Source organism: Streptomyces sp. NPDC002935 (assembly GCF_040611295.1).
GTDB lineage: Bacteria > Actinomycetota > Actinomycetes > Streptomycetales > Streptomycetaceae > Streptomyces.
Genome location: NZ_JBEXNW010000041.1, coordinates 1 through 56,417 on the forward strand (window position 1 = coordinate 1; position 56,417 = coordinate 56,417).

The following is a 56,417-nucleotide window of genomic DNA, read 5'->3' on the forward strand; positions in this document are numbered from 1 at the left end:
GGGGGGCCGCGGGGCCCCGGCCCGCGGGCCCCCGCGCGGGGGCCGCCCCGGCCCCCCCCGCCCCGTTGGTCCGCCCCCGTGCGGCAGGCGGGCCCCGGAAGCCGGACGCGGACATCGGAGGGGAACGCGGGCGCCGGAGTCGTACGAGCGGGCCCGCTCCCCCGGGATCAGCAGCCGCAGTCCTCCGCGTCCACGGGCGCCGTCAGCGCGTCCGGGGTGCGGCGCTCCCGTCCCTCCCAGGTCTCGAACTCGAAACCCTCGCGCGCCCAGTACTCGAAGCCGCCGAGCATCTCCTTGACCTGGAAGCCGAGTTGGGCGAGTGCGAGGGCCGCTCGGGTCGCGCCGTTGCAGCCGGGGCCCCAGCAATAGGTCACGACCGGCACCGACTTGTCCAGGAGCTGTTCCGCCTGCTCGGGGATGAGTGCGGTGGGCAGGTGGACGGCGCCGGGGACGTGTCCCTGGTCCCACGACTCGGTGGAGCGGGAGTCGAGGACGACGAACCCGGGGTCGCCGTCGGCGGCGAGGGCCCCGGCCACGTCGGACACGTCCGCGTGGAACGCGAGGCTCGCGCCGAAGTAGGCGGCGGCCGCGGCCGGGGAGGCCGGCGCCACCCGCAGAACGGGGTTCGCCGCCGTCACGGAATCGGTCACCGTGTCCGCCCCGGCGGTGGTCGACACGGGACCGGTCAGGGTGCCGGTCGTCATGTCGTCAGCAGTCGCAGTCATGGTCTGGCCTTTCTGCCGAGCCCCGCCGAACCGGTGCCGCCCTTGCCACCGCGGTGCTTTCTCCGCACCGATCTCGCGGGACTTCCTGCCCAGAAATCTATGTCCGTCGATCCGCTTCCTGAAGTACCGATCCACGGCATCACTCTTGATCGGCCGGGGATTCACCTGGTATCCATCACGGATGACCACGTATTCCCCGGACGCCACCGACTGGCGCATCCTCGATGTCCTCCAGCGCGAGGGCCGGTCCAGCTTCGCCGAGCTGGCCCGGGCCGTCTCCATGTCCGCGAGCGCGGTCACCGAGCGGGTGCGCCGCCTGGAGGAGGCTGGTGTCATACAGGGGTACGCGGCCGTCGTCGACCCCGAGAGCCTGGGTCTGCCGATCCTGGCGTTCGTACGGCTGAGGTATCCGAACGGCAACTACAAGCCGTTCCACGACCTGGTCGAGGTGACGCCCGAGATCCTGGAGGCGCACCACGTCACGGGCGACGACTGTTTCGTCATCAAGGTCGCGGCACGCTCGATGAGCCATCTGGAGACGGTGTCGGGCAAGATCGGCACGCTGGGCTCGGTGACGACGAGTGTCGTCTACTCGTCACCGCTGCCGCGCCGTCCTCTGGGTCACTGAGGCGGCTCACCGAGACGGCCCGTTCCCATTCGGACCGCGGCGCCCAGGCACCCGGGCTCACTCCTGCGCACCCCGCTGCCGTACGACCGATCCGGTCCTCCCCTTCACGACCTCCAGCTGGGCGTGGATGCGGCGTCGCAGGTCGGCGACATGGCTGACGATGCCGACGCTGCGGTCGCGTTCCCGCAGCGAGTCGAGGACGTCGAGCACCTCGTCGAGGGTCTGGTCGTCGAGGCTGCCGAAGCCCTCGTCGATGAAGAGCGTGTCGAGCCGCACCCCGCCGGCCTCGTCGGTGACCACGTCCGCGAGACCGAGGGCCAGGGCGAGGGAGGCGAAGAAGGTCTCGCCCCCGGAGAGCGTCGCCGTGTCGCGCTCCCGTCCGGTCCAGGCGTCCACGACGTGCAGTCCGAGCCCGCTGCGGCCGCGGCCCGCGCGGTCGGCGGAGTGCACCAGGGTGTAGCGCCCTGAGGACATCCGCTGGAGACGGACGGTCGCGGCGGCGGCGACCTGCTCCAGACGGGCGGCGAGGACGTACGACTCCAGGCGCATCCTGCGTTCGTTGTCCGCCGACGTGCCGGCCGCGAGACCGGCCAGCCGGGCCACGCGGTCGTACTCCTCGCGCAGCGGGGCGAGCCGGTGGACTCCTGCGGTCGCCCGGTGGGAGAGGGCGTCCAGCTCCGCGCAGCGCCGGGCCGCCGCGTCCTGCGCCGAGGCGGCGCCCCGCAGCCGCCGGGCGGCGGACTCGGCCGTCTGCTCGGCGGCCCACAGGTCGGCGGGCGGGCGTCGCGCCGCGTCCGTGGTGTCGGCCTCGGCGAGTACGGCGCGAACCGCGGACTCCTCCAGCTGCCAGGCGTCGAGCTTGCGTTGGAGCTCCCGGTGGGCCACGTCGTCGAGCAGCGCGGCGGCCGCGGCCCGCGGAGTCTCGAACCCGGCACGAAAGGCCGCGTCGGCGAGACGCGCGTCGGCTTCCTTGAGGCGCTGCGCGGTGTCCTCGGCCACACGGACGCGATCCGCGGCCTCGGTGAGCAGCGCGGCCCTCCGCTCCAGCTGCGCGGCCCGCTCGGAAACGCTCCCGGCGGCGCCCCGCGCCTGTTCCAACTCGCCTTCCAGTGACACCTTTTCGCGGTCGAGGGCATCCCGGAGCGAGGCCCGTGACGCGACCCGGCGGGCGGCCTCCTGCTGGGCGGTCAGCCGCCGCTCGTGTTCCCGCTCGGCCCGCTCGCGTGCCTCGCGTGCGGCGTGCAGTCCGGAGGCCAGTGTGCGGGCCTCGGCGTGCAGCCGCTCCAACTCCTCGGCTTGTTCGGCGAGTTGAGAGGTCGGCGTGTCATGTGCCTCGGCGGTCGCGGCGGCCAGCGCCTCGCGTACGAGGCCGAGCCGTCCTTCGGCCTCGGTGCGCTGCTCGTCCGCGCGCCGGTAGGCGGCGAGGGCCCGCTCCTCCGTCTCGCGGTCGACGTGACCGGCGATCTTCCGGGCGGGCGCGGGGTGTTCGGTGGCGCCGCACACGGCGCAGGACTCGCCGTCCACCAGCCCGGCGGCGAGTTCGGCGGCGATGCCCTGGAGGCGCTGTTCCTTCAGTTCGAGCCAGTGGGCGTGCGCCGCCGTCGCGTGCTCACGCGCGGCGAGGCTGCGGGCATGGGCGTCTTCGGTGTCCTGGGCCAACTCGTCGCGCAGGCGGGCCGCGCCGAGCCTTTTGAGCGCCGGTTCGCGCTGGACGGCGAGCTGCTCGGCGCGGGCCGCGGCCTCCTGGGCGGACTCGATCCGCGCTTCGACGCCCGCGCGGGTGTCCTCCCAGCCGGCCAGCCAGCTCTCGGCGTCCTGGAGGACGTCCTCGTCGGCGCGCTCCTGGCGGTCCAGGGAGGCGCGCTCCGTGCCGAGTTCGGCGAGGCGCCGCTCGGCGCGGCGTGCCGACTCCAGGCCGCCCAGTTCCTCGGCGGCCTTGCGCGCGGCGGCCGCGAGACCGGGCGCTCCGGCATCGGCGAACGTCTCCGGCAGGGCGGCACGCGCGCGTGTCTCCTCGCCGGCCGCGCGCCGGTGCTCCGCCTCGGTGGAATCGCGCAGGTCGAGTGCGGGGGCCACCGCCTCGGCCTTGCGCGCTCGCTCCATCCGCGTCTGAGCGTCCCGGTGGCCGTCGGCGCGCTCCTCCAGTCGCGCGGCCCGCTCCCGCGCCTCGGTGAACCGGCGTTGCAGCCGGTCCACTTCGCGGACGTCGTCGAGCACGCGGTCGGCCGCGGCCTGCGCCGATTCGGCGGCACCGCGCGCGCAGCGGGCGATGGTCAGCCCTTCGCGCGCGGTGCTGCGCGCCACCGCGGCCCAGGAGAGCACGGACTCGGCGAGGCCCGGATCGCCGGGCCCGAGGTCGGGCAGCGGCACCTCGACGGTGTGCCCGGCCTCCTGGTGCATGCGGTGGGCGTCGGCCAGCAACGCGGCGTCACCGGCGCGCACTTCGGCCTCGGTGGTGCGCCGCCGCTCGGCGAGGCGCTTTTCGACCTCGGCGAAGCGGTGGGTGTCGAAGAGCCGGCCGAGCAGCTTGCCGCGGGCCTCGGCGTCGGCCCGCAGGAAGCGCGCGAAGTCGCCCTGGGGCAGCAGCACGACCTGGCAGAACTGCTCGCGGCTCATGCCGAGCAGCTGGGTGATCTCCTCGCCGATCTCCTGGTGGGAGCGGCTGAGGTCCTTCCAGGCGCCGGCGGCGGGGTCGTACGCGCGCAGCCAGCTCTGTGCCTTCTCGGTGGTGGTGCCCGTGCCGCGCTTCTTGGGGCGCTCCCAGGGCGGCTGCCGGGTGACCTCCAACCGGCGTCCGGCGACGGTGAGTTCGAGGCGGATCTCGGTGCGGGTGGAGGGTGCCGCGTGGTCGCTGCGCAGGCCGAGGCCCTGCGCGCTCTGCCGGGCACCGGGAACCGCGCCGTACAGCGCGTAGCAGACGGCGTCGAGGACCGATGTCTTGCCCGCGCCCGTGGGTCCGTGCAGCAGGAAGAGCCCGGCGCCGGACAACTCGTCGAAGTCGACCTGCTGGGCACCGCCGAAGGGGCCGAAGGCGGTGATGTCCAGGCGGTGCAGCCTCATCGGTTCCCCTCGATCTCCGGGCGGGCGGCGTCCTGCGTGTGCGGCGGAGGCGGTGTCACCGGGCGACCTCCCGTACGGTCTCGTCGGCGCGGACGGCGTCGAACGCGTCCCGGAGCACGGCCTGTTCGTGGACGTCGGGGCCCGCGCCGCGCACGTGGGCCACGAAGTCCTCGGCGATCTCCTGTTCACTGCGGCCGGCCAGCCGGCGGGCGTACGAGACCTCCGGGGCCTGCGGCGAGCGCTCGGGGTCGAAGACGAGGCTGAGCGTGTGCGGGAAACGCTCGGCCAGCCGTGCCATGGGGTCGGCCGGCCGCACCGGGTCGGTGAGGGTCGCTTCGACCCAGGCGCCCGCGTGCCGCCCCAGCTCCGGGTCGGCGAGCAGGTCCTCCAGATGTCCGCGGACACGGGCGAGCGGGCGGGGCACGGGGCAGTCGATCCGCTCCGCGGCCAGGGAGCCGTCGGGGCCGAGGTCCACGAGCCACATGCTCTTGCGGTGGCCGGCCTCCGAGAAGGAGTACGGCAGCGGGGAGCCCGAGTAGCGCACGCGCTCGCCGATGACCTGGCTGCCGTGCAGGTGGCCGAGGGCGGTGTAGTCGACACCGTCGAAGACTCCGGCCGGCACCGAGGCGACGCCGCCGACGGTGATGTCCCGCTCGCTCTCGCTCACCTCGCCGCCGGTGACGAAGGCGTGGGCGAGGACGACGGAGCGGGTGCCGGGAGCGCGGGCGGCGAGGTCGGCGCGGACCCGGTCCATGGCGGCGGCCAGCACCGCTTCGTGGCCCGCCTTCTCCACCCCGAACTGATCCTTCACCAGGGCGGGTTCGAGATAGGGCAGGCCGTAGAAGGCGACGTCGCCGTGGGCGTCGGCCAGCATCACGGGCGTGCCGCACGCGGCGGGGTCGGTCCGCAGATGGATGCCCGCGCGCCCGATCAGTCCGGCGCCGACGCCGAGCCTGCGGGCCGAGTCGTGGTTCCCGGAGATCATCACGGTGGGCACGCCGAGATCGGCGAGGCGGTGCAGGGCGTCGTCGAAGAGCTGGACGGCGGCCAGCGGCGGGACGGCCCGGTCGTACACGTCTCCCGAGACGACCACGGCGTCCACCTCGCGCTCACGCGCGGTCGTGACGAGATGGCCGATGAAGTCGGACTGGGCGCCGAGCATGTTCACCCGGTGGAACGCCCGGCCGAGATGCCAGTCGGAAGTGTGCAGGAGCCTCATGATCCCCGAAGGGTAACGGCCGGGTCTGACATCACGGGCGGTTACTCCCGTATCGGCCCGTGATGACCAGCGCGGAAGTCGACCGATTCATCGCCATTCGCCCGGATCGTCACGCGTCTCCGTAGGCTTCTCCGCCCAGCTCGAACCCGGCCGTTCCCGCCGTCGCGTCGGCCAACCACGCCCGGAAGGCGTCCACATCGGCGTCCGGCAGCCCGATCTCGATGGTGACCGCCTCGCCGTAACGCACATCACGTACCTCGCGCCCGGTGGACCACAGGTCGTTCTGCACCTTTCCGGCCCGCTGGTGGTCGACGGTCACCGTGGCCAGCCGGAAGCGGCGGCGGGTGATCGTGCCCAGCGCGTCCAGCGCCTCGCCCACCGAGCCGCCGTACGCCCTGATCAGACCGCCGGCACCCAGCTTGACCCCGCCGTAGTAGCGGGTGACGACGGCGACGACGTACCGCATGTCGCGGCGCAGCAGCATCTGGAGCATGGGGACGCCCGCGGTGCCGCCCGGTTCACCGTCGTCGCCGGCCTTCTGCACTGCGGCGTCGGCGCCGATGACGTAGGCGAAGCAGTTGTGTGTGGCGTCCGCGTGTTCCTTGCGGACGGCGGCGATGAAGTCCTGGGCCTCCCGCTCGGTGGCGGCCGGGCCGAGGGCGCACAGGAACCGGGAGCGGTTGACCTCGGTCTCGTGCACGCCCGCTCGGGCCACTGTGCGGTACTCGTCCTGCATCACGCCAGCGTATGCGCTGCACGCGCGCGTGCACGACGGCGGGCCTCGCGCACGGGCCGCCGCGCGCGGCGCGGGTCAGGCGCGCCCGACGCTCGGCCGGCGGCCGGGCGTCACCGCGCTCGCCGCCCTTCCGCTGTCTCCACGCGCGACGCGGCCCGGCTTCCCGGACCCGGCACTCGGCCCGCGCGGCTTCGGGAACCGGCGTGGCGTGCGCCGCGTCCGTCCCGGACCGCGGGCGCCGGACCCACGTCGGCCGAGATTCACTCCTTCTTGCCCCTCGGCACGACGACGTCCGTCAACAGCGCTTCGCCGGAACCGAGTTCGTGCCAGGCGCTGCCGTGCCAGACGAGGACCGCGACGGCCGAGGTCGGGAACTTCGTCCGGACCTGGTCCAGTGTGTCGTCGAGGCCGTCGACGGCCAGTTCCAGGACCAGCTCCTCAAGCCCGGGATTGTGCCCGACCAGCAGCAAGGTCCTTACGTGTTCCGGGACTTCGCGCACGGCTTCCAGCAACTCCGGTACGTCCGCCGCGTACAGCCTCTCGTCGAGCCGCACGGGCGGCGGAGTGCCCCACTGTTCGGCCGCCAGCTCCCAGGTCTGGCGGGCGCGTACGGCGGTCGAGCACAGCACGAGGTCGGGAAGCAGGTCGGCTCCCGCCATGGCGCGTCCGGCGGCGGGGGCGTCGCGACGGCCGCGCGTCGCGAGCGGCCGCTCGTGGTCGGGCACTCCGCCGGGCCAGGCGGACTTGGCGTGCCGCAGCACGACCAGTCTTCGCCTCGGGCCCGCCGCGGCGCGCGCGGTCACAGCGACGCCCCGATCTCGCGGGTGAGTTCGAGGCCGAGCAGCCGGTCGGCGTAGGCGTACGTCTCGAAGCGGGCACCCTCCGCGACATCCGACGTCTCGACCCACCGGAGCACCTCCAGCACGGCGGGGATGTCGAGGTCGTCCTCCCAGGCGCCGCGCAGCCGTGCCCGTACGTCGTCGGGGACCGGCTTGGACGGCCGCGTGGCCCATCCGGCGACGGCGGCGCGCCAGCGCTTGAGGGTGCCCTCGGCCTCCGCCAGGTCGGCCGCGTCGAGCCGCAGGGGCTGGTCCCTGCGGCGCGCGAGCAGGGCCAGACGCAGCACGGTGGGATCCGCGGGAGCGGGAGCGGAACCGCCCCTGGTGTCGACGGGCGCGACCTCGACACGCACTCCGGCCGTCTCGGCGCCCCCCGGCGTGACGACGTCGATGGCCTGCGTCGCCGCCGGTCCCGGCCCGGCGTCACGGTGGTCCTCGAACGGCCGGATTCCGAGCTGCGCGGCGCTCGCCCGGAGCCCCGCCGCGCCCGAGAGGCCGACCGGGTCCCCTCCGTCCGATGGACTCGATGGGTTCAATGGGTTCGATGGATCCGAGGAGTCCACCTGGTCCGCGGGGTCCGCCGGGTCCGGCGCCGAGGTCAGGGTCGCCCACACGGGGCTGCCGCCGATCTCCAGGGCCCGTACCAGGACGTCGGCGACCAGGAGCACCCGCAGCCCCGTGGTGTCGAACCCGGGCACGTGCGCGTGGACACGAATCAGGCCGCGGCGGGCGAGGGCTGCGTCGATGGGTTCGCCCGTACGGGCGTCGAGGATCCGGAGCACGAGGTGAGCCTAGGCGGGTGCACGCGCGGGTGTGGGGAGGTGGGGGCCGTTCCGGACATGCGCCCGCGCTTCAGCGGGCCCTGAGGGCCGCGCGCCCGGCAGCCGTCCGCCCGGCAGCGCGCACCGGGGTCCACCGGCTTCCACAAGCCATCACGCGGCGTTCACGACGGCGCCACGCGATGGGCCCCCGAGGCCTGAATGAGTGGTTCCGATCAGTGAGTCACTCGGAGGCACCGGAGGGCTGCCCCATGGCCGGGACCGAACCCACGTCCGCGATCGACCGCCGTCGTCTTCTGTTCGCCTCGGGCGCCGCCCTGGCGGCGGGCCTCGCGGGCACGGCGGGGGCACTGCTGCCCAGCCGGCGGCACGAGCCGTCCGCTCACCAGCCGTCCGCGCGGCGACCGGCCCGGGCGGCCCGCCCGGCGGCGGCGTACACCGCGGCCACCACGCTGGAGACGACCGCCCGTCTCGGCGGCCCCGCCCGCCCCGGCAGCTACCGGCGGCTTGTCTCCGGCCCCGGCTGGCCGCTCGTCGTACGCGAGGAACTGGCCGCCGCCCGCTCCGGGCGCGAGGACCGGCGTACCCCGCTCGCCTGCTTCGTCCAGTTCACCGATCTGCACCTCGCCGACGTGCAGAATCCGCTGCGCACCGAGTTCCTTCGGGCGCGGTCGGCGACCGCGTGGCGGGCCCAGGAGGCCCTGACGGTGGCGGGCGCGGTGGCGCTCGTGGAGCAGGTGAACGCCCTCCGCGAGGGTCCGCACACCGGGCTGCCGCCCGCGTTCGTGATGACGACGGGCGACAACCTCGACAACAACGCGGCGATCGAGCTGGAGTGGTTCCTCACGTTGATGAGCGGCGGCCGGATCACGCCCAGCACCGGTGACCCGACGGCGTACGAGGGCGTCCAGAACTCCAGTCTCCCCCTCTTCTGGCACCCGGACGACGCGACCGTACGCGACCTGGACAAGCGGCGCGGCCTGCCGTCGATCCCCGGCTTCCTCGCCGCCGCAACCAGGCCGGTGACCAGCCCGGGGCTGCGGATCCCCTGGTACTCCACGGCCGGCAACCACGACGCCCTGCCCGGCGGCTGTCTCTCCCCCGCGCTCGGCGACATCGCCGTCGGCTCCCGCAAGCTCCTCTCGGTGCCGGACGCGGACGCGGCCGCCTACGCGAACGCGCTGCGGACCGGCGACGATCCCAAGAGCGACGTCCTCACGGCCATCCTGCGCCGGCACACGGCAGAAACCCGGCACGTGACCCCCGACGAGCGCCGACGGCTGTGCACCCCGCGCGACTACCTGGCCGCCCATCTCGACCCCGCGCACACGGGTGCGGGCCCGGTCGGACACGGCTACACGCCCGACCACCTGGACGGCGACCGCTTGTACTACTCCTTCCGGATCGCCGAGAACGTCGTCGGCGTCAGCATCGACACGACGTACCGCAGCGGCCACTACGAGGGCTCACTCGGCACCGAACAGCTCCGCTGGCTGGAACGGACGCTGGCGGCGCACAGTTCGCGGTCCTACGACGCGGACGGCCGCCCGGTCCACCGTCCCGGCGCCGACGACGCCCACGTCCTGGTCTTCAGCCACCACCACAGCCCGAGCATGACCCGCCGCCCCGACGCCGCGCGCACCGACGAGCCGCGTCACGACGGAGCCGAGGTCATCGCCCTGCTCTCCCGCTTCCCGAACGTGGTGGCCTGGATCAACGGCCACAGTCACGTCAACCGCGTGACCCCGCACGCGCACCCGACGCCCGAGCGCTCCTTCTGGGAGGTCAACACGGCCTCCCACGTGGACTATCCGCATCACGCCCGCCTGCTCGAACTCGCCGACAACGGCGACGGGACGGTGTCGCTGTTCACCACTCTCATCGAGTCCGCCGCGCCGCACCGCACCTCCGCCGACTTCTCCGACCTGTCGGCGACCGGCCTCGCCTCCCTCTACCGGGAGCTGGCCTACAACGCGCCCGGGCTGGCCGAGGGCATGCGGACCGGCGTCCAGGAGGGATGGGCGGGCGGCCCGGGCGACCGCAACGCCGAACTGCTGGGAATCACCGCGTGACGCGCGCTGTTCTCCCCGCTGAGCAGCCATGGCAGTGACGACAGGGAGGCCGACCGTGTACGGCGACCAGGCAACGATCCGCAAGATCCTCACCGAGCTCGGCGACACCTGGGCGATCGTCGGACTCTCGTCGAACGAGCGCCGAGCGGCCCACGGCGTCGCCGACGTCCTCCAGCGCTACGGCAAGCGGATCGTGCCCGTACACCCGAAGGCCGAGACCGTACACGGGGAGAAGGGGTACGCCTCCCTCGCCGACATCCCCTTCGACGTCGATGTCGTCGACGTCTTCGTCAACAGCGACCTCGCCGGGCAGGTCGCCGACGAGGCCGTCACCATCGGCGCCAAGGCCGTCTGGTTCCAGCTCGACGTCATCGACGAGGCCGCGTACGAGCGGGCGGGGGCCGCCGGGCTCGACGTGGTCATGGACCGCTGCCCGGCCATCGAGATCCCGCGGCTCGGCTGAACCCGCAGGGCACCGCAGCGCGGCGCACCGCGGCGCACCGCGGCCGGGTGCCTACGCCCCCGGCCGCGCGTACCGCAGCCGACGGGCCGCGCGTATCGCCTGTCGCCGTCGCGCGGCCGCGCCCCGTCGGCAAATCTTGTTGACGCGGCACGGCCCGCACCGGTTTCCTGCTCCGGTGCCCCTCCTTCGCATCGAGCAGCCGGACGACGAAGCCCGTCTCACGGACTGGCAGCACGTCCACAATGTGATCGTCCCGCCCGCCGCCATGTCGCTCGACGACGTGCGCGAGCGCGTCCTGCGCAACCGCCTGGAGGTCGCGTACCTCGGCGACGTCCTGGTGGGCTGCACGACCGTGCGGCCGCCCACCGACGACAGCGCGACGGCGACCGTGATCGCGCGCGTGCTCGCCGAGCACCGCGGGCGAGGCTTCGGCGAGCAGCTGTACGCGCGCGGTCTGGCACAGGCGCGCGAACTGGGGGCCGAGGTGATCGAGACGGTCGTCCTCACGGCCAACGAGGCCGGGCTGCGCTTCGCCCTGCGCCACGGGTTCGTGGAGATCGAGCGCTATGTCCTGCCGGGCGAGACGGCCGAATACATCGACCTGCGCCTGGCCTGAGCCGTCGGTGCCCAGGTGATCGGCCAGGGCCGTCGATGCCGCCGGCCGTCCGGGACCATCGGCCCCCGGCCGTCCTGAACCATCAACTTCTCGGCCGCCCCCGACGACTGGCTCCTCCGGCCGTCCCTCGGCCGTCGGCCAGGGCGAGGAACCGCGCGACGGTCTCGCTGAAGCCCAGCGGGTCGTCGAGCCACGGGAAGTGGCCGGCGCCCGGCAGGACGGCCAGTTCGGCCCGGGGGAAGAGGCCCGCGACGGTGGCGGCGACACGCGGCAGCGGGCCGCTGTCCAGCGCGCCCGCGACGATCAGCACGCGCGCGTCCAGCGCGGCCACAGCCGCGCGGGCCTCGTCCGGCCGGAAGGCTCCGGGGGCCGCGTAGCGTTCGGCGGCCTCCTCGTTGGTCTGCTCGACCTCGGTCGCGGCATGCGCCCGCGCGGCCGCGTCCCACCGGCCGTAGAAGAACGGGGTGGCCGCGTCCCAGTCGGCATCGGTCGCGGTACCGGCCCAGATGCGCCCGTACGGTTCGCGCGCGCTCGCGAACCACGGCTCCGCCTCGCGCCGCGCCGCGGCCTCCGCGCGGTGCTCCGCGGTGAAGTCGACGCCGAGGGCCCGCGCCCGTCCGGTGACCAGGGTGAGGGAGCGGACGCGCTCCGGGTGACGGACCGCGTAGAGGAGCGCGAGGTCGCCGCCCGCCGAGTGGGCGAGCAGATCCACCCGGTCGAGTCCGAGGTGCGCGCGGAACGCCTCGACGTCCTGGACCTGCCGGTCGCAGCGGTACGTCGCCGGGTCGGCCGGGAGTCCGGAGTCGCCGGTGCCCCGCAGATCGAGCACGCACAGCCGGCGGTGTCGCCTCAGTCCGCCGAGGTCGCCGAGGTAGGCGGAGGCGCGCATCGGTCCGCCGGGCAGGCAGAGCAGCGGTTCCCCCTCGCCCCTTGTGTGATGGGCGAGTCGGGTTCCGTCGGGAGCGGCGAAGATCGGCACGTTCGCCATCGTCATCCGCACGGCCCCGCGAGGGCAAGCGGTTTGACGGACCACCAGGTTTCCGGGTCCGGCCGGCGGAACGTCGCCCGATACGCCCGTAAACACGCGTTCAGCTCGACTCGGCATGTGCGGGCTTTGCCTCTGGTTCTCCGCGTGGACGCCTCCGATTGCTTCCATCGGGGGATGGACCTCATCGCGTTCCTCGTAGCGGTCGTCACGGGCTGCGCGGGCGTGGTGGCGTACGGCGTTCATCTGATCGCGCCGCAGTTGCGCCGACACGGCGGAAGGAAGCCGATCGGCGGACAATCGGAACACGGGAAGAGGAGGGCCGGATGACGGAACTGCTGGCAGGCATGCGGGTCGACTACACCGACCACGACGATCCCGTACTGATCCGGCCGGACGGCAGCCCGGTGGACACCTGGCGGGAGAACTACCCGTACGAGCAGCGCATGGAGCGCAAGGAGTACGAATGGCACAAGCGGCTCCAGCAGATCGAGCTGCTGAAGCTGCAGAGCTGGATCAAGGAGACCGGCCGACGGCTCGTCGTCGTCTTCGAGGGGCGCGACGCGGCCGGCAAGGGCGGCACGATCAAGCGCTTCACCGAGCATCTGAACCCGCGCGGCGCCCGCGTGGTCGCGCTGGTGAAGCCGACCGAGCGGGAGCGCGGGCAGTGGTACTTCCAGCGGTACGTGGAGCATCTGCCGACCGCGGGCGAGATCGTGATGTTCGACCGGTCCTGGTACAACCGGGCGGGTGTGGAGCGCGTGATGGGCTTCTGCACCGACGACGAGTACCGGCGCTTCATGCGGCAGGCGCCCGCCTTCGAGCGGATGCTCGTCGACGACGGTGTGGACCTGATCAAGTTCTGGTTCTCGGTCTCCCAGAGTGAGCAGCGCACCCGCTTCACTATCCGTCAGGTCGACCCGGTACGGCAGTGGAAACTGAGCCCCATGGACCTGGCCTCGCTGGAACGCTGGGACGACTACACGGCGGCCAAGGTCGCCATGTTCCGCGAGACGGACACCGAGCAGGCGCCCTGGACGGTGGTGAAGAGCAACGACAAGAAGCGGGCCCGCGTCGAGGCCATGCGCAGCGTCCTGGCCCGCTTCGCCTACGAGAACAAGGACGAGGAGGTCGTCGGCAGCCCCGACCCGAGCATCGTGGGCGCGGCGGCGAACCTGCTGGAGGAAGGCGAGGAGGGCGAGGAGGGCGCGGCCTACATGGCCCCCATGGGCCACCGCGCGGCCCCCTGACAGCACCCGCCGCCCGGGGACTCGACCTCACGGCCCCCGGGCGGGCGCGGCTCGCGCGCACATCGGTTCCGGGGCCCGCCCGAGCCCCTGCCAGGCGCCCTCGGCCTCAGTCGTGCGCCGGTCGGTCGGAGAGTCGGTGGTCGGCCAGGCTCAGCGCCTCGTCGACGACCCGGCGCAGGTGCCCGTCCCCGAGCGAGTAGATCACCCGGCGCCCTTCCTTCCTCGTGTTCACGAGCCCGGCGAGACGGAGCCGGGCCAGGTGCTGGCTGACGGCCGGACGGGCCGCCCCGCACGCCTCGGTCAGCGTCGTGACATCGGCCTCGCCGCCGGTCAGGGCGTGCAGCAGCGCGAGACGCGTGCGATCGCCGAGGAGGGCGAGGAGCTCGGCGGCGAGCGCGAACTGTTCCTCGCCGGGGGTGCGCGGGTGCGCATCGTGCGCAGGTGATAGGTGCATGCGTGCGCTCATACGCACATAATGGCTTCGTGGGCGCCCGCACGTCCACTCCCGCGCACCGGAAGGGGACGTACGTGAACGACCGGCACCATCACGATCACAGCCACGGCCACGCACACGGCCACGACAGCGGCAACGGCAACGGCCACACGCGTCCCCGAGGGCACAGCCATCCCCGCGGCCTCGCGAGCCGGCTGCGCCACCTCCTCACCCCCCACTCCCACGAAACGGCCGACAAGCTCGACTCCGCGCTGGAGTCGTCGGCCCGGGGCATGCGGGCCCTGTGGGTCTCGCTCGCCGTCCTCGGCACGACGGCCCTGGCCCAGGCGGTCGTTGTCGTGCTGACGGGGTCGGTCGCGCTGCTCGGCGACACCGTGCACAACGCGGCCGACGCGCTCACGGCCCTGCCGCTCGGGGTCGCCTTCGTGCTGGGCCGCCGCGCGGCGACACGGCGCTTCACCTACGGCTACGGGCGGGCGGAGGACCTCGCGGGCATCGTGATCGTGCTGACCATCGCCGCGTCCGGCGCCTTCGCGGCCTGGGCGGCGGTCGGCCGACTGCTCGATCCGCACCCCGTGCGGCACCTCCCCGTGGTCGCGGCCGCCGCGCTCATCGGCTTCGCCGGCAACGAGTGGGTCGCCCGGCACCGCATCCGCGTCGGGCGCGAGATCGGCTCCGCCGCGCTGATCGCGGACGGACTCCACGCCCGTACCGACGGATTCACCTCGCTCGCGGTGCTGGTGGGCGCGGGCGGCGCGGCACTGGGCTGGCAACTCGCCGACCCGCTGGTGGGGTTGGCGATCACCGCCGCGATCCTGCTGGTGCTGCGCGATGCCGCACGGGAGGTCTTCCGGCGCGTGATGGACGCCGTGGACCCGGAGTTGGTGGACCGCGCCGAACGCGCGCTGCGGGAGGTCGAGGGGGTGTGCGACGTGGGCGAACTGCGGATGCGCTGGATCGGGCACCGGCTGCGTGCCGAGGTGGCGGTCGTGGTGGACGGGGACGCGACCGTGCGGCGGGCCCACGACATCGCCGTCGAGGCCGAACACGCCCTGCTGCACGCCGTCCCGAAGCTGACCGCCGCCCTGGTCCACGCCGATCCGGCGCCGACGCCCGGCGAGCCGGACCCGCATCGGACGCTGGCGCATCACGCCGCAGCGTGAACCGGCACGGATGTCCGATGAGAGCGGATCCCGTCGGACCCCGCTCGATCACAGCGCGCCGGACACCTGCACCGCCGTCCGGCGAGAGCCGATCCCCCGCGGACCAGGGCCCTCACAGCACGGTGCCCACCGGCGTCCCTGTCCGGCGAAGCGGGATCCACGTCGGACGCCGCCCCATCACGGCGCGGTGTGAAAGGGGTCAGGCGACGCCCAGCCCCTCCAGGACCACCGCGTTCGGCAGCTCCGCGAACGCCTTGCCCGGCACCAGGAGTTTGCCGCGCCGGCGGCCACTGCCCACGAGTACGTACGACAGCTCGACGACGGCCGAGTCCACCAACACCGGCCAGTCGCCCGGGAGTCCGACGGGGGTGATGCCGCCGTACTCCATGCCGGTCTCACCCGTCGCGATGTCCATCGACGCGAACGATGCCTTCCGGGCGCCCAGTTGGCGTCGCACGGCCCCGTTCACGTCCACGCGGGTGGTGGACAGCACGAGACACGCGGCAAGCGTGGTCTCGCCACCACGCCTGCCCGCGACGACCACACAGTTCGCGGACCGGTCGAGCAGTTCCTTGCCGTAGTGCTCGACGAAGGTGGCGGTGTCGGCCCACTCGGGTTCCGTGTCGACGTAGACGAACTGCTCGGCGGGGGTGCCCCCGCGCCACTCGCGCACGGCGTCGGCGACGGGGCGGGTGAGTTCGTCCAGGCAGTCGGGGGCGGGGACGGCGTGGTCGAAGTGTCCGATGGGTGCGCGCATGACGGCACGCTAACAGCCGTGCGGACCCACCCGACGGGAGCCTTCGGCGTACCGGCGGAACCGGCCCGCCGGAAGCCGTGGGTGCCCTGTCCGGAACCAACCCGCGCAGGCCTCAGTGCACGAGCGGGACCGACACGGCCATGACCATCTCGACGGGGACCTCGCCCTTGTTGGCGTACGTGTGGGGCGTGTTGGCCTCGAAGGAGACGCTCGCCCCCTCGGGGACGCGGTGCTCGACGCCGTCGACGGTGAGGGTCATGTCGCCCGCGATGACGTGCACGAGTTCGACGGTGCCGGTGGGGTGCGGGTCGGAGGGACTTCCCTCGCCGGGCATGAGCCGCCAGTCCCACATCTCCAGGGGGCCGGGCGCCTCGGTTCCGGCCAGCAGCCGGTTGTAACTGCCCGCCTCGGTGTGCCACAGACGTACGGCCTGGTCGGCGGGGACGATCCGGACCTTGGGCCCCTGCTCGTAGTCGAGGAGGGTGGTGATGCTGACGCCGAGCGCGTCGCCGATCTTGACGACGGTTCCCAGGCTGGGGTTGGTCCTGGCCTGCTCGATCTGGATGAGCATGCCGCGACTGACTGCGGCACGGGCCGCGAGCGCCTCCAGGGTGAAGCCGCGCTCGGTGCGCCAGCGCTTCACGTTGCGCGCCAGGGATTGAGTCAGCAGGTCGAGATCCGACACATTCCGTCCAATATTTTGACTGACAGAGTTCAATAAGATGAACTATCGTGTGGTGCACCTGATCGTTCACCGAACTGTACTGCGAGGCCCCCGTGACAGCACTCTTCGCCCTGGCCACCAGCCTCCTGTGGGGCCTGGCCGACTTCGGCGGAGGTCTGCTGACCCGGCGCACGCCCGCCCTCACGGTGGTCGTCGCCTCCCAGTCGATCGCGGCGGTTGTCCTCGGCGCGATCGTGGTGGCCACCGGCGGCTGGAGCGCGGCGGGGCCCCAGCTGTGGTTCGCGGTCGCCGCGGGAGTGGTGGGTCCGGTCGCGCTGCTCTCCTTCTACAAGGCGCTCGCGCTCGGACCGATGGGCGTGGTCTCCCCGCTCGGATCGCTGGCCGTGGCCGTCCCCATCGGCGTCGGCCTGTTCCTCGGGGAGCGTCCCGGGCTGCTGCAGATCGCGGGCATCGCGGTCGCCGTGGCGGGCGTCGTCCTCGCGGGCGGACCCCAGCTGCGGGGCGCGCCCGTGCAGCGGCAGGCGATCCTCCTGACGCTGATCGCGGCCGCCGGCTTCGGCACGGTGTTCGCGCTGATCGCGGAGGCGTCGTCGTCGGTCACCGGGCTCTTCCTGGCGCTGTTCGTGCAGCGCGTGACCAACGTCGTCACCGGTGGCGCGGCGCTTGCCGTCTCCGTCCGGCGCGGCGCGCCCGCCCTCCCCGAGGGCGGTTTCCCCTGGGCCTCCCTGCCCGCGCTCGCCTTCGTCGGCCTCGCCGACGTCGCGGCCAACGGCACGTACTCGGTCGCCGCCCAGCACGGCCCGGTCACCGTCGCCGCCGTCCTCGCCTCGCTCTACCCGGTGGTCACGGCCCTGGCCGCCCGCGGCCTCCTCAGGGAACGGCTGCGCGCGGCGCAGGCCGCGGGAGCGGGGCTGGCGCTGGTCGGCACCGTGCTGCTGGCGACGGGCTGATCCCCGGGTTCAGGATTCGGCGCTGATGTCCGCGGGCTGCGTGCGTACGTCCCCGGAGGCGTCCCGGGCGTCGAGGTCCAGCTCCGCGAGCCGCGCGACCGTCTCCTCGTCCAGTTCCGACAGCGCCAGCAACTGCTCCGGGGTCACCCCGTCGGGAATCGGCACCGGCGGCGGCGTGCGCAGCGGCGGCTGCCATCCGGCCACGGGGTCCCAGCGCCGGACGACCCGTGCGGGGGCTCCGGCGACGACCGAGTGGTCGGGCACCGTACCGCGCACCACCGCACCGGCCGCGACCACGACGTTCCGCCCGATCCGGGCGCCCGGCAGGATCACCGCACCGGTCCCGATCCAGCAGCCGGGCCCGATCTCCACGGGCTCCATTCGGGGCCACTGCTTGCCGATGGGCTCGTGCGGATCGTCGTACGAGTGGTTCGTGGACGTCACGTACACGTAAGGCCCGAAGTAGCAGTCACTGCCGATCGTGACCGTCGTGTCGGCGATGACATGGCTGCCGCGGCCGAGCACGACACCGTCCCCGATGCGCAGGATCGGGTCGGGGCCGAGGTCGAGATCGGGCATCAGGCCCGCGGTCAGCGTGACCTGTTCGGCGACGATGCAGTAGGAGCCGAGGTGGATCCAGGGTTCACCGAAGACCGTGCCTAGCGGGAAGGCCAGCCGGGTGTTCTCTCCCATGGCACCGAAGCGGAACCGCCCCGGGCGCTCGGTCGTGACCGCGCCCGCGCGCTGCACCCAGGCCCAGCCCGCGTGGACGACGCGCTGCGCGAGGCGTCGCCGCCATGATGAGAACGTGTTCTTGCTCCTGGGCACCCGCTCACGGTACTCAGAGCGGGTGCCGCCGATGCGGTCGTACGGCTGTGATCTTCGCCCCACCGGGGCGAGCGCGGGGCGAGGGCGATGGCGCCCCACCGGGGGGAGCGATGGCATACCGTGCCGGTGTGCCCGGAGGGACCGGACCACGAGACGACGAGACGGTGACACGGTGACGACGCAGCAGGCGCTGATCAAGGGAATCGGCGGCAAGGATCCGCAGGTGGACCAGGAGGCGTTCGTGTCGCCCACCTCCGTGGTCATCGGGGACGTCACGCTGCACGCGGGCGCGAGCGTCTGGTACGGCGCGGTGCTGCGTGCCGACTGCGGCCCGATCGTCATCGGCGCCGGCAGCAACGTGCAGGACAACTGCAGTCTGCACGTGGACCCCGGTTTCCCCATCACTGTCGGGGAGCGGGTCTCGATCGGCCACAACGCCGTCCTGCACGGCGCCACCGTCGAGGACGACTGTCTGATCGGCATGGGTGCCACGGTGCTCAACGGGGCCGTGATCGGGACCGGCTCGCTGGTGGCCGCGCAGGCGCTGGTGCCCCAGGGGATGCGGGTCCCGCCGGGCTCACTCGTCGCGGGTGTCCCCGCCAAGGTCAAGCGCCCGCTGACCGACGAGGAGCGCGAGGGCCTCTCGCTGAACGGCGCCTTCTACGTCGAGCTGGCGAAGGCGCACCGCGAGATCCACGAGTAGACGCGCTACTCGGCGGCGGGGACGGGCTCCGGCTCCGCCGCACCGTTCTCCGTCGCCGCCTTCTTCGCCTTGCGGCGGACGATCAGCATCGAGGCGAGACCGATGAGCACCGCGGCGACCAGACCGAGCCACGAGAAGCGCTTCAGCCAGGACTCGGCGACGACTCCGACGTAGTAGATGACCGCGGTGGTGCCACCGGCCCAGATGATGCCGCCGAGGACGTTGGCGATCAGGAACTTCCAGTACGGCATCCGCAGCACACCGGCGAGCGGGCCCGCGAAGATCCGCAGCAGGGCGATGAAGCGGCCGAAGAAGACGGCCCACATGCCCCACTTCTGGAAGGAACGCTCGGCCGTGGCGACATGGCCTTCACTGAAGTGCCGGGGGAACTTCGCGCCGAGCCAGGCGAGCAGCGGGCGTCCGCCCTTGCGACCGATGGCGTATCCGATGGAGTCACCGACGATCGCCCCGAGGCTGGCGCAGGCGCCGAGGATGACCGGGTTGATGCCCTCGTGCTGCGAGGAGAGCAGCGCCGCCGAGACCAGGACGATCTCTCCGGGCAGCGGGATACCCAGGCTCTCCAGGCCGATGACCAGGCCCACGAGCGCGTAGATACTGACCGCAGGCACCGTCTCGAGCCAGTCCTGGACGTGCAACGCCGGTTCCTCCCGTTTGGTGTGCCTGACCCCGGCGACCGCGTTTCGCATGATCACCGGGGTGCGCTTCCCCGGAGCGCCCGCCGGGAAGCCTACCTGGTCGTCCTGAACGGCCACCCGGACGTGCGACTCGTCACACCGGGCACCGTGTGACGTCCGCGCTCCGAAGACTTCGCGCGATCATGACGCGAGACCCGCTCGATCGGCACGCGTCCGCTGTCCGTCGGCGGCCCCGCGCCGGCGCCGCCACGCCTCGTAGTGGTCGAGGAGGGTCTCCTCGACCGGGCGGTAGGTGATCCCCAGTTCCCCGACGCTCCGGCTGTTGTCGACGCGGAACCGGATGCCGAGGTGTTTGCGGATGTAGTCCTGGGTCAGCCCGAACGCCGGACCCAGGACGCGGACCGGCCAGTGCGGGAGCGCGGTACGGGGCAGCCGGAGGCCGCGGGGATACAGGCTCCGGATGACGCGCGCCATGTCGTGGAAGGACGTCATCGTCTCCGCCGCGACGATGTAGCGGCCCTTGGCCTCCGGGTGCTCCGCCGCCGCGATGTGCGCGTCGGCCACCTCACGGACGTCCGCCGTGGTGAAGCTGAAATCGGGTGCGCCGTAGAAGAAGTAGCCCTTGAACAGCTCCTCCAGCAGGAACAGGCTGCCGGATTCCGATGCGGGGGTGAGGGACGGGCCGAGGATCAGGCCGGGATTGACGGACACCAGACGCCAGCGGTCCTGGGCGGCCTCCGCCGTCCACGCCGCCCGTTCCGCGAGGGTCTTCGCGTAGTGGTACGGGTTGTTCTCGAGCGTGCTGGTGGTATTGAAGTACTTCTCCGACAGGACACCGCCGTCCATGCTCCGGACGTCGATGTAGTCGCCGAAGATCGCGCCGACGGTGGAGGTGAGGACGACCTTCTCGACCGTCGGTGTCCGTTCCACACCCGCCAGCACGTTGCGCGTGCCGAGCAGGGCCGGGTCGACCATGTCCCTGCGGCCGTCCTTGATCTTCTCCGGCATCAGGAACGGCGACGCCACATGGAAGACCACGCCGCAGCCGCTCATCGCCGCGTCGAAGGAGCCCTCGGCCAGCAGGTCCGCCTCGAACAGTGTCAGCGCTCCAGGAAAGGTGTCCTGCATGTCCCGGAGCGGCCGCACCTTCGCCGCGTTCGCTGTCCCTCGGACGGTGGTGTGGACGCGGTAGCCCCGCTCCAGAAGCCGCCGCACCAGATGGCTCCCGACGAACCCGCTGCCACCGGTCACCAGGACGGCCGTCCGCCCGCGTACGCCCACGCTCGTACTCCTCATTGCCGGTCTTTCCCGGTCTTTCCCGGGCCCCGGCGCATCGCCCGGGCTACGGGCCGACGGACGCGCCGCCCGTAGGCCAGGGTCGGGCATCGCCGCCGTGAAGGGAACAGACATGCGCGGCGGGCCATCCGCGGAGCAGCGGCCCCTCCGTCAGGAGTTCCGCGTCACAGCCCCGTGCTCACTCCCCCAGCCAGGACGCGGTGAGGTCCTGCACGGCCGAGCCGTCGGCGTCGGCGAGCTTGACCCCCGTGAAGCCGGCCGCCCACGCGGAGCTCTGGTAGCGGAACAGGGGCTTGTCGGCCACCAGCGCGCCGACGACGACCTCCGCGCACTCGCTCGCGCTCTGGGCCGCGGAGAACGACTTCGCGGTGCGGTCGAGATAGGCGCCGATCACCGGCTGGTAGACACCCGCCCCGGCGACGAGGGCCTCGATGTCGCGGTCGGCGCGGACGTTGGTGACGAACTCGGTGGCCACCGCGCCGGGCTCGATCACGCTGACCGCGACGCCGAGCCTGCCGACGACCGGGGCGAGGCTCTCCATCCAGCCCTCGACGGCGAACTTGGCCGCGCAGTAGGCCTCGTTGAACGGCTGGCCGACCACACCGCCGACGCTCGTGACGGTGATCAGCCGCCCCTGGGAGGCGCGCAGATGGGGCAGCGCGGCCTTGGTCACCTGGACGACGCCGAAGAAGTTGACCTCCATCGAGGCACGGACGTCGTCGACGCTCTCCAGCTCGATGGTGCCGACGTGCCCGGCGCCCGCGTTGTTGATCAGGGCGTCCAGCCGTCCGTGGTCGGCGATCACCGCGTCGACACAGGCGGCGACCGAGTCGGGGTCCGTGACGTCGAGCCGGCGGACGTCGACGCCGGGCAGCCGCTCGCGCAGCGGCCCGGCCTTGCCGGTGTCCCGCATCGTCGCGACGACCTTGTAGCCGGCCTTCTCGGCGAGGACGGCGGTCTCCAGGCCGATGCCGGTGGACGTGCCGGTGACAAGAGCGATCTTCATGACAGAGCCTCCATGATTGCGTGTACACACACATATTAGGGTTGCGTGCGTGCGCACGCAACTGGGTAGACTCGTGTCGTGACGGAGATCAAGCTGAAGCAGGCGGAGCTGGCGGTCGAGGACCAGGCGTACTACCGCATCGTCGGAGTGGGCGCCGCTCTCACCGCACGGGCGAGCGCCCGCCTGGAACACGATTTCCGGCTGCCGGCGTCCTGGTTCGAGGTGCTGCTCTGGCTCTATCACCAGGGCGGTCCCCTGTCGGCCACCGATCTGGGTTCCTGCGCGCTGATCAGCCGCAGCCAGGTCTCCCGCGTCATCGACGCGCTCCAGTCGCGGGGCCTGGTCTCCCGTGCCCCCTCGGCCGCCGACGCCCGATCCGTCGAGGTGACCATCACCGAGGAGGGCCGGGACCTCTTCGAGCGTGCGGACCGGGCCCGCCGAGAGGCGCTGGCACCCGCCCTGTCGGAGAAGCTGGAGCCGGCCGAGCTGGAAGAGCTGGCTCGCATCCTCCTCAAGCTGAAGTACTGACCGTGCCAGGGGTCCCGGCCCTCGCGGGGGCACGGACGCATTCCTCCTGTCGGCGACACTCCCCCGGACGCCCGGCCGGCCCGGCCCGAACTGCCGGACCGGCCGGGCGCCTTGGCGAGTGGCCGTGGTCAGGGGAGGGCGTCCAGGACAGTTCCTAGGCGAAGGACGTGAGGAAGTCCCGTACGGGCAGGGCACGGTCGACTATGCGGGTGTCGCCGATCCAGCCGTAGAAACCCTGCCCGAAGCGCTCGTCGAACTGGGTGGCACCGATGACGAAGGGCTTGCCCAGCGTCGCGATCCCGGTGGACGGCTGCGTGGGATTGCGGGCGATCTTCGAGCCGTCGACGTACAGGACAGTGCGGCGACCGTCGTTGACGACGGCGATGTGGGTCCAGCGGCCCACGGGGAGGGCGTGACTCCACGACGTCGGGTCGGCGTCCTGCTGTTCCGGATAGACGACGAACTGCAGGAACCGCTCCGGCGAGAGGTTGAGGCTGCACGTGGGCTCCAGCGGGGACCAGCCGGTCGTCTTTCCCGCGTCGCCATTGCGGCCCTCCCAGCTGAGGATCCCCATCCAGGCGTGGTCGCCCTCGAAGGGTTCCGGCAGCCGGATGAATGTCTCGATGGTGTAGCCGCGGGTGAACTTCGCGCTGTTCAGGGCGGCATGGGGCCCGGTCGTCAGAACAGCTCCGCGGTCCGGGCCCTTGCCGCCGTCGAAGTGGAGGCTGGCGTGCGCGGGTTGGCCGGGGTGATGGTCCGCCGACCGGGTCAGGACGTCCGGGCCGCTCGTGTTCAGGCGGCTGACGGTCAGGTCGTTCCCACGGCCGGTGAGATCCCGTACGACCGTGCCGTCCGCGACCGGAGCGCCCGCCGCAGTCCCGGAGCCGTCGAAACGCCAGTACGCCACCGTGCCGCGCGGCATCACCGCGGAGGCGGGGCGCGGCTTCGGCGGGACGACCGGGGCGAAGCCCTTGAAGCGCTCGTCGAAGTCGACGCGCAGGCTGAACCGGTCGACGGGGCCGCTCAGTTCGATGGTCTCGGCCTCCAGCGGGGTCCGCTTCTCCGGGTCGCGAGCGAGGAACCACGGTGCGAACGTCTCGACGTCGATGACGCCCCGGACCAGGTCGAAGCCGTAGGTGCGGATCATCCCTGCGCCGCCGTAGTAGCGGTCCTGGTAGTTGGTGATGTGGACGTGGACATCGTTGTCGGCGCCGTTGGACAGGACGGTGCGGCCCGGCGGCCAGTAGTGGCCGCCGAGGGCGAGGAAGATCTGGTCGTTGCCCCGGACGAGGCCGTCCCACAGTCGCCTGCCGTTGTCCGAGAGCTGGGCCTTGCCGTCGTCGTCCGACCAGGCGATGTCGTGCGTGGTGAGCACGGCGGGGAGCGTGGGGTGGGCGTCCAGGACGCCCTGCGCCCAGCGCAGCCCCTTGTCCGACACCCGCCAGTCCAGGGCGAGCACCAGCCACTCCCGGCCCCCGGCGCTCAGCACGTGGTAGCTGTTGTAGCCGTCGGGGGAGGCGCCGCGGAAGGTGGGCATGGAGGCATAGCGCTCGGGGCCGAACGCGGCGAGGTAGGCCGTGGCTCCCCGCTGGTCGTCCGTGGAGGACGGGATGTCGTGGTTGCCCGCCAGGACGCTGTAGGGAACCTTGCCCTGGAGGGTGCGGAAGGTGTCGGCGGCGCGTCCGATCTCGTCCTCGGTGCCGTGTTCGGTGACATCGCCGAGGTGCGTCATGAAGGCGATGTTCGCCTCGGCCCGCTCCGCGACGAGGTAGCGGAAGGTCTCCCGCAGCGGGGCGGGGTCCGCGCTGTCGGCGTCGAAGAGGTACTGCGTGTCGGGGAGGACGGCCAGCGCGAAGCGCGGGCTCTCGGTGTCGAACCGGCCTCCCCAGCCTGCGGTCGCGGCCTGCGCGGGGGTCGCCTCGAACGCCGCTGTCGCCGCGCCGGCCGCCGGTACGGCGACCGCCGCGCGCAGCAACGCCCGTCTGCCCGGCCCGTTCTGCTGTCCTGCCGTGCTCATATGCTCTCCAGGTGAGCGAGGTTGGGGTCAGACGGCACGGTCCTGATCGGCCATGGCCGGGCAGTGGCAATGAGCTGAACGGTGCGTTGTGTTCGCCGCACGATTGGCGCTCGGCACGGCGACCGGCCGCGCGGCACACGGTTCCCGAGGGCACTTCGCAGCGGTTCCGCAGGCACGCGGTTCCGCAGGCGCGCGGCACGCGGTTCCGGGGCGTGCAACCGGAATCACACAGGATCTCTCCTGTCCCAGAACACCCGCCAGTCACACGGGAGTTGATAGAACAGATCATCGACTGCCGTCCCGCCCCCTCCCCCAAGGAGCTCGATGTGACTGTCACCGCCGAAGACATCTACGCCATGGCCCCCTACGCCAGGACTCTCGGCGTACGCTTCACCGCCCTGTCGGCCGAGGGAGTGCACGCCGAACTCGACTTCGTGCCCGAACTGTCGACCGTGGGCGGCGGGTTGCACGGGGGCGCGCTGATGGGCCTGGCCGATGTCGCCTCGGCGGTCTGCGCCGCACTGAACGGCCCCGCGGGCGCCGTTCCCGCCACCACCACCTCCACCACCCATTTCCTGCGCCCCGTGCGCGAGGGAGCCGCGTACGCGAAGGCCCGCGTGCTGCGGGTGGGACGCGACACGGCGGTCGTGGAGTGCGACATCGAGGACGACCAGCGGCGGCTCTGCACCCGGGTCACACAGACGGTCGCCGTGCGGGTGCCGCGCGGCTGACCGGGGACGGGACCCGGATCGGGGTGCCCGTGCCGGAGTGCGGAGTCGGGGGGCGGAGCAGGGCGTCGGCTCACCGTCCCCGGCGAGGACCCCGGCGCAACGGCCGAGGGCCCCGATCGGGTCGTACTCCCCCGATCAGGGCCCCGTCCGCGAGGTGCGTCTCAGCCGTTCGGGCGGAGCGTCCAGATCACGGTCATCTCGCCGGTCACGGCGCCGTCAGCGCGCTGGATGGCGATGGCGACGGGGAACTCGGGGCGCTGACCCGCGTCGAGCTCCGCGACGACGTCGGCGGCGGGCCGCCCGAGCGTCGCGGTGGCCGTGACCGGACCCATCGCGAGCTTCTTGTACGCGATCTCGGCACTGACCGCGAGCGGCACGGCGCGGGAGAGCTGGTCCCCGAAGGCGGCGAGGACGATCGCTCCGCTCGCCGACTCCCCCAGCGTGAACATGGCTCCGGCGTGCGGTCCACCGACATGGTTGTGGAAGTCGCCCTGGTCCGGGAGCGCCACGACGGCCTTCTCCGGAGTGGTCTCCACGAACTCGAGGTTCAGGGTCCGGGCCATCGGCACGGTCGCGGCGAGCATCTCGCCGATCGTCATCTGGTCTGCGCTCATACCGCGATGTTACCCATGGGTAGCAATTCTTGGCCAGCCCTCTCGCCCGGCGCTGAAGTCGATCAACGGTGTCGATCAGCGGTGCGGGCGGGACCGCGCACCGGTACAGGCCTGACGAGACGCGGTGACCGAAACGTTTCACAGGCGCCACTAAGGTGACTGCCCATGTGGCCAGGACAGCAGCAGCCCGGGGGCGAGCAGAACCCGCAGGACGCGAACCCGTACCAGCAGCCGGGGTACCAGCAGCCCAACCCCTATCAGCAGCCGGGGTACCAGCAGACCGGGCACCCGCAGCCGGGGTACCAGCAGCCGGGCCCGTACGGACCGCAGCCGGGGCAGCAGCAGTGGGGTGTCCCGTCGCCCGCGGGCGAGCCCGAGCCGCCGCGCGGGAACGGGAACCGGACGAAGGTGGTCGCGATCGTGGCGGCCACCGCCGTCGTCGTGGCGGCCGGGCTGACCGGCGTTCTCGTTCTCGGCGGCGACAAGGACGACAAGGCCGATGGCGGCGACACGGGCAAGGACAGGAAGCCCTCGACGAGCGCCCCGGCGGACCCGAGCGCGTCGCCCTCCGACGACGACCCGCGTGGCGGTGCGGGCGAGAAGCCGACGGTCGCCGGCTGGAAGGTCGTCGTCAATCCCAAGTGGGGCACGGCGTTCGACGTCCCCGCGGACTGGGAGGTGGCGTCGCCCGGCACCTCGATCGGCTTCGAGAAGGACAACGCCACGGCGGACGACAAGCCGCTCATCATGATGTCGGCGCCCGCCTACTTCAAGTCCAAGTGGTGCTCGTCCGACGACGACAAGGACGGCCGTACGGAGGACACCGCGCTCGGCGCCGCGGGCACCAAGGGCGCGAGCGGTGCGAAGAGCGCCGACGAGGTCGCCGTGAACCAGGTCCCCTGGTGGGTGTTCGGGGGCTACACCCAGCCGGACAAGAAGAGCCTCTCCTTCGACAAGAAGGCCAAGCCGTACACCACGGAATCGGGCGTCACGGGCAGCGTCGCCTGGGCCAGGTCCAAGAACACACCCCAGAAGGGGAAGTGCGCGAGCGACGGCAAGGCGATCACGTTCGGGTTCAAGAACTCCGTGGGTGACTACGTCGCTTGGAACCTCTACGGAGCCACCGGCGTGAAGGACGAGATCCCCGATGCCACCATTCTGAAAATCCTGAGCACCGTACGTCTGCACGGTGATCCGACGGAGTCCTGAGCCGGGATCAATGGGGCAAGTGGCCTGGCGGAGCGGTCGTTTCGGGGACCGCCGTGGCACTCGGGTCACCAGCCCCTCTATCGTTACCGGCCATGTGGCCAGGACAGCAGCCGCCCGGGGGCGAGCAGAATCCGCAGGATCAGAACCCGTACCAGCAGCCGGGGTACCAACAGCCGAATCCGTACCAGCAGCCCGGATACCAGCAGACCGGGTATCCGCAGCCGAGTCCCTACGAACCACAGCCGGGACAGCAGCAGTGGGGAGCCCCGTCGGATCCCCTCGGCGCGCCCCAGGTACCCGGCGGCGGTAGCGGTGGCGGCAACCAGACGAAGATCACCGCGATCGTCGCGGCCTCGGCCGTCGTGATCGCCGCCGCCGTCACCGGATTCCTCGTCCTGGGCGATGGCGGCAAGGAGGACAACGCGGGCGGCGACGCGTCCAAGTCCCCCAAGGCATCGGCCTCGACGTCGCCGAGCGCGAGCGGGAGTGACGACAACCCGCGCGGCGGCGACGAGGAGAAGCCGACGATCGCCGGCTGGAAGGTCGTGGTGAACCCGAAGTGGGGCACCGCCTTCGACGTCCCCGCGGACTGGGAGGTCAAGACTCCCGGCACCTTCATCGGCTTCGAGGACGACAAGAAGGGCGACGGCTCCGTGCTCATCGGCATGTCCGCGCCCGCGTTCCTCAAGGAGAAGTGGTGCTCGTCGGACGACGACAAGGACGGCTACGCGAGCGACACGTCGCTGGCCGCCGCGGGCACCAAGGGCCAGAGCGGCGCCAAGAACACCGACGACGTGGCACGCAATGACGCGGCGTGGTGGGTCTTCGGCGGCTACACCGACCAGAAGACCGCCTCGAAGAAGCTGCTGAAGGTCGGCAAGCCCGAGGCGTACACCACGGCTTCCGGCATCAAGGGCAGCGTCGCGACGACGTACTCCGCGGGCGTCGCGAAGAAGGGCAAGTGCGACTCCGACGGCAAGGCGACCACGTTCGCCTTCAAGAACTCGGTGGGCGACTTCGTGTCCTGGACGTTCTACGGCGCCAAGGGCGTCTCGGAGGAGGTCTCGGACGCGACGGTGAAGAAGATCCTCAGCACCGTACGACTGCACGGCGACCCGACGGACTCCTGAGCCCTGCCCCCGGGCGCACAGGGTTCCGAGCCTCCTGGCCATGGGTTTGGCAAGTCGGGCACCGGGCGGCGATAGTCTCCCGGTGACCTCAGCCGCCGACCTCCCCCGACACTCCCGCCGCCCTTCCTGGGCGGGCCGGAACTACACCCTGCTGACCGCCGCCGCGGTCGTCACCAACCTGGGCAGCCAGGGCGCCCTGATCGCGGCGGCGTTCGCGGTGCTCGACACGGGTGGCGACGGCGGCGACGTCGGCCTGGTGGCCGCGGCGCGGACCCTGCCGCTGGTGTTGTTCCTGTTGATCGGCGGGGCGGTCGCGGACCGGCTGCCGCGGCACCGGGTGATGGTCGCGGCCAACGCACTCAACTGTGTGTCGCAGGCGGCGTTCGCCGTCCTGGTCATCTCCGGTGAGGCACGGCTGTGGCAGATGATGCTGCTGTCCGCGCTCGGCGGCACCGGTCAGGCGTTCTTCAACCCGGCCGCCGAGGGCATGCTGATGTCCTCGGTCCGCGGTGAGCAGGCGAGCCGCGCGTTCGCGATGTTCCGGATGGCGATGCAGGGCGCGGGCCTCGGCGGCGCGGCCCTCGGCGGCGTGCTGGTGGCCGTGATCGGGCCGGGCTGGGTGCTGGCCGTGGACGCGGTGGCGTTCGCGGTCGCCGGGGCGCTGCGTTCGTTCCTCGACGTCGGTCACATACCGCCGCGCGAGCCCGGCGGCGGCCTGTTCGCCGATCTGCGCGACGGCTGGCGCGAGTTCGTCGGGCGGCCCTGGCTGTGGACGATCGTCGCGCAGTTCTCCGTGGTCGTCGCGGTCGTCGGAGCGGCCGACGCGGTCTACGGTCCGCTGGTCGCCCGGGACAGTCTCGGCGGTGCGGGGCCCTGGGGCCTGGCGCTCGGCGCGTTCGGCGCCGGGACCGTCGGCGGCGCGCTGCTCATGACCCGCTGGAAGCCGCGTCGCCTGCTGTTCGCGGGCACCCTGTGCGTCTTCCCGCTCGCGGCGCCCGCCGCCGCCCTCGCGGTCCCCGTGCCGGTGGGGCCGCTGTACGCCGTGATGTTCGTCAGCGGTCTGGCGATCGAGGTGTTCGGCGTGTCCTGGATGACGGCGCAGCACCCCCGCGAACGTAACCTCTTTGTATGGCTGACGACTTGGTACAGCGAGCGCACTGGGGGGACCTCGAAGGGCAGAACTGGGCCGGTCTGGCCCGCCTGTCGACCGAGGAGGCAGAGGGCGAACTCTCTTCTGATGACAGCTTAGAAGGCTCGTCCCGCCCCAGGTTCATGACCGGCAGGGACATCAAGAGCACCGAGGAGCAGGAGAGGGACGGCCGACAGTTCGTCGAGAGCCGAGGCGGACGGTACGTGCACACGTACATGGAGCCGGACACGTCGGCATGGAAGCGCCGGCGCGTACAACTGCCCGACGGCAGCATCGGCTATCGCGTCGTACGGCCCGTGTATGAGGGCGCGTTGGAGGACCTGAAGCAGGGAAAGGCCCCGAACGGTGAGCGCGTTGACGGGTTGATCGTCTACGACATCGACCGTCTGACCCGCGACCCCCGGCACCTCGAAGACGCGATCGAGACCGTGGAGCACTACCACCGCCCGATCATCGACATCACGGGCACCCTGGACCTGTTGACGGACAACGGGCGCGCCATGGCACGTGTGGTCGTCGCCATGGCCAACAAGCAGTCGGCCGACACCGCTCGCCGGGTGCGCCGAAATCACAAGGCACGGCGGGACCGGGGCATCCCCGTAGGCGGGACGCGTCCCTTCGGGTGGCAGGACGACAAACGCACGCTCAACCCGACCGAGGCGAAGCACATACGCGGCGCGGCCAAGCGCCTCATCCTCGGCGCCGAGTGGCACGCAGTCGTTGCCGACTGGAACCGCGAGGGGATCACCACCTCGAAGGGCAACCCGTGGACTTGGATCGGTCTCAGGGACATGATGCGCAATCCACGTCTGTGCGGGTATCGATCACACGTCGTCATCGAGTTCGATGAGGAGTCGGGCCGCGAGATCCGACATCTGAAGATCGCTCACGACGACAAGGGCAAGCCCGTCACGGGACAGTGGACACCGATCCTGGAGGTGTCCGAGTGGGACGCAATCCAAGAGATCATCGGTGACGGCCCGATGCGCGGGGGCGGCCTCAACGCCCGTGTCTATCTGGCCACCGGCACTCTGCGCTGCGGCAAGGAGGACTGCGGTTCCCTGCTGCGCGCGATGAAGGCAGCGCCGAGCCGGGGGAAGCCGGAAGGGTACTTCTATTACGTGTGCCCGGCGAAGACCACAGGCAGGGGATGCGGCGGGGTCAAGATCCCTGGCCCGGAGACGGACGAGCTGATCCGCAAGTTGGTGATCACGAAGTACGAGGAGGAGGCCAGCGAGCGGCAGGCCGTGAAGGTGCCGCAGGAATGGCCGAAGGAAGCCGAGTGGAAGATCATCGGCGAGGACATCGCTGATCTCAGGGTAGCCCGCAGAGCACGGAAGATCAGCGCCGAGCGCTACTACGCCGACCTTGCGGAGTACGAGGCTGAGGAACAACGCCTGAAGAGAGAACGCAACGCGTGGCGCCGTCAGACTCTCGCTGCCGAGGGCGAATCCATCGACATGGCCGAAGAGTGGGATCGAAAGGGAATCACCCTTGCCGAGCGGCGGTCCTACGTCGCCCGAACTCTGACGGCTCTGGTCGTTCAGCCTGTCGGGAGCGGGCGACGAGTACTGCTGCGTGACCGCCTGGTTCCGGTCTACGCCGAGACGTAGCACCAGGAGCGGACGGAGTCCGTCACTTCCTACGGCGATGGTGGCGGGCTCCATCGCGTACGAACACCTCAATGCCCAGAGCAGCGTTCATCCGGCGCCACTGGGCATCAGACCAAGGAGCCGACTTGCGCGCATGCGCCCGAGCCCAAGCCATGTCCTGATCTTCATCCGCTTCACGCTTGCCCGGCACTCAACCACCTCCCTGGACAGCCCGCTCCTCCTGGGCAATCTCGCGGCTCATGGCGATGTCTTCGGCGACGCCAGCAGCCAGCAGTGCAGCCCCGGGGGTGTGGCCAGAGCCGACATAGCGCCAGTTCCGCTCGGTAATCGCGTCAGGCATGTCGACGTGGCTCATGTGGTGCGCCCGTTCGGCGCGGAGTGCCGCGTACGTTGTCGAGTAGGCGCGGGATTTGGTGAGGATGTGGCCGCGGTAGCCGAGGGTGTGGGCCCAGGCCCGGAGGCGGAGCGGCTCGTATTCGGCGATGCCGCCGAGGCGCCAGCAGGTGCGCATGAGCGTGCGGACGTGTTCGCACACGGGTGCCGACTCGACGTCACTGCGGGTGGTGATCGGGTGGTCGGTGCCAGCCCCCGTCTCGCTCGCGCCCTTCGTGACGTACTTGGCGACGTACGCGGCTACGGCGTCGTCGTCCGGGCCAAGCCCGTCAGTCCGTAGAAGCCGGACGTCGATCTGAGCGCCCCAGCGGAGATCGAGTTCGCCGACGGCGGGACTGTGGGGAGTGTGGACCAGGACCCGCCGGGCGGAAGCGCGCACGGCGTCGGTGAGTCGGTCGGCGGTGCCCCAGGCCGGGGGTGCGTCGTCGGGTCCGTTCGGTCCGTCGAGTCGGACGACGGCGTGTACGTGGACGGCCGCTCGTTTCTGGTACTCGGCGACGCGGGCGAACGAGAGTCGGGCGTGATCGGCGAATCGGGACTGTACGAGGCCGGCCGAGGTGGCCAGACGCCTGCGCACGTCGATGACGAACCGGTCCCACAGCTTGGAGGCGTGTGCGTGCCACAGCACGTGGCCTGTGTAGTCGTAGCAGTCGGCGCAAAGGGGTTGGCCGACGAGGGGATCGGCCGTGTCGTGGAAGGCGCCGCAGCCGAGGGGCCGACCGCGCTCGCAGCGTCCGCGGTCGCGACGAGGACGGCAGCGGTCCCCATCACGGTGCACGGGTCCGAAGGACGGCGCGGTGAGGGTGATGAAGAGCCGGGGTCGGTCGCGGACCGTGGTGGGGACGTTCTTGCCGCCGAGGAGGCCGGCGCGGACGAGGTGGTAGGTGTCGCCCGCGTGGAGTCGGGAGCAGGGTGCGCAGACGGTTGAGCGTCGGTTGCGGCAGCGGATGAGGAGCCGTTCACCGGGCTCGTTGCGGGTGTCGTAGTGCTGGATGATCTCGCCGGTCGAACTGTCCAGGGTGGTCGTCGACCCGGACAGGTGCACGGGGTGCGCGCACCCGCCGGTGGCCGTGATCTGGTCGAGCCAGCGGGTGAATTGGGGGTCTTGGGCGATGCGGATGGCGTCTCGGTCTGTTTCGGGGAGCTGACGCAGGCGCGCCGCGCGGTCGAGGGCGGCGCGCCTGTCAGCCGAGGCGAACTCGGGTGTGATGGTGGTGACCTTCCGGGGTGGGCCGCCGAGGCGGCACGGGTGATAGCTGGTGGCGCGCTGTCGGTCATGGGCTTGCTCCTTCGGTGGTCAGGTGGTGGCTCGATGGGTCAGCGGATCGTTCCGGTCCCCCGGCAGACGCGGCAGCGGTGAAGCCGTCCGGTCCAGGTTCTGCGGGCTCCGTCGCCCTTGCAGACGGGGCATCTCACGCGAGGCATGGGCATGGCGTTGCTCCTTCCGGCCGGGCTAGAAGTGGGCGAAGCCGCTCAGGCCCCAGGTCATGAAGCCGTTGATGGTGAGGCTCACGGGGGTCTGGCCGAGGTACATGCCGAACAGGGCGATGCAGACCGCCTCCCAGGCGCGCACATCGCGGGAGCGGACGAGGAGGAAGGTGATGATCCCGAAGACCACCACGAGGGACACGGCCGTACCTGTGCTGATCACTTGTCGTCTCCTTCGAGCGCCGCGAGGGCACGGACGATGGCGGGCAGTGCGGGAGTCAGGGCGCTGTACTTCCTGGAGGTTGCTGCGGCCTCTGCGGTCGAGGTGAGGTGGGAGCGGGCCCGGCTCCAGCCGCCTTCGGGCCCGGAGCAGACGGCGACACCCTGTTCGTTCGCAGTGATGGACTGGGCGACGATCACGGCGTCCTTGTTCAGGTCGCCCAACGTCATCTCTGCCGTGCCGGGATCGTTGACGCGGTGGCAGATCCGGCCGCCGAGCTGCGCCCGCAGAGCGGTGACGCCGGGGCCGAGGTCGGAGCCGACACGTTGACCGGCGACGACCAGGTGCACGCCGAGCGCGGCACCAAGCTGGGCCAGGCGCAGGAGGAGGGTGGAGCACTGCTCGGCTTCCGCCTTGCTCTCGCGCCGCCCGTCGGACAGATACAGCTCCGCGATCTCGTCGACGATCACCACGACCGGCACCGGCCGCAGCTTCTCCGGCAGCTCCCAGATCGAGCGGACACCAGCCGTGCGGCAGACACTCATGCGGTCCTGCATGTCGACGGCGAGCGCGGTGAGTACGGCGACTGCCTCACGGCGGCAGGTGGTCAGGACGCTGAGTCGTTCCGCGAACAGGCCGAGTTCCATGCCGCCCTTGCAGTCGATGCCGACCAGCGCGACGGGCTGCGGGGCGAGCTGGGTGATCAGCCGGGCCAGCAGGGTGGACTTGCCGGAGCGGGTGGCGCCGGCGATGAGCCAGTGCGGGACGAGTCGCAGGTCCATGACCCAGGCGCCGCCGCTCTCCAGTACACCGATCAGGGCGGACAGGAGTGCGGCGGGCGCCGAGGCTAAGCCCGGCCGTGCCAGCGGATCACTTGCCGTTGCGGTCAGCAGCACGAGGCCGCGCTCGGGCGAGGTGACCCGTACCGCGTGCATCTTCCACGCATGCACGAGGGCGTCCGCCGCCTTCATGTAGGTCGCCGGGGTCTGACCCGCGTGCAGCCGGACGGTCGCTGTCAGCCCCATGCGGTTGGCCCGCGGGAACGAGAGGCGAGGAGTGACCGGCCGCAGCGGATCGCCCTTGACGACCAGGTCCCCGAGCAGCCCGCGGGGCGGACGCCTGGAGACGGAAAGGTCGTTGAGCATCGCGACCTTGCGCCAGGTGAACACCACCCGGCACGCGGCAACCGGATACCCGGCGAGGTACCAGTGCCAGGCCGGACGGTGCCGGCGCAGCAGGTCACCGACGACGAGCACCCAGGCCAGCGCGGCCAGCCCGAAGGCGAGTGCGATCGGCCCCATTACGCACCGCCGCCGGTCTTGGCCGGTGTGGGGGTGGCGTGGACGGGGGTGATGGCGTCGGCACGGAAGCTGATGCCGTGCCGGTCGCCCATGGCCCAGGCGAACGCGGTCAGACCGGTGACCTTGAGGATCTGTCCTTCCTCGATGCCCTTCGGCTCACCGGCCACCGCGATCTCAATGACGGAAATCCGCCGTCCGTCCTGCCGCACCGTGACGGCGACGGTGTAGATCGTGTTGCCGTCGCGGTCCTTCTTGACCTCCTGTGTCTCGAAGTTGCTGATCTTCGCTTCGGGGGTGATGGCGCACCGCAGTACGCCCAGTCGTGCCGTGTCCACGGGAATGGACTGCATTGCGTGGCCTCCTTGGCCAGTCGGGACGTCCGACACATTCGGACGTCACTTGTCCTTACGAGTGATGACTATGCGGCTCTGTACGGCGAGGGTGCAACTACTTATGCTGACGAGTGATGTCGCGCGTGCGACGTGCCTACGACCTCACCCGGAGATGCCGAGATGACAGAGATCCAGCGCCCCGGAGCCCTCTACCAGCAGGTGGCCGCCGCGATCCGCGAAGCGATCCTCACCGGCGAGTACGAGCCCGGAGCCTCGCTCCCCTCCGAGGCCCAGCTCATGGAGCGCTACAAGGTCTCGCGTCCCACCGTCCGCAATGCCGTCGCCGCTCTGCGCGCGGAAGGCCTCGTCGACGTCCACCACGGCAAGGGCAGCTTCGTACGCTCCGACAACGGCCCCGCCGCCGCGATCTCCCGCCACATCGGCAGGACGCCGGCCGGGCATTTCAGGCTGTACGGCGTAGCCACGTGGCAGCAGGCCGAGGAACCGCACACCTACCGCACCCACACCACCGAAGCCACGGCCCAGCTGCTGGGACTCCAGACGGAAGAGGCGCTGTTCGGCTGTGACCAGCTGCTCGCCGACCCGGACACCGGAGCGCGCGCGATGCACCGCACCCTGATCCCCTTCGCCACCGCCGAAGCCGTGCCCGATCTCGGCAAGAGGCCGGACGCCGCCCCCGCCGCGATCTACGCCATGCTGACGGCGGCCGGCCACGAGCTGTGGTGGTCGGAGTCGGTACGGGCCCGCATGCCGCTGCCCGACGAGCGCACCACTCTGCGCCTGCCCGACGCGACCCCGGTCCTGCACGTCTCCCGCGTCACCTGCGGCACCGACGACCAGGCCCTGATCCTCGAAGAACTCCGCATCGGAGCAGCCCGCGCCGAACTCACCTACCGGATCGACGCCGATAATTAGCCCGCGTGGCGTGTTCACGGTCGGGAGCCGATGGCGATCGGTCGAATGCGTCTTCACTTCCTCAAGGGCGCGCCTGCGGCGCGCCGGGCAGCCCGGCCGCCCCGGCCGGGCATGCGGCGTGGCCGCCGGTCCCGTCCGGTCGCCCGACTGCCCGCACCGCAGTGAGCCCGAGAAGTTGAGGCGACGAACGGCCGCCGAGGGCAGGAGTCCACGGGGCCGGGGGTCGCCGGCCTCCGAGACTTTAGGCAGCCACCATGGGGCGAGCCTCGAAGAACAGGGGGCCCATCGGACACAACCGCGGGCAGCACCAGTGCATGCCCGATCCGCCTGGCGAGCGTAGGGCCCCCTGTTCACTCGCCCCATGGCAGCTCCCGCCCAAAGTCTCTCCAGCCGACGACGTGCCCAGGTGCACCGCTCACCAGCGGAAACACCCCTCACAGCGCACCGCCGTCACTACGGGCGAGTGCCTCCAGGAGCTGGGCGAGTCGACCCACGGCGTCCGGCATCCCCGCCAACCGCACGACCCCGCGCCCCTCCTCATCGGTCGAGGCGACCGCCCGCACCTCCGACCGCTCCAGCCCGACCCCGAGCATCGCCCGGTTCAGCTGGTCCGTGGACTCACGCGCATCACGCCAGCCCGCCATGTAGTCGACGCCACGCACCCACAGCACGGCCTCAACGTCGGTGATGTCGTCGAGATCGCCGCCGAGCCAGTTCTCATCCGAGCCGGACACCTTCACTCACCTCTACCTAACAGATCGTCAACTCCCTTGATTCCAGGGCCAGAAGCAGACGCAGCACTGCGACCCCGGTACCATCTGGCACCGGGGATCGCAGTGTCCCCAGCCGGATCACCCCAGTTGCTGTCCAGGCGCGGGGGTGATCCGGTCTCGGTATGAGGTTGTGAAGCGCGGCCCCTGAGCGCCGAGCGGGGAACTCAGCGAAATCCTCAGGAGCCACGCCCCGTTCGCCGGAGGAGCTACCTTCCGGCGTCCGACCGTCGAGCGCTCATGAGAGAGCAAGACGCGCAACGACGGCCGGAGATCGTCAAAACAGCGGGCCCCGAGTCGCACCGTCGAGATCGAGGCGGCACCACACGGTCTTGCCGCCTCGGTCCTCCGCGGCCCACCAGACGGCCGCCGCCAAACGCTGAACGATGAGCAGCCCTCGGCCGGTATCCGGTAGGACCGCTTCCGACAGCCCTTCCATCAGGCCCGGCCAGAACGCGTCACCGAGCGGCAGCATCGGTGGTGACGAGTCCTCATCCGTAACCCCGATGAACAGCCACTTCGGCCACACCTTGAAGTGCACGTCCACACGGGTGGAACCGCCAGGACGAGTCAGTGAACGCTCCGGCACGACGTGGTTCACCACGTTCCCGACCAGCTCTGAAACGATCAGCTGAGCGTCGTCCACCACTTCGCCGGCACCCACGCCCCGGAGGAACTCAGCCGTCTGATCACGCGCGACACGTGCCGCGTTGCCGCAGTCGGTGAATAGCGTCAGCGTCAGATAGCGCCCGCCAGTTGAAGGATCCGGCGCGATGAACCAGTGGGCATACGCGTCCAGCTCACTCGCTAAGTGCGCATGTGATCGCGCTCTTCTCGCGTCCATGAACGGGTCCCGTCTCAGGTCACGTCTACCGAGGCCATCCCGGCAGGGTGATGAGGGTGCACCCTTCAACCCACGTGACGCTCCCCCCTCTTGGGGACCCCCCTCATCGGTACACTCGGAGCCAGGACGTGAGTGCAGATCGAGAGAGCCGATCTGACGAAGGGCGTCAGGTCAATCACGATGGGGAAGTGAGATGACCGAGGTAGCTCCGACACCGGCAGCTCTGCCGCCGCACGTGCTCGAACGTGCGGACGTGCGGTCAGCGATCGCCAACCACGACTTCGGCGAAGTCTTCAGACTCGCCAAGATCCACGGCCACATCAGCTACGCCAAGATCTCCGAAGCCGTCGGCTACAAGCGTGAACACATCGGCAAGATGGCCCGCCCCGCGACCGACGGCAAGGGCGTCCGCCCACGGATCACCCAGCACTTCAAGATCCTCGAAGTCGTCGACGGTCTCCGCATCCCCGGCCATCTCGCAGGACTTGCACCCCGCCCATGGGAGTTGGAGCGACCAGCCCCCGCATCCCGAGCCGACGACCCCAGCACCCTGATCGCACAGGGCGGAGCTGGCCTCTGGGACATCGCCGAGATGCTCCGGCGCACCGAGATGTCCAGCATCAACAGCGCAGCCCTGGAATCGATCGAACAGGGCATCAACCAACTCGCCCGCGCATACCCGTACGCCGACGCCGACTCTCTCCACGACCGCACCCGCAACGGTCTCCAGTACGTCACCAAGCAGCTCGAAGGCCGCATGACGCTCCGCCAGCACCGGGAACTACTCGTCGACACCGGATGGCTGTTCCTGCTGAATGCGTGCGTCCAGTACGACCGGGGCCAGCGCGAGGCCGCGAACCTCAGCAAGGCCGCCGCACTCCGCATCGGCCAAGAGGCCGGCCACGGCGAAATCATGGCGTGGGCATGGGAGATTGAGGCGTGGTTCGCCCTCACCCAGAGCCGTTGGCAAGACATGCTCGACGCAGTCGAGGCCGGACACGTCGCCGACCAGACCCATTCCGTCGGAGTACAGCTCTACGCCCACAAGGCACGAGCCGCCGCGCGCATGGGAGACGGCCGCCTGGTCCGAGACTCCCTCGATGCTGGCCGCGCCCGTCTGGACCGACTACCGCGCCCGGACCACCCAGAACACCACTTCATCATCGACCCTGACAAGTGGGACTTCTATGAGATGGACGCCTACCGCCTCCTCGGAGACGACGAACGCGCCGCAGCACACGCCCGCTCAGTGATCCGCATCAGCACAGGCCCCGACGGAACAGAGGTCTCTCCCATGCGTGCTGCGGAGGCCCGCCTCACGCTCGGAGTCGCTGCCGCCCGCACCGGGGACATAGAAGAGGCCATCACCATGGGAACCACCGCACTCGAAACCGACAGGAAGTCTCTTCCCTCTTTACTTCTGGTCGCTGACGAACTGGATAAGGAACTCCGCTTTCGCTACCCGCGAGAATCATCAACACGCGACTTCCATGAGCGCATCATGACCATTAAACACGGCGCCGCAAGGACCGAACTTCCGTTCTGAATGTGCCAGCAAATTATCAACTCGCTGGAGCTACGCCACTACCGGGTTACGCAACTCCTATTAACGTATCCTGCCGAGCTGCCACGCCGAAGTCTTACGAACTTACAGGCACCCCTTCAGGGGTGTACTGAATGGCTACAACGTTAGACGCGCCTAGCCACTCTTCAAGCGTCTGTAGCGCCTGTTTTGAAAGCTCCGTAGTGAAGAGGAGCACCAGATCACCTTTAGCGCGCGAACAAGCGACGTAGAAGAGATTGCGCGCCCGTTCGAATCGCTTAGCCTCCTCATCATCAAGGCCTTCTCGATCGGGAAAATTGGCTAGCATCGCCGGGAAATTATAGCGAGTCCAGCCACCAAAGACGGCCAAAACGCTAGGGTACTCAGCACCTTTAACGCCATGCTGAGTAGAAAACGGCGTCTTTTCTTCCACGTAATGCCTTAGGGCCGACACCTCTCTGTAGCTGACAGCCCTAAGTTTTCCATACTCTTCTACGCGGCGAGACACGGATACCTCTTGCCCGGCTTCACCGTCACTGCAAAGCTGTTCCCACTTCCGTTGACGATCGAGTAGCACCTGAGGCGGTGAGAAATACTTCTGACGCAAAACGATGTCCAGGAGATCGCCGACCGTCCCGGTTGTGCGCGCCCCGTCAATTTCAGCGAAAAGTTCCGACCACCCAACTTTATCGCTGCGCTTCCGCATACGGGGTCGGGTTCGTTTGAGCGCATCGAACATCGGACCGTACTGCCTACTGCGAAAGTAGTCAGAGCAAGGCTCAATGACATCCAGCAGAAAAGCGATGACTTCGTCACGCTTTCTTACATAGTCCTCGTTATACTTGAAAACTTTGTCGACGTTACCGAAGCCCAGCTCTGAGGCAATCGAAGAATGTGTGAGCATTAGAACTTTCGGTTCTTCGTCCCCCTGCCGCCCTCGCATTTCGTCTGCCACCCATCGCAGTGTCCGTTTGAGGACGTCGTCTGGAATCTGGCCTTTCTTTGAACGTGAACCCCTTGAGCCTGCCCAGCCGTTTGTGTGGTACGCCATTACTGAGCCTCTCGCGGCACCAACCACAGGGGCTTGAGGTAGTTCGGGACGCATGTGATTCAGCAGACTCACGACGGCTGCACTAGAACGCCAGTTTGCTTTTTTCTGGATTGGAAGGACGGGCAGGTGATCAATCGATCCGCAGGTCCTGTCGTAAATCTGTTGCCAGTGGTCGCCAAAGAATCCATAGGTTGACTCCGCCGAGGAACCTGAAGTGCTATCTAGCATGGCTTCCGCCAGACCTGCCGGCGTGTCCTGATACTCATCAACGAAGATAATCGGGAACCTGTCGGCGACGAGTGATCGGAACTTCCGGTTAGCGAGTAGGCGAATAGCGAGCACAGGAACGTCATCATGGTGCAGAGTGGCGGTTTCCCCATCGAGACCACGGAATCCCAGATCATAAGCAACCGTGAAACCTTGAAGCGAGGTGCGCCCATCCAATAGAGTTTCCCACCTGGGCAACGTGATGATTTCGCCGAGCAGAGCTTTCCTGAAAGGGGAGATTACCTCCCAGAGGAAACCATGAATCGTCGCGGCGAAAACATGCGGGCTGGCATCCGTGCGCTGAATTATCTCGTTACGAGCAACGTTCGTGTAGGTAATGCAGGCTACACTTTGACCACTGCGCGGCAGGTATTTCGACTTGTCTGCCAAGATATGTTGCAGCGCGTTAATCAGGGATGTTGTCTTTCCCGCCCCGGCGCCAGCTTCCAACTTAAAGTTACTTCGATTGCCCAGCGCCGTGAGGATGCCATTTAGAGCATTCTCACTCTCTTTTTCCGCAGTGAAAGATGCCTCTGCTTTCGCAGTCACTTGACCACCACCTGATTGAAGGATGCTTCGGCCTCCGCAGGGGATTCGTCTATAGCGGCTGACCCCTCTGGCGCTCGATCGAGTAGCCACTCCAGCCCACGCCTGATGTAGCGAGGGATTTCCCAGTTGTCCTCGTCGATTGCGAAAGTTAGAGCGAAATCGCTCTTCTTGTACCTCTTAGCCGACGCCCTGGCTAGCTCCTCGCGCTCCAAAAGAGTGCCTGTCTCATTAAGTCCGAATAGCGCAGGGTTGGCTAGGATGAATGCATCCTCAAACGTTCGACCGCACGGGTCACCTGGCTTCTCAGGGACTTGGTAGGCAAGACCTTTCATTTCACTAATAGGGAGGCTGCTTTCTGCAGTTTTTAGCAGATCAGCCGGCGACATTTCATCCCGAGAGAACCATTTCTTGATGCCCTCGTTCGTTGTTGTTGTACCCTCCTGAACGCAACACGCTTCAAGGTACTTAGGGTCAGGCTTTACCGAATCCAAGTCGGTGATTACTAGGGTTTGCAGCCCAAGAAAATCAAGGAATGGATAGAAAATGTGAGCGTGGGCACCTCCTACTTCCATGATGCTAACGTACTGACTTGAGAGACTTCTGCCATTACTTCCTGCGGGTTCATCAAACTTGGCTATGGCGGCCGGGATGAAGATACGCTCAGTTACGCCTTCGATGAGAATTGCTTTGTCGGCGAAGAAAAGGTCGGCCCTGGTTAGTGTCAAGTACTTATGCAGAAACTCCTTGTCGATTCCTGGAGCCTCAGCAAGATTTAGCACTAGTGAACTTGTCGCTTCTCCGGAATCGACATTCTCACATAGACGAAAATACCTGATGGCGGAGAAGCCCGCTCTGTTAGCGATATGAGCCGAGTGAGTAGTCACCAAGAACTGTGCATTCCAGTGCTGCGCGGAACCATCTGTGCTGGGAAACTTCCTTTTGAAAGTTTCCAACTGCTGGATAAAAGTCTCTTGCATCTGTGGATGAAGGTGGGCTTCTGGCTCCTCGATGAATACTAGATGCGCGCACGCGTCAGTTCCCCGAGCGGAGTATTCTCGATAGTAGCTAAATAGCGTTAGCAAGATCAGCAAGAGATTTCGGCTACCCAGTCCGCTGTACGACTCCGGCAGTTCAACGCCAGAAGTCCCTGGATACTTGATGCTAGTGAAATTCGATAGAAGCCGCTTGGAGTCGAGCGTGGTTCTTGTGGAAAAATTGCGATTACCTAGGCCGGGATATCCGAACTCCAAGACGGTAGGCGCCATTTGGCTGTACATATCTTGCAGATGGTCATTCAGGCTCTCTACAATTCCCTCCAGTGCGCTTTCTGTATCAGTCGCAAAATTCTTAAGGATCGATCCGTCGTCCGCCTTGGCGGCCACCATAAAAAGAGATTCAAGGACTTTGCCGATCTGGTCCTTAGGTCGCTCCTTCTCGTCGTCAAGACCTCGTTGCGCTTTTACAAAGTCAACCTTCACTGCTCGCGCAACTTCCGCAACTGTCACGGCTCGGAAGTTAGTCGCGTCCGTAGGATCAACGGCGATAGCTGAGCGCTCATAAAGGTGAGGGATCCGCGGGCCGATGAGGCTTATTAGGAGAGACTCCTCCCAATCCTCCCCGAGGGAGCCGGGGCAATCCCTGAAGAAGTCTTTCATGGTGCCAGGCTTCAATGCATAGCGAATGCTTACAATAGCCTCATTGCAGCCCGGATCGAGATCGATAATCAATGGCCCAAGAGGGCCATATTCGCTACGGCTGTAGCTAATGTGCATTGTGACTGAAATCTCTGGAATGACTTTACGTGCGGCCTCCTCGTCGCCGCCAGAAAATGCGCGGTACGCCTCCGCGAACTCGACGTACGAGTCCGCCGAGAAGTCCTCCAAGGATAGGTTGACGTCAGCTGTTCGGAGAAACCTGCTTAGAACCTCGGCAAGAGATGTTTTTCCGGTGTTATTTCGACCAACGCAGACGGTGACATCCTCGTTGAGCGAGACGGTTACGTCCCTCAAGAGGCGGAAATTCTTGACTTCGACCTTTGTGACCGATGGCGGGAGTGCCGGGCGTGTATTTTTCGGCTGATTGGATTGTGCTGGAATGCTCACGCTCACGGCCCCTCCTGACAAGACGAACTGCCGAGCTAGTCATGAACTGCTACTGATGCATCTCATGGCTACTGAGGACGCTGGGGACTGTTAGGCCCTGCGTTCCTGTTGAGGCAGTTTGTCACGCTAGGTGAGTGATGAGAGGCACTTTCATCAAAGATCCTGCGCCGAGACTGATGCGACTCTGTGGTTCCGCCGGGCGGCGAGACCGCATAGTGCAGACCCTGCGTACAGGCGCCGGGCGGCCAGTCTCACAGAGGTCTGTGAACGCGGCTTGACATGGATCAAGCGCTCGTTCCTCCCAGGGGAGCCAGCCGACCGTAATAACGGCGGCTTGATGCACGTCATCCTGTCCCGCTTCCACACGCCGGGGGAGAGCAGCCCGGAGCAATGAGACCCGCTCTGGCACCGGATCGTCGGAACAGTGTGAGCTGTGCCTGTTGTCGTGGAAGCATGGTTCGTTCGCTGATTGGGTGTGAGGGGGCGCCGGATGGGTCGGGTGGGTCGTTGGCTGTCGGTGATCTTCGGGTCGTTGGTGGTGTTCGGGTTGTGTGTGCTGCTGGGTGATCTGTTGTTGCCGTGGGATCAGTCGACGCGGATCGGGACAGGTGCGGGAGCCGGCGCAGTCATCGCGGGTGTGTTGGGGGCCTGGGCATCGTCCGTGATCGGGTCTCCGGTTCCGCCGGCTGCCACGGTGCCCGGAACGTCGACTGCCTCGGGTGAGCGGGCGGTGGCCACGCAGGACAATTCCGGGGTGATCATCACGGGGGACAACGGCACCGTTCAGCGATGACGAAGCCACCCACACCAGCCGCATCAGGAGACCATTCTGCTTCCGCGGCCAACAGTTCCGGCGTAATTTCCACCGGCGACCAGGCGCGGATCGAGCTGCGGAACCTTGTGCTGCATCCCAACGCCCTGCAACCGGCGGTCGCAGACGAGGTGTTAGCGCAGCTGAACAACCTGCCCGCACCGGACAGCCGTGTCTTCGAAGGCCGTGACAGTGCGCTCGGGGCTTTGCGGGAGTTGCCGTCGACGGGGACGGGGATCGTCAGCCAGACCGTGCGGGGAATGGGCGGAGTCGGCAAGAGCACCTTGGTCCTGCACCACGCCCACGCGTGCATGGCAGCTGGCCACGGTCCTGTGTGGTGGATCGACGCGTCATCGATCGCAGCCATCACGGCCGGTCTGGCTTCCCTGGCTGCTGCCGTCAACCCGGTGCACGCCGCCCTGCCACTCGATGATGCAGCCGACTGGGCCGTTGCCTGGCTGCAAGGACGCACCGGATGGCTGTTGGTGTTCGACAACGCGGAAGAGCCCGCCGACCTACACCCCTACCTCGGCCGGCTCAGCACCGGCCAGATCCTGGTCACCACCCGTCGCGACCTGCCCTGGCGCGACCTCGGAACGCCCCTACGCTTGGGCACGCTGGAACCGGAAGCCGCCGTGCGGGTGTTGCAGGAGATCACCGGACGCCAAGCAGACAGTGACGCTGCAGGGCTGGCTGATCTGGCCGAGGAACTCGGATATCTGCCCTTGGCCCTGCAGCAGGCCGGCGCCTACCTGGTACAGACCCGCGCCAGCACCACCAGCTACCTCACCCGACTACGGGCCGACCCAGCCGGTGTACTCGCAGCCACCACCCCCGGCGATTCTCAGCAGCGCACCATCGCCCAGTTGTGGAGCGTCACGTTCAGCGCCGTACAAGTTGAAGACCGGCACGCGGTTGAGTTGTTGAGGACATTGGCCTACCTTGCCCCCGATCCCTTGCCCCGCCATGTACTCACTACTGCCCTACCCACGATTCGGGACGTGGATTATGTGCTGGGCGTCCTTGCCGCGTACAGCCTGATCACCCTCACAGATCTCACGGTGACCGTTCACCGCCTTGTCCAGACCGTGCTGCGCTGCACCACCCCCGCACCCGCTCCAAGAGTGCAGTCCCGCGGAATCTGGCGACTGCTACGCCGGCCCCGGCCTCTCATCCCACATCACCCGAGCGAAACCGCCCTGAACCTGCTGCATACCTCGATGCCATCGGGTACTCCCGAGAACGTGCAGAGTTGGCCGCAATGGCAAGAGCTCCTGCCCCATGTGGAAGCCGTAAACACGCACTGCCATGGCACTGAAACGATCTCAAACCTTGCTGCGCTGCTGGGCCAGACTGCGTTCTATCTGACGGCCCGTGGTCAGGCCGCGGAAGCCCTGCCGTTGGAGGAGCGGGCGCTGGTCATCACCGAGGCAGCTCTCGGCCCCGACCACCCCGACACCGCCCTTCGCCTGGGCAACCTCGCCAGGACGTTCAGCGCGCTGGGGCGGCACGCGGAAGCCCTGCCGTTGGAGGAGCGGGCGCTGGCCATCACCAAGGCAGCTCTCGGCCCCGACCAGCCCGAAACCGCCACCTGCCTGGGCAACCTCGCCGGGACGTTCAGCGATCTGGGGCGGCACGCGGAAGCCCTGCCGTTGGAGGAGCGGGCGCTGGCCATCACCAAGGCGACCCTCGGCCCCGACCACCCCACCACCGCCCTTCGCCTGGGCAACCTCGCCGGAACGTTCAGCGCGCTGGGGCGGCACACCGAGGCCCTGCCGTTGGAGGAGCGGGCGCTGGCCATCACCGAGGCCGCCCTCGGCCCCGACCACCCCACCACCGCCCTTCGCCTGGGCAACCTCGCCAGCACGTTCAGCGCGCTGGGGCGGCACACCGAGGCCCTGCCGTTGAAGGAGCGGGCGCTGGCCATCACCGAGGCCGCCCTCGGCCCCAACCACCCCGACACCGCCCTTCGCCTGGGCAACCTCGCCAGGACGTTCAGCGCGCTGGGGCGGCACACCGAAGCCCTGCCGTTGGAGGAGCGGGCGCTGGCCATCACCAAGGCAGCTCTCGGCCCCGACCACCCCGAAACCGCCACCTGCCTGGGCAACCTCGCCGGCACGTTCAGCGATCTGGGGCGGCACACCGAAGCCCTGCCGTTGGAGGAGCGGGCGCTGGCCATCACCAAGGCGACCCTCGGCCCCGACCACCCCACCACCGCCCTTCGCCTGGGCAACCTCGCCAGGACGTTCAGCGATCTGGGGCGGCACACCGAAGCCCTGCCGTTGGAGGAGCGGGCGCTGGCCATCACCAAGGCGACCCTCGGCCCCGACCACCCCGACACCGCCACCTGCCTGGGCAACCTCGCCGGCACGTTCAGCGCGCTGGGGCGGCACACCGAGGCCCTGCCGTTGGAGGAGCGGGCGCTGGCCATCACCGAGGCGACCCTCGGCCCCGACCACCCCACCACCGCCATCCGTCTGAACAACCTCAGTGCGATCCGTGCAGCGCTGGAAGACCTAACAGGGGACGAACCCTAGCGACGCCAACCCCGCGCACCAAAGGTTGGCGACAGGAGCTCAGAAGGTTGCACTCGCCGAGGTGTTGCGCGCTCCACCAGGAGATCCCCGAGGACAAGCTCTCGCGGGTGTCGGCGTACGACTGGTTCGGCTCGATCGCGATGGTCCCGCTGGCCACGGCGCTGGCGGGTCCCGCGGAGCAGGCCTTCGGCCGTACGCCCGCGCTGTGGGGCTGCGCGACGCTGGTCGTGGTGGTCACGGCGGCGGTGCTGTGCGTTCCGGACGTCCGGAACCTGACGCGGCGGACCCGGCCGGTGGCACAGGGCGCCCCCGCTCCGGTGTCCGGCTCGGAGCGCGTGTCAGCCGATGCCGAAGGCTCCGCCGGGCGGCTCGGGTGACGGAACGGCGTTCTCGTCGCGCACCGGAGCGGCCCCGCCGATGAACTTCCGCAGCCCGGGGCCGTGTTCGACGCGCGCGGGAAAGGCGTCGGCGGCGGTACGACGGGCCAGGGCGGCCGTGTCGAGCGGGCGGTGGGAGGCCACGAGCACCGCGTTGCCGAAGCGCCGGCCGCGCAGCACCCCTGGTTCGGCGATGAGGGCGATCTCCTCGAACACCGTCGAGAACGTCGCGAGTTGGGAGCGGAGGAACGCGAACGGCGCCGCGTCCGCGAGGTTGGCGAGATAGACACCGTCGGGGCGCAGCACCCGCTCGGCGGCCCTCGCGTAGGCCGTGGACGTCAGGTGCGCCGGTACGCGCGAGCCGCCGAAGACGTCCGCGATCAGGATGTCCGCGGAGTCGGGGGCGGCGGCTTCGATCCAGGTGCGGGCGTCGGCGCCGTGCACCTCGATGCCCGCGCCGCCGGGCACCGGCAGATACTCGCCGATCATGGCCAGCAGGCCCTGGTCCGCCTCCACCACGTCCTGTCGGGAACCGGGCCGGGTGGCCGCCACGTAGCGCGGCAGGGTGAGCGCCCCGCCGCCGAGGTGCAGCACGTCCAGGTCGCGTCCCGGTTCCGCCACCGTGTCCAGCACATGCCCGAGCCGCCGTGTGTACTCGAACTCCAGATGCGTCGGCTCGTCCAGATCCACGTACGACTGGGGTGCGCCGTCCACCGTCAGCAGCCACGCCCTCTCGCGGTCCACGTCGGGCATCAGCTTCGCGGTCCCGTGATCCACGGCCCGCGTCACGGGTATCGGCTCGTCCACGGGTCCATTGTGCCGTCCTCACACTCCGCCGGCGGCCGGGGAGTCCGGCACCCTCCCCGCACAGGGCGCGCCGGCGCCCGCTCCCGGCCGGGCAGCGGAAACGGGTGCCCGCCATCTCGTGGCGGGCACCCGTGTCGGCATACCGGGCCGGGCGTCAGCCGACCGACGTCACCGTCCCGGCGCCGACCGTCCGGCCGCCCTCGCGGATCGCGAAGCCGAGGCCCGGCTCCAGCGGCACCTCGCGACCGAGCTCGACCGTCATGGTGACGGTGTCGCCGGGCCGGGCGACGGCCCGCTCGCCGAGGTCGACGTCGCCGACCACGTCCGCGGTGCGAATGTAGAACTGCGGCCGGTACCCGGTGGAGACGGCTGTCGTACGACCGCCCTCGCGCGTCGACAGGACGTACACCTGCGCCGTGAAACGACTACTCGGTACGACGCTGCCGGGCGCGGCGACGATGTGCCCGCGGCGGACCGCGTCGCGGGGCACTCCGCGCAGCAGCAACGCCACGTTGTCGCCGGCCTGCGCCTCCTCCATGGGCTTGCCGAAGGTCTCCAGGCCGGTGACCACCGTGTCGACGTCGGCGCCGAGCACCTCGACGCGGTCGCCGACGTGGATCGTGCCGCGCTCCACGGCACCGGTGACGACCGTTCCGCGTCCGGTGATGGTGAGCACGTTCTCGACCGGCATCAGGAACGGCGCGTCGAGATAGCGCTCGGGCATCGGCACATAGGTGTCCACGGCGTCGAGCAGCGCGTCGATCGCCGCCGTCCACCGCGGGTCCCCCTCAAGGGCCTTGAGGCCGGACACCCTCACGACGGGAACGGAGTCGCCCCCGTAGCCCTGCGAGGAGAGCAGCTCGCGGACCTCCAGCTCCACGAGGTCGGCGAGCTCCTCGTCCGCCATGTCGGATTTGTTCAGAGCGACCACGATGTGGTCGACACCCACCTGCCGGGCGAGCAGCACGTGCTCGGCGGTCTGCGGCATGATCCCGTCCAGCGCGGACACGACGAGGATCGCCCCGTCGAGCTGGGCCGCGCCCGTGACCATGTTCTTGACGTAGTCGGCGTGGCCCGGCATGTCCACGTGCGCGTAGTGCCGGGTGTCGGTCTCGTACTCGACGTGCGCGATGTTGATGGTGATGCCGCGCGCGGCCTCCTCCGGCGCCCGGTCGATCCGGTCGAACGGGACGTAGCGGGTGGAGCCGCCGGAGCCGCGCTCGGCGAGAACCTTGGTGATGGCGGCGGTCAGGGTGGTCTTGCCGTGGTCGACGTGACCCATGGTGCCGATGTTCAGGTGCGGTTTGGTGCGCACGTAAGCCGTCTTGGGCATGGCTGTACCTCGAAGCCTCTGCAGTGTCAGCTGAGCTGAGCGATGGCCCCGGCGCGAACGGGCCGGGACGGGGACCCCCAGGAGTTGCCGACCCTCCCCCTGCGGGGTCCGCCGGACAATCCGGGAAGGGTCAGCTTCGGGCGCCGTCGACGGCTGCCGTGATGATCGGGACGGCAGCCTTCGGCGCATCCGCGACTGCGGATGCTGCGAGGAGGAAGGCGTACCGGAACATGAGGAGATCATTGCCGACGCGTCTGCCCACGTCGAATGGTTTTCCGCGCTCCGTGGACCGGTGCGGTGCGGGCGGTGCAGGTGGTGCGGGCGGTGCGTCAGGGGCCGCAAGGGCGCGGGGTCCCGTGGAGGGTCGTCGGCGGCTCGCAGCCTCAGGGACCGATGTTCTTGAGGGCCTCGCGCACGGACAGCGGCGCGAGTCTTTCCCGCTCCGCGGCGACGAAGTCCCGTACGGCCTGCGGGTCGGTCTTGGCGTATTCGCGCAGACACCATCCGATGGCCTTGCGGATGAAGAAGTCGGGATGCCCGGACCGGCGGACGCAGTATGCGAAGAGGCGCCCGGTGTCGGTGGCCTCCTTGTAGCGGAGCTGGTGGAGCAGCGCCGTACGGGCGACCCACAGATCGTCGTCCTCGATCCAGGCGTCCATGTCGGTCCGCAGTGCGGGATCGGCGGCCACCAGGCCCCCCACCACATGCGCGGCGAGGGCGTCGACCGTGTCCCACCAGGAGACGGTGGAGACGAGATGCCGGGCCACCGGCAGGAAACCCGATGAGAGACGCGTCACATGGCGGCGCAGGTAGTCGACGGCGAAGTACTGGTACTCGCGTTCCGGCAGCTTCCAGCAACGCAGTGCGAGGGCCGTGCAGTCCTCCTCGTCGGGACGGGGGGTGTCCAGGAGCACGGTGCGGGACAGGGCACGGCGCTCGGGCGTCGTCAGCCCGAGGAAGGGGGCGATGTCCTTCATGTACGCGCGCATCGACGCGGCCCGCAGGGGGTCGGCGCCGGCCGGGTAGACGGCGGTGAGCCGTTCCAGCACGGTGTCCGCGAGGGTGCTGTCCGGCACCGCGAACCGCGCACCTGACGTTCCGGAAGCTGTGACGCCCATGAGACGAACCATACGGCGATCACACACACGCGTCGGCTACTGTCACCGGATGCTCGATGCCACCACCCGCTCTGGGGGCACCGCCACGGCCACTCCCCAGGCCGCCGCCACGGAGCTCACCGTCGCCGGCGACCTGGTCGTCGCCTCGGAGATCGCCGTCGCCGCACCCGCGTTCCTGACCGTCGCACGCACCGGCCCGGCCGCGCGTTGCATGAGAGCGCTGCTCTCGCCCTGGTCGCGGCTCTCCCTGCTGGTCGCGCTGCTCGCGGCGGCCGCGTCGAGCGTGCTGCTCTTCGAACCGCAGCGGCTGCTCGCCGGCGGCTGGCCGCCCCAGCTCGGCGGCGCCGCGGCGTCCGTCGCGTTCGCCGTGGCGTACGGGCTGTGCACCGTCGCGTTCGTGCCCCGGCCGCTGCTCAACCTGGCGGCCGGCGCCCTGTTCGGCTCCCAACTGGGCCTGGGCACCGCACTGGTGGGCACGGTGCTCGGCGCCGGTGTCGCCTTCGGGCTCGGCCGGATCCTCGGACAGGACGCGCTGCGGCCGCTGCTGCGGGCCCGCTGGCTGAGAGCGGCGGACGGTCAGCTCAGCCGGCACGGCTTCCGCTCGATGATGGCGGCCCGGCTGTTCCCCGGTGTGCCGTTCTGGGCCGCCAACTACTGCGCGGCCGTCTCCCGCATGGGCTGGCTGCCCTTCCTGCTCGCGACGGCGCTCGGCTCGATCCCGAACACCGCCGCGTACGCCGTCGCCGGCGCCCGCGCGTCGTCGCCGACCTCCCCGGCCTTCCTGATCGCGATGGCCTTCATCGCGGTCCCCGCCCTGGTCGGAGCGGTGGTGGCCTGGCGCAAGCGCCACCACCTGCGCGGCCACTGAGACACGGCGGCCGCTACGGGCGTACGGCCTCCAGAATCATCGCGTTGGCCAGTCCACCCGCCTCGCACATCGTCTGCAGCGCGTAGCGGGCCCCACGGGCGCGCATCGCGTGCACGAGGGTCGTGGTGAGGCGGGTGCCGCTCGCGCCGAGCGGGTGGCCGATCGCGATCGCTCCCCCGTGCACGTTGACCTTGGACAGGTCGGCTCCCGTCTCCTGCTGCCAGGCCAGGACGACGGCGGCGAAGGCCTCGTTCACCTCGAAGAGGTCGATGTCGCCGAGGTCCAGCCCGGCCTTGCGCAGCACTTTCTCGGTGGCCGGGATGACGCCGGTGAGCATCAGCAGCGGGTCCGAACCGGTGACGGCGAAGCTGTGCAGACGGGCGATGGGCCGCAGGCCGAGGCGGGCGGCGGTCTCGCTCGACGTGATGAGCACGGCGGACGCGCCGTCGTTGACCGGGCTCGCGTTCCCGGCCGTGACCGACCAGTCGATCTGCGGGAAGCGTTCGCCGAAGGCGGGGTCGTAGTAGGCGGGCTTCAGTCCGGCGAGTATCTCGGGGGTGCTGCCGGGACGGACGCTCTCGTCCCGGGTGACACCTTCCAGGGGCGCGACCTCGGCGTCGAACAGACCGCCGCTCCACGCCTCGGCGGCCTTCCGGTGCGAGTCGACGGCGAAGGTGTCCATCCGCTCGCGGGTGATGCCCCACTTGGCGGCGATGAGCTCGGCACTGATGCCCTGCGGCACCAGACCCTCGGGATAGCGCTCGGCGACCCCGGGCCCGAAGGGGTCCGCGCCCGCCGGCACGTTGGACCACATCGGCACACGGCTCATCGATTCCACACCGCAGGCCACGACCATGTCGTACGCCCCCGACATGACGCCCTGCGCGGCGAAGTGCACGGCCTGCTGCGAGGAGCCGCACTGGCGGTCCACCGTGGTCGCGGGCACCGTCTCCGGGAATCCCGCGGAGAGCACGGCGTACCGGGTGGTGTTCATGGCCTGCTCGCCGATCTGGTCGACGGTGCCGCCGATGACGTCGTCGATCAGCGCCGGGTCGACCCCGGAGCGCTCGACGAGGGTGCGGAGCGTGTGGGCGAGGAGTTCCACGGGGTGGACGTGGGCGAGGGAGCCGTTCGGCTTGCCCTTGCCCACCGGGGTGCGTACGGCTTCGACGATCACGGCGTCACGCATGGGATGCCTCTCAGGTCTGTGAGGTCGGGGAACCGGCGACCGGACGGGTCCGGCCCTCGGTCAAGGCGAGTGAGTTTGATTTTCCAACTCTCCAAGTGACCCAAGAGTAACCGAGTGGGTTGGAACTTCCAACCCACTCGGTAGACTGATGCCATGAAGGACGCCCGCCCCTGCTCGATCGCCGCGACGCTCGCCCTCGTCGGCGAGAAGTACTCCCTGCTGGTCCTGCGCGAGGTGTCGCTCGGCGCCACCCGCTTCGACCAGCTGGTGCGCAACACCGGCGCGCCTCGCGATGTGCTGACGACCCGGCTGAAGCGTCTCGTCGAAGCCGGGCTGCTGGAGAAGGCGGAGTACAGCGACCGCCCCAAGCGCTACGAGTACCGGCCCACGCGGGCGGGTCTCGAACTGGAACCCGTCCTGCTCACCCTGATGGCATGGGGCGACCGGCACCTCCAGGAGGACGGCTTCCGGCCCATGGTGCTGGAGCACACCTGCGGCCACGAGCTGGTCCCCCAGGTGGTCTGCCGGGAATGCGGCGAAGAGGTCGAGCACGACGCCCTCACGGCCCACCCGCAGGCCCCGGGCTGGACCGTGACGGGGCCCGCGGTCAGAGCCGGGTGACCTCGTAGGTGACCGGTCACCTCGTACAGGGCCGGGTGACCTCGTAGGTGAACGGTCACCTCGTACGGGACCGGTCACCTCGTCCGCGGGAAGGGAGGTGCGCCCGAATCGCCTCTCCTCGCGTGGACGCGACCGTACGCCCTACTCTGCCCTCTCGTAGACATCGAGCCGTCCGCACATTCCGAACCGGCCCCGCGCCGCAGGACGTTCGGCTCGCACGACGGCCGCGGCGAGATGCGAGGCGTCGCCCCGCTCCAGTCGGTCGAGCTGGTCCCCCGTGGCAGCGGCGGCCGCCTCGGCGCCACGCCGCCACCGTTCGCGCCACTCCGCGAGGAGTGGCCGCACCAGGGCAGCGGCGGCCCGGTGGAACGCCGCGAGCGGCGCGGGTCCGTCCGCGTCGCGCAACGCCCGGTACCCCTCCAGGGCGAGATCGCGCCGGGCGCGGGCGAAACGCGCCTGCTCCTCCTCGGGCGCGTCCGCCGGGACGACGACGGCCGCAGCGTAGGTCCCGGGATCGGTCAGGTACTCCGGAGGCAGGGTGATGACCGCGTCACCCGCCTCCGGCAGGCCGTTGTTCTGCATGAGCACGGTGATGCGCAGGTCCTGCTCGTTGACGAGCCGGTGGATCGTGCCCGGCGTGAACCAGGCGACCGTGCCGGGCGCGAGCGGCGTCACCTCGTACCCCGATGCGGTCAGCGTCTGGACCGAACCGTGCCCGCCGGTGACGACGTACGCCTCCGAACAGGTCAGGTGCAGATGGGGAGTTCCGCCGCACACGCCGTCCGCCGAGGGCCAGTCGTACACCCGCAGGTGCGACACGGCGACGGCTCCCGGGAGCCCCGGGAAGCCGAGCCCCGGGAAGCCGGGAGTCACGGCGCTCACCAGGGGTGCTCCGCCAGGTACTTGACGATGTCCTCGCGTTCCCAGCCCCCTTCGGCGACGACCACCCGGTAGCGGCGGGCGAAGGTGTCGCCGGGCGCGAGTTCCAGTTCGTCGAAGAAGGCCGGGGACGGGGCGACCGCGGCGAAGGGGTCGTTGCGCACGAACCAGTGGGCCGGGTGGGTGCCCCGGGATCCGGAGTGGTCGTTCTCGGGTGCGTGCGCGAAGACCAGGGTGGCGTGACCGTCGGAACCGTCGTGCTCCGCCGAGTACGCGAGCCAGGGTGCCTGCCGCCCCATCAGCCCGGGCCCTTCGGAGTCCGGTCCGATGACCCGGCCGTCCCGGAAGGCGCGCGGCCCGCGCCAGAACAGGCCCGTGTAGCCGGCCATCTCGCGCCCCGCGGTCGTCGGACTGCCGAAGCGCAGGGGCTCCTCGCGGCGGTTGGTGACGGCGGAACTCCAGGTCAGCGCCCAGGAGCCCGCCCCGGGATCGACGTCGTGCACCTCGACGCGGCGCTCCTCGTCGGCCCACAGCTCACCATCGTACGGATGCCAGGTGAGCCGCTCGGAGATGACCGCGCGACCCCCCTCCGTGGCGACCTCCTCGAAGGCGACGTGCGTCATCGACCCGACACGCTCGGGGAGTTCGAGATACCCCTCGCCGCGGACGTAGGTGTTGCCGCCCCACAGGTTCTGGCCGGAGAGGTGCGAGGCCGTCATCTGGAGGCCCTTGTGCCAGCGGTGGTCGTTCGGGCGGTAGTCCGTGACGACGTTGCCGGCCAGTGTCCGCAGCGGATGCAGATACGGCTTCGGGGACTCCCAGGCGGCCTCGGGACGGTAGACGTAGTTCAACAGCTCGACGCCGGTGGAGACTTCGCTGATCGCGATGCGCTCCCCGTGCGTGTGGACGATCCGCAGACCGGACTCCGACGGCTCGCTCATGCCCGGGCCTCCGCACTGGCCGTCACGGGAGCGGCCCCCTCGGGCTGACCGGTCCCGTCCGGCGCATCCGGCCGCAGGACCCCGTCCACCACCTCCGACGGACCGGTCCCGCCCACCACCTTCGACCGACCGCTCCCGTCCGGCGCCACCGCCGGACCGGTCCCGTCCGTTGCCTCGGGCTCGGCGGGTGCCCAGCCGGGCGCGCCGCCGTGCAGCGCCGTGTAGTACGGGTCTCCCGGACCGATCTCCCCCGCGCGGACGGTCGTGTCCGTGAACGCCGACTTGTAGAGCGCGGTGATCAGCTCCAGGCTGGTCCGCCCGTCGGCACCACTGCTGCGCGGCCGTTCGCCCGCCCGCATGCTCGCGACGAGGTCCCGGAGCTGCGCGAGGTGCGAACTGGGCACGTCCGCACCGAAATCCCGCCAGGCCGCGACCTCCGCCTCCGAGACATCGGGGACCGGGGTGATCCGCCAGCTGTCGTTGCTGTGGCCGTACAGGTGGGTGAGCTCGACGGTGGCGCGCTCGCAGTCGAGACGGATGCGGCTGACCTCGTCGGGACTCAGGACGCTGTTGACGACGGTCGCCAGGGCGCCGTTCGCGAAACGGACCAGTGCGGTCGAGACGTCCTCCGTCTCGATGTCGTGCACCAGCCGACCGGTCATCGCGCGCACCTCGGTCCACGGCCCCAGCAGATCCAGCAGCAGATCCATCTGGTGGATGCCGTGTCCCATCGCGGGCCCGCCGCCCTCGGTCGCCCAGCGGCCGCGCCAGGGTACGGCGTAGTAGGCGGCGTTGCGGTACCAGGTCGTCTGGCAGTGAGCGACGAGCGGCCGGCCCATGGCCCGCTCCGCGATCAGGCGCCGTACATGCCGGGCGCCCGAGCCGAAGCGGTGCTGGAAGACGATCGCGGCGTACGGTCCGCCGTCCGCGCCCTCCTCCGCCTCGACGGCGTCGAAGTCGGCGAGCGTCGGCACGGGCGGCTTCTCGCACCACACCCAGGCGCCGGCCCGCAGCGCGGCGACGGTCTGCTCGCGGTGCAGGGTGGGCGGGGTGCAGACGGCGACCAAATCGGGCCGCTGCTCGTCGAGCATCCGGTCCAGGTCGGTGTACGCGTGCGGAATCCCCGCCTCGGCGCAGAACCGCCGGACCGCGTCCTCGGCGATGTCCACCGCGGCGACGATCTCCGTCTCGCCCTCCTCGGCGAGCCGGGCGAGTGCGGGGTGATGACTCCCGCGTGCGATGGCACCCGCGCCGACGACGGCGGCCCTGATGCGGCGGCCGTCGAGGGGCTCAAGGGGGGTGTTCACGGCACGGCCCGTTGAGGCCTGGCGGTCGATTGCGGTGCGGGATGCGGTCATCTACCTGATCAGCGCTCCATCGGACGTGAGTCAGACGTGATGTCGGACGTGATGTCGGACGTGATGCAAGACGTGATGTCGGACGTCGGCCAACGCGTGCCACCCGCCACCGAACGGACGCGATCCGGCGACAGCAAGCGCTTTCCCCATCGATGCAACGTAAGCGGCGGCCGGGCGGCCGGTCAACACCGCGGTCACCGCGCCGTCACTCCCCATCACGCCAGGGGCCGGACCGAGGCGGGGCGAGGCCGGGGCGAGACCGGCGCGGAGGCGGGGCGGGGTTGGACCGGGGGCGGCACCGGACCGGGGCGGGGCCAGGTCCGGCGACCGACCACCCCGGGGGCCGATAACCATCGATCACCAGGGACAACCGCGCTGGCACGCCGACGCCGGAAGGCTGCCCCTGCACGGCTGCGAAGCCCCTGTGGCCGGGCTGTCGCACGCGGACGCTACGCTGCCTTCTACACCCGTGATCACTTCGTACCGCGATACGGCGTGCCCGTCGCCCCTTCCACGACCAGCACTTGGACCACGTAACTTCATGTCTTGGTTTGAATCCCTCATCCTCGGACTCGTCCAGGGGCTGACCGAATTCCTTCCCGTCTCCTCCAGCGCGCACCTGCGGCTGACCGCGGCGTTCGCGGGCTGGGAGGACCCCGGTGCCGCCTTCACCGCCATCACGCAGCTCGGCACGGAGGCCGCGGTACTGATCTACTTCCGCAAGGACGTGGGACGGATCCTGTCGGCGTGGTTCCGCTCGCTCACGAACAAGGCGATGCGCAGCAACCACGACGCGCAGATGGGCTGGCTGGTGATCGTCGGCTCGATCCCGATCGGTGTCCTCGGGATCACGCTCAAGGACCAGATCGAGGGACCGTTCCGCGATCTGCGGGTCACAGCCACCATGCTGATCGTGATGGGCATCGTCATAGGCATCGCCGACCGGCTCGCGGCACGTGACGAGACGGGCGGGAAGCACC

Annotated in this window: 53 protein-coding genes and 1 pseudogene (1 of these 54 running past the window's edge); 23 read left to right on the forward strand and 31 right to left on the reverse strand. The window is 69.8% G+C overall.

What is annotated here, in order from left to right; genetic code table 11:
• Nucleotides 1-167: 167 nt before the first annotated feature.
• Nucleotides 168-704 (reverse strand): rhodanese-like domain-containing protein, encoded by a 537-nt coding sequence (locus ABZX90_RS37120; protein WP_351133911.1) that lies wholly within the window; start codon nt 702-704, stop codon nt 168-170.
• A gap of 202 nt (nt 705-906) precedes the next feature.
• Here ABZX90_RS37120 and ABZX90_RS37125 point away from each other — a divergent pair, with 202 nt between their 5' ends.
• Entirely contained in the window at nt 907-1,353 is a 447-nt protein-coding gene (locus ABZX90_RS37125; RefSeq protein ID WP_355212572.1) for an Lrp/AsnC family transcriptional regulator, read from the forward strand.
• 57 nt (nt 1,354-1,410) lie between these two features.
• Here the strand turns inward: ABZX90_RS37125 and ABZX90_RS37130 are convergent, their stop codons facing one another.
• From ABZX90_RS37130 to ABZX90_RS37150, 5 genes are all read right to left on the reverse strand, one after another.
• A complete protein-coding gene (locus ABZX90_RS37130; protein WP_355212575.1) occupies nt 1,411-4,413 on the reverse strand; it encodes an SMC family ATPase in 3,003 nt (1,000 codons plus the stop codon).
• Between the two features lie 55 nt (nt 4,414-4,468).
• Entirely contained in the window at nt 4,469-5,632 is a 1,164-nt protein-coding gene (locus ABZX90_RS37135; RefSeq protein WP_351133897.1) for an exonuclease SbcCD subunit D, read from the reverse strand.
• Nucleotides 5,633-5,741: 109 nt separating this feature from the next.
• Complete coding sequence (locus ABZX90_RS37140; protein ID WP_355212578.1) at nt 5,742-6,368, reverse strand: YigZ family protein; 627 nt, start codon at nt 6,366-6,368, stop codon at nt 5,742-5,744.
• Between the two features lie 260 nt (nt 6,369-6,628).
• The gene (locus ABZX90_RS37145; protein WP_351133893.1) at nt 6,629-7,171 is read right to left on the reverse strand and encodes a histidine phosphatase family protein; all 543 of its coding nucleotides are present in this window, start codon (nt 7,169-7,171) and stop codon (nt 6,629-6,631) included.
• Entirely contained in the window at nt 7,168-7,989 is an 822-nt protein-coding gene (locus tag ABZX90_RS37150) for a hypothetical protein (protein ID WP_355212582.1), read from the reverse strand. Before ABZX90_RS37150 ends, ABZX90_RS37145 begins: the two co-directional genes overlap by 4 nt.
• Nucleotides 7,990-8,237: 248 nt before the next feature.
• Between ABZX90_RS37150 and ABZX90_RS37155 the strand changes: the two genes are divergently transcribed.
• From ABZX90_RS37155 to ABZX90_RS37165, 3 genes are all read left to right on the forward strand, one after another.
• Nucleotides 8,238-10,058 (forward strand): TIGR03767 family metallophosphoesterase, encoded by a 1,821-nt coding sequence (locus ABZX90_RS37155; protein ID WP_355212585.1) that lies wholly within the window; start codon nt 8,238-8,240, stop codon nt 10,056-10,058.
• A gap of 55 nt (nt 10,059-10,113) precedes the next feature.
• Nucleotides 10,114-10,521 (forward strand): CoA-binding protein, encoded by a 408-nt coding sequence (locus tag ABZX90_RS37160; protein WP_351133886.1) that lies wholly within the window; start codon nt 10,114-10,116, stop codon nt 10,519-10,521.
• A 175-nt stretch (nt 10,522-10,696) separates the two neighbouring features.
• Nucleotides 10,697-11,137 carry a GNAT family N-acetyltransferase gene (locus tag ABZX90_RS37165; protein ID WP_351133884.1) on the forward strand — a complete coding sequence of 147 codons (441 nt, stop codon included), beginning with the start codon at nt 10,697-10,699 and terminating at the stop codon, nt 11,135-11,137.
• An 82-nt stretch (nt 11,138-11,219) separates the two neighbouring features.
• Here the strand turns inward: ABZX90_RS37165 and ABZX90_RS37170 are convergent, their stop codons facing one another.
• Nucleotides 11,220-12,116: an alpha/beta hydrolase gene (locus tag ABZX90_RS37170; protein ID WP_355212699.1), complete on the reverse strand. Its 897-nt coding sequence runs from the start codon at nt 12,114-12,116 to the stop codon at nt 11,220-11,222.
• Nucleotides 12,117-12,299: 183 nt separating this feature from the next.
• Here ABZX90_RS37170 and ABZX90_RS37175 point away from each other — a divergent pair, with 183 nt between their 5' ends.
• Nucleotides 12,300-12,452: a hypothetical protein gene (locus ABZX90_RS37175; RefSeq protein ID WP_355212589.1), complete on the forward strand. Its 153-nt coding sequence runs from the start codon at nt 12,300-12,302 to the stop codon at nt 12,450-12,452.
• The gene (gene ppk2, locus ABZX90_RS37180) at nt 12,449-13,372 is read left to right on the forward strand and encodes a polyphosphate kinase 2 (RefSeq protein ID WP_351133882.1); all 924 of its coding nucleotides are present in this window, start codon (nt 12,449-12,451) and stop codon (nt 13,370-13,372) included. Before ABZX90_RS37175 ends, ppk2 begins: the two co-directional genes overlap by 4 nt.
• A gap of 106 nt (nt 13,373-13,478) precedes the next feature.
• Here ppk2 and ABZX90_RS37185 read toward each other — a convergent pair whose 3' ends face one another.
• Entirely contained in the window at nt 13,479-13,838 is a 360-nt protein-coding gene (locus tag ABZX90_RS37185) for a metalloregulator ArsR/SmtB family transcription factor (RefSeq protein ID WP_328556829.1), read from the reverse strand.
• Nucleotides 13,839-13,900: 62 nt separating this feature from the next.
• Between ABZX90_RS37185 and ABZX90_RS37190 the strand changes: the two genes are divergently transcribed.
• Nucleotides 13,901-14,989, forward strand: coding sequence for a cation diffusion facilitator family transporter (locus ABZX90_RS37190; RefSeq protein WP_355212702.1), 1,089 nt, complete (start codon nt 13,901-13,903; stop codon nt 14,987-14,989).
• Between the two features lie 199 nt (nt 14,990-15,188).
• Here the strand turns inward: ABZX90_RS37190 and ABZX90_RS37195 are convergent, their stop codons facing one another.
• Both ABZX90_RS37195 and ABZX90_RS37200 read right to left on the reverse strand, forming a co-directional pair.
• Entirely contained in the window at nt 15,189-15,746 is a 558-nt protein-coding gene (locus ABZX90_RS37195) for a YbaK/EbsC family protein (protein WP_351133880.1), read from the reverse strand.
• A gap of 112 nt (nt 15,747-15,858) precedes the next feature.
• Nucleotides 15,859-16,431 carry an XRE family transcriptional regulator gene (locus ABZX90_RS37200; protein WP_351133878.1) on the reverse strand — a complete coding sequence of 191 codons (573 nt, stop codon included), beginning with the start codon at nt 16,429-16,431 and terminating at the stop codon, nt 15,859-15,861.
• A 92-nt stretch (nt 16,432-16,523) separates the two neighbouring features.
• Here ABZX90_RS37200 and ABZX90_RS37205 point away from each other — a divergent pair, with 92 nt between their 5' ends.
• Nucleotides 16,524-17,381 (forward strand): DMT family transporter, encoded by an 858-nt coding sequence (locus ABZX90_RS37205; protein ID WP_355212596.1) that lies wholly within the window; start codon nt 16,524-16,526, stop codon nt 17,379-17,381.
• Nucleotides 17,382-17,390: 9 nt separating this feature from the next.
• On the opposite strand, the gene ABZX90_RS37210 is transcribed toward ABZX90_RS37205, so the two are convergent.
• Nucleotides 17,391-18,209, reverse strand: a complete 819-nt coding sequence (locus ABZX90_RS37210; RefSeq protein WP_355212599.1) for an acyltransferase — start codon at nt 18,207-18,209, stop codon at nt 17,391-17,393.
• A gap of 172 nt (nt 18,210-18,381) precedes the next feature.
• Here ABZX90_RS37210 and ABZX90_RS37215 point away from each other — a divergent pair, with 172 nt between their 5' ends.
• Nucleotides 18,382-18,912, forward strand: a complete 531-nt coding sequence (locus ABZX90_RS37215; RefSeq protein WP_351133872.1) for a gamma carbonic anhydrase family protein — start codon at nt 18,382-18,384, stop codon at nt 18,910-18,912.
• A gap of 5 nt (nt 18,913-18,917) precedes the next feature.
• Here the strand turns inward: ABZX90_RS37215 and ABZX90_RS37220 are convergent, their stop codons facing one another.
• The 3 genes from ABZX90_RS37220 to ABZX90_RS37230 all read right to left on the reverse strand — a co-directional run bounded on the left by ABZX90_RS37220 (nt 18,918) and on the right by ABZX90_RS37230 (nt 21,870).
• Nucleotides 18,918-19,568: a DedA family protein gene (locus tag ABZX90_RS37220; protein WP_355212705.1), complete on the reverse strand. Its 651-nt coding sequence runs from the start codon at nt 19,566-19,568 to the stop codon at nt 18,918-18,920.
• 180 nt (nt 19,569-19,748) lie between these two features.
• The gene (locus ABZX90_RS37225; protein ID WP_355212602.1) at nt 19,749-20,849 is read right to left on the reverse strand and encodes an NAD-dependent epimerase/dehydratase family protein; all 1,101 of its coding nucleotides are present in this window, start codon (nt 20,847-20,849) and stop codon (nt 19,749-19,751) included.
• Between the two features lie 193 nt (nt 20,850-21,042).
• Nucleotides 21,043-21,870, reverse strand: a complete 828-nt coding sequence (locus ABZX90_RS37230; protein WP_351133868.1) for an SDR family oxidoreductase — start codon at nt 21,868-21,870, stop codon at nt 21,043-21,045.
• 78 nt (nt 21,871-21,948) lie between these two features.
• Between ABZX90_RS37230 and ABZX90_RS37235 the strand changes: the two genes are divergently transcribed.
• Nucleotides 21,949-22,398 carry a MarR family transcriptional regulator gene (locus tag ABZX90_RS37235; protein ID WP_351133865.1) on the forward strand — a complete coding sequence of 150 codons (450 nt, stop codon included), beginning with the start codon at nt 21,949-21,951 and terminating at the stop codon, nt 22,396-22,398.
• 154 nt (nt 22,399-22,552) lie between these two features.
• Here ABZX90_RS37235 and ABZX90_RS37240 read toward each other — a convergent pair whose 3' ends face one another.
• Nucleotides 22,553-24,415 carry a LamG-like jellyroll fold domain-containing protein gene (locus ABZX90_RS37240; protein WP_355212606.1) on the reverse strand — a complete coding sequence of 621 codons (1,863 nt, stop codon included), beginning with the start codon at nt 24,413-24,415 and terminating at the stop codon, nt 22,553-22,555.
• Nucleotides 24,416-24,741: 326 nt separating this feature from the next.
• On the opposite strand from ABZX90_RS37240, the gene ABZX90_RS37245 reads away from it, so the two are divergent.
• Nucleotides 24,742-25,146 (forward strand): PaaI family thioesterase, encoded by a 405-nt coding sequence (locus tag ABZX90_RS37245; RefSeq protein ID WP_351133860.1) that lies wholly within the window; start codon nt 24,742-24,744, stop codon nt 25,144-25,146.
• 161 nt (nt 25,147-25,307) lie between these two features.
• On the opposite strand, the gene ABZX90_RS37250 is transcribed toward ABZX90_RS37245, so the two are convergent.
• On the reverse strand, nt 25,308-25,760 hold the full coding sequence (locus ABZX90_RS37250) for a DUF4442 domain-containing protein (RefSeq protein WP_351133858.1): 453 nt from the start codon (nt 25,758-25,760) through the stop codon (nt 25,308-25,310).
• Between the two features lie 165 nt (nt 25,761-25,925).
• Between ABZX90_RS37250 and ABZX90_RS37255 the strand changes: the two genes are divergently transcribed.
• The 4 genes from ABZX90_RS37255 to ABZX90_RS37270 all read left to right on the forward strand — a co-directional run bounded on the left by ABZX90_RS37255 (nt 25,926) and on the right by ABZX90_RS37270 (nt 30,862).
• A complete protein-coding gene (locus tag ABZX90_RS37255) occupies nt 25,926-26,969 on the forward strand; it encodes a hypothetical protein (protein ID WP_355212610.1) in 1,044 nt (347 codons plus the stop codon).
• Nucleotides 26,970-27,061: 92 nt separating this feature from the next.
• On the forward strand, nt 27,062-28,099 hold the full coding sequence (locus tag ABZX90_RS37260; protein WP_351133853.1) for a hypothetical protein: 1,038 nt from the start codon (nt 27,062-27,064) through the stop codon (nt 28,097-28,099).
• Between the two features lie 40 nt (nt 28,100-28,139).
• Complete coding sequence (locus ABZX90_RS37265; protein WP_355212613.1) at nt 28,140-29,348, forward strand: MFS transporter; 1,209 nt, start codon at nt 28,140-28,142, stop codon at nt 29,346-29,348.
• Nucleotides 29,240-30,862 (forward strand): recombinase family protein, encoded by a 1,623-nt coding sequence (locus ABZX90_RS37270; protein WP_355212708.1) that lies wholly within the window; start codon nt 29,240-29,242, stop codon nt 30,860-30,862. Before ABZX90_RS37265 ends, ABZX90_RS37270 begins: the two co-directional genes overlap by 109 nt.
• A 190-nt stretch (nt 30,863-31,052) precedes the next feature.
• On the opposite strand, the gene ABZX90_RS37275 is transcribed toward ABZX90_RS37270, so the two are convergent.
• From ABZX90_RS37275 to ABZX90_RS37290, 4 genes are all read right to left on the reverse strand, one after another.
• Nucleotides 31,053-32,408: a replication initiator gene (locus tag ABZX90_RS37275; protein WP_355212711.1), complete on the reverse strand. Its 1,356-nt coding sequence runs from the start codon at nt 32,406-32,408 to the stop codon at nt 31,053-31,055.
• A 300-nt stretch (nt 32,409-32,708) separates the two neighbouring features.
• The gene (locus tag ABZX90_RS37280) at nt 32,709-32,906 is read right to left on the reverse strand and encodes a hypothetical protein (RefSeq protein WP_355212615.1); all 198 of its coding nucleotides are present in this window, start codon (nt 32,904-32,906) and stop codon (nt 32,709-32,711) included.
• The gene (locus ABZX90_RS37285) at nt 32,903-34,204 is read right to left on the reverse strand and encodes an FtsK/SpoIIIE domain-containing protein (protein WP_355212618.1); all 1,302 of its coding nucleotides are present in this window, start codon (nt 34,202-34,204) and stop codon (nt 32,903-32,905) included. The genes ABZX90_RS37280 and ABZX90_RS37285 overlap by 4 nt, the downstream gene beginning before the upstream one ends.
• Nucleotides 34,204-34,554, reverse strand: a complete 351-nt coding sequence (locus ABZX90_RS37290; protein WP_355212621.1) for a hypothetical protein — start codon at nt 34,552-34,554, stop codon at nt 34,204-34,206. Before ABZX90_RS37290 ends, ABZX90_RS37285 begins: the two co-directional genes overlap by 1 nt.
• A gap of 162 nt (nt 34,555-34,716) precedes the next feature.
• Between ABZX90_RS37290 and ABZX90_RS37295 the strand changes: the two genes are divergently transcribed.
• A complete protein-coding gene (locus tag ABZX90_RS37295) occupies nt 34,717-35,472 on the forward strand; it encodes a GntR family transcriptional regulator (protein WP_355212624.1) in 756 nt (251 codons plus the stop codon).
• Nucleotides 35,473-35,906: 434 nt separating this feature from the next.
• On the opposite strand, the gene ABZX90_RS37300 is transcribed toward ABZX90_RS37295, so the two are convergent.
• Complete coding sequence (locus ABZX90_RS37300) at nt 35,907-36,206, reverse strand: hypothetical protein (RefSeq protein ID WP_355212627.1); 300 nt, start codon at nt 36,204-36,206, stop codon at nt 35,907-35,909.
• A 313-nt stretch (nt 36,207-36,519) separates the two neighbouring features.
• Nucleotides 36,520-37,086: an ATP-binding protein gene (locus ABZX90_RS37305; RefSeq protein ID WP_355212630.1), complete on the reverse strand. Its 567-nt coding sequence runs from the start codon at nt 37,084-37,086 to the stop codon at nt 36,520-36,522.
• A 235-nt stretch (nt 37,087-37,321) separates the two neighbouring features.
• Here ABZX90_RS37305 and ABZX90_RS37310 point away from each other — a divergent pair, with 235 nt between their 5' ends.
• On the forward strand, nt 37,322-38,632 hold the full coding sequence (locus ABZX90_RS37310; protein WP_355212633.1) for a tetratricopeptide repeat protein: 1,311 nt from the start codon (nt 37,322-37,324) through the stop codon (nt 38,630-38,632).
• 94 nt (nt 38,633-38,726) lie between these two features.
• Here ABZX90_RS37310 and ABZX90_RS37315 read toward each other — a convergent pair whose 3' ends face one another.
• Both ABZX90_RS37315 and ABZX90_RS37320 read right to left on the reverse strand, forming a co-directional pair.
• A complete protein-coding gene (locus ABZX90_RS37315; RefSeq protein ID WP_355212636.1) occupies nt 38,727-40,496 on the reverse strand; it encodes a UvrD-helicase domain-containing protein in 1,770 nt (589 codons plus the stop codon).
• Complete coding sequence (locus ABZX90_RS37320; RefSeq protein ID WP_355212639.1) at nt 40,493-42,604, reverse strand: AAA family ATPase; 2,112 nt, start codon at nt 42,602-42,604, stop codon at nt 40,493-40,495. Before ABZX90_RS37320 ends, ABZX90_RS37315 begins: the two co-directional genes overlap by 4 nt.
• 493 nt (nt 42,605-43,097) lie before the next feature.
• On the opposite strand from ABZX90_RS37320, the gene ABZX90_RS37325 reads away from it, so the two are divergent.
• The 3 genes and pseudogenes from ABZX90_RS37325 to ABZX90_RS37335 form a co-directional block, all read left to right on the forward strand.
• Nucleotides 43,098-43,391, forward strand: a complete 294-nt coding sequence (locus tag ABZX90_RS37325; RefSeq protein ID WP_355212642.1) for a hypothetical protein — start codon at nt 43,098-43,100, stop codon at nt 43,389-43,391.
• Complete coding sequence (gene fxsT, locus ABZX90_RS37330; protein WP_355212645.1) at nt 43,388-45,946, forward strand: FxSxx-COOH system tetratricopeptide repeat protein; 2,559 nt, start codon at nt 43,388-43,390, stop codon at nt 45,944-45,946. The genes ABZX90_RS37325 and fxsT overlap by 4 nt, the downstream gene beginning before the upstream one ends.
• A 68-nt stretch (nt 45,947-46,014) precedes the next feature.
• Nucleotides 46,015-46,323 (forward strand): annotated as a pseudogene (locus ABZX90_RS37335) (MFS transporter); the annotation flags it as partial.
• On the opposite strand, the gene ABZX90_RS37340 reads toward ABZX90_RS37335, so the two are convergent.
• The 3 genes from ABZX90_RS37340 to ABZX90_RS37350 form a co-directional block, all read right to left on the reverse strand.
• On the reverse strand, nt 46,285-47,130 hold the full coding sequence (locus ABZX90_RS37340; RefSeq protein WP_351133925.1) for a fused MFS/spermidine synthase: 846 nt from the start codon (nt 47,128-47,130) through the stop codon (nt 46,285-46,287). The pseudogene ABZX90_RS37335 and the gene ABZX90_RS37340 overlap by 39 nt on opposite strands.
• Nucleotides 47,131-47,284: 154 nt before the next feature.
• A complete protein-coding gene (gene tuf / locus ABZX90_RS37345) occupies nt 47,285-48,463 on the reverse strand; it encodes an elongation factor Tu (protein ID WP_351133927.1) in 1,179 nt (392 codons plus the stop codon).
• 383 nt (nt 48,464-48,846) lie between these two features.
• Nucleotides 48,847-49,581 (reverse strand): DNA alkylation repair protein, encoded by a 735-nt coding sequence (locus ABZX90_RS37350; protein ID WP_351133929.1) that lies wholly within the window; start codon nt 49,579-49,581, stop codon nt 48,847-48,849.
• 49 nt (nt 49,582-49,630) lie between these two features.
• Between ABZX90_RS37350 and ABZX90_RS37355 the strand changes: the two genes are divergently transcribed.
• A complete protein-coding gene (locus tag ABZX90_RS37355) occupies nt 49,631-50,449 on the forward strand; it encodes a VTT domain-containing protein (RefSeq protein ID WP_351133931.1) in 819 nt (272 codons plus the stop codon).
• 13 nt (nt 50,450-50,462) lie between these two features.
• On the opposite strand, the gene ABZX90_RS37360 is transcribed toward ABZX90_RS37355, so the two are convergent.
• Complete coding sequence (locus tag ABZX90_RS37360; RefSeq protein ID WP_355212650.1) at nt 50,463-51,638, reverse strand: thiolase family protein; 1,176 nt, start codon at nt 51,636-51,638, stop codon at nt 50,463-50,465.
• 153 nt (nt 51,639-51,791) lie between these two features.
• On the opposite strand from ABZX90_RS37360, the gene ABZX90_RS37365 reads away from it, so the two are divergent.
• Entirely contained in the window at nt 51,792-52,259 is a 468-nt protein-coding gene (locus ABZX90_RS37365) for a helix-turn-helix domain-containing protein (protein ID WP_355212653.1), read from the forward strand.
• A 141-nt stretch (nt 52,260-52,400) separates the two neighbouring features.
• On the opposite strand, the gene ABZX90_RS37370 is transcribed toward ABZX90_RS37365, so the two are convergent.
• The 3 genes from ABZX90_RS37370 to ABZX90_RS37380 are packed head-to-tail and all read right to left on the reverse strand — an operon-like array spanning nt 52,401 to nt 55,386.
• Nucleotides 52,401-53,141 carry a cupin gene (locus ABZX90_RS37370; RefSeq protein ID WP_355212656.1) on the reverse strand — a complete coding sequence of 247 codons (741 nt, stop codon included), beginning with the start codon at nt 53,139-53,141 and terminating at the stop codon, nt 52,401-52,403.
• A complete protein-coding gene (locus ABZX90_RS37375) occupies nt 53,138-54,079 on the reverse strand; it encodes a PmoA family protein (protein WP_355212659.1) in 942 nt (313 codons plus the stop codon). The genes ABZX90_RS37370 and ABZX90_RS37375 overlap by 4 nt, the downstream gene beginning before the upstream one ends.
• Nucleotides 54,076-55,386 carry a Gfo/Idh/MocA family oxidoreductase gene (locus tag ABZX90_RS37380; RefSeq protein ID WP_355212662.1) on the reverse strand — a complete coding sequence of 437 codons (1,311 nt, stop codon included), beginning with the start codon at nt 55,384-55,386 and terminating at the stop codon, nt 54,076-54,078. Before ABZX90_RS37380 ends, ABZX90_RS37375 begins: the two co-directional genes overlap by 4 nt.
• Before the next feature lie 592 nt (nt 55,387-55,978).
• Between ABZX90_RS37380 and ABZX90_RS37385 the strand changes: the two genes are divergently transcribed.
• Nucleotides 55,979-56,417: the 5' portion of an undecaprenyl-diphosphate phosphatase gene (locus tag ABZX90_RS37385; RefSeq protein WP_351133944.1), read on the forward strand. Its footprint extends 437 nt past the window's final position; 439 of the gene's 876 nt are visible here — the first part of the coding sequence; it begins with the start codon at nt 55,979-55,981; the stop codon falls past the right edge of the window.

Bases quoted from the DNA above. Each gene is read 5' to 3' on its own strand.
- ABZX90_RS37355 (WP_351133931.1), top strand. From the start codon at position 49,631: ATGCTCGATGCCACCACCCGCTCTGGGGGCACCGCCACGGCCACTCCC.
- ABZX90_RS37185 (WP_328556829.1), bottom strand. From the start codon at position 13,838: ATGAGCGCACGCATGCACCTATCACCTGCGCACGATGCGCACCCGCGC.
- tuf (WP_351133927.1), bottom strand. From the start codon at position 48,463: ATGCCCAAGACGGCTTACGTGCGCACCAAACCGCACCTGAACATCGGC.
- ABZX90_RS37175 (WP_355212589.1), top strand. From the start codon at position 12,300: ATGGACCTCATCGCGTTCCTCGTAGCGGTCGTCACGGGCTGCGCGGGC.
- fxsT (WP_355212645.1), top strand. From the start codon at position 43,388: ATGACGAAGCCACCCACACCAGCCGCATCAGGAGACCATTCTGCTTCC.
- ABZX90_RS37250 (WP_351133858.1), bottom strand. From the start codon at position 25,760: ATGAGCGCAGACCAGATGACGATCGGCGAGATGCTCGCCGCGACCGTG.
- ABZX90_RS37305 (WP_355212630.1), bottom strand. From the start codon at position 37,086: ATGGACGCGAGAAGAGCGCGATCACATGCGCACTTAGCGAGTGAGCTG.
- ABZX90_RS37255 (WP_355212610.1), top strand. From the start codon at position 25,926: ATGTGGCCAGGACAGCAGCAGCCCGGGGGCGAGCAGAACCCGCAGGAC.
- ABZX90_RS37365 (WP_355212653.1), top strand. From the start codon at position 51,792: ATGAAGGACGCCCGCCCCTGCTCGATCGCCGCGACGCTCGCCCTCGTC.
- ABZX90_RS37240 (WP_355212606.1), bottom strand. From the start codon at position 24,415: ATGAGCACGGCAGGACAGCAGAACGGGCCGGGCAGACGGGCGTTGCTG.
- ABZX90_RS37290 (WP_355212621.1), bottom strand. From the start codon at position 34,554: ATGCAGTCCATTCCCGTGGACACGGCACGACTGGGCGTACTGCGGTGC.
- ABZX90_RS37125 (WP_355212572.1), top strand. From the start codon at position 907: ATGACCACGTATTCCCCGGACGCCACCGACTGGCGCATCCTCGATGTC.
- ABZX90_RS37135 (WP_351133897.1), bottom strand. From the start codon at position 5,632: ATGAGGCTCCTGCACACTTCCGACTGGCATCTCGGCCGGGCGTTCCAC.
- ABZX90_RS37130 (WP_355212575.1), bottom strand. From the start codon at position 4,413: ATGAGGCTGCACCGCCTGGACATCACCGCCTTCGGCCCCTTCGGCGGT.
- ABZX90_RS37195 (WP_351133880.1), bottom strand. From the start codon at position 15,746: ATGCGCGCACCCATCGGACACTTCGACCACGCCGTCCCCGCCCCCGAC.
- ABZX90_RS37295 (WP_355212624.1), top strand. From the start codon at position 34,717: ATGACAGAGATCCAGCGCCCCGGAGCCCTCTACCAGCAGGTGGCCGCC.
- ABZX90_RS37375 (WP_355212659.1), bottom strand. From the start codon at position 54,079: ATGAGCGAGCCGTCGGAGTCCGGTCTGCGGATCGTCCACACGCACGGG.
- ABZX90_RS37285 (WP_355212618.1), bottom strand. From the start codon at position 34,204: ATGGGGCCGATCGCACTCGCCTTCGGGCTGGCCGCGCTGGCCTGGGTG.
- ABZX90_RS37230 (WP_351133868.1), bottom strand. From the start codon at position 21,870: ATGAAGATCGCTCTTGTCACCGGCACGTCCACCGGCATCGGCCTGGAG.
- ABZX90_RS37360 (WP_355212650.1), bottom strand. From the start codon at position 51,638: ATGCGTGACGCCGTGATCGTCGAAGCCGTACGCACCCCGGTGGGCAAG.
- ABZX90_RS37265 (WP_355212613.1), top strand. From the start codon at position 28,140: ATGGGTTTGGCAAGTCGGGCACCGGGCGGCGATAGTCTCCCGGTGACC.
- ABZX90_RS37140 (WP_355212578.1), bottom strand. From the start codon at position 6,368: ATGCAGGACGAGTACCGCACAGTGGCCCGAGCGGGCGTGCACGAGACC.
- ABZX90_RS37350 (WP_351133929.1), bottom strand. From the start codon at position 49,581: ATGGGCGTCACAGCTTCCGGAACGTCAGGTGCGCGGTTCGCGGTGCCG.
- ppk2 (WP_351133882.1), top strand. From the start codon at position 12,449: ATGACGGAACTGCTGGCAGGCATGCGGGTCGACTACACCGACCACGAC.
- ABZX90_RS37155 (WP_355212585.1), top strand. From the start codon at position 8,238: ATGGCCGGGACCGAACCCACGTCCGCGATCGACCGCCGTCGTCTTCTG.
- ABZX90_RS37120 (WP_351133911.1), bottom strand. From the start codon at position 704: ATGACGACCGGCACCCTGACCGGTCCCGTGTCGACCACCGCCGGGGCG.
- ABZX90_RS37260 (WP_351133853.1), top strand. From the start codon at position 27,062: ATGTGGCCAGGACAGCAGCCGCCCGGGGGCGAGCAGAATCCGCAGGAT.